Origin of the sequence: Aquitalea aquatica (assembly GCF_013911085.1) — a bacterium.
GTDB lineage: Bacteria > Pseudomonadota > Gammaproteobacteria > Burkholderiales > Chromobacteriaceae > Aquitalea > Aquitalea aquatica.
In genome coordinates this window covers 53,061-94,374 of record NZ_JACERN010000014.1, presented here as the reverse complement: position 1 = coordinate 94,374, position 41,314 = coordinate 53,061, and the positions used below count along the sequence as shown (strand labels likewise).

The 41,314-nt window shown below is 59.6% G+C and carries 43 protein-coding genes and 3 tRNA genes (1 of these 46 running past the window's edge); 35 read left to right on the top strand and 11 right to left on the bottom strand.

The window, feature by feature from the left end; genetic code table 11:
* The first annotated feature begins 182 nt into the window (after nt 1–182).
* The 6 genes from H2Z84_RS04260 to H2Z84_RS04235 all read left to right on the top strand — a co-directional run bounded on the left by H2Z84_RS04260 (nt 183) and on the right by H2Z84_RS04235 (nt 5,281).
* Nucleotides 183–1,307: a hydrogenase small subunit gene (locus tag H2Z84_RS04260; protein WP_103525286.1), complete on the top strand. Its 1,125-nt coding sequence runs from the start codon at nt 183–185 to the stop codon at nt 1,305–1,307.
* The gene (locus H2Z84_RS04255) at nt 1,307–3,097 is read left to right on the top strand and encodes a nickel-dependent hydrogenase large subunit (RefSeq protein WP_181834872.1); all 1,791 of its coding nucleotides are present in this window, start codon (nt 1,307–1,309) and stop codon (nt 3,095–3,097) included. The genes H2Z84_RS04260 and H2Z84_RS04255 overlap by 1 nt, the downstream gene beginning before the upstream one ends.
* A 194-nt stretch (nt 3,098–3,291) precedes the next feature.
* Nucleotides 3,292–3,999, top strand: coding sequence for a Ni/Fe-hydrogenase, b-type cytochrome subunit (gene cybH / locus H2Z84_RS04250; protein WP_181834871.1), 708 nt, complete (start codon nt 3,292–3,294; stop codon nt 3,997–3,999).
* Nucleotides 4,000–4,198: 199 nt separating this feature from the next.
* Entirely contained in the window at nt 4,199–4,486 is a 288-nt protein-coding gene (locus H2Z84_RS04245) for a HigA family addiction module antitoxin (RefSeq protein ID WP_103525283.1), read from the top strand.
* Nucleotides 4,487–4,675: 189 nt separating this feature from the next.
* A complete protein-coding gene (locus H2Z84_RS04240) occupies nt 4,676–4,954 on the top strand; it encodes a hypothetical protein (RefSeq protein WP_181834870.1) in 279 nt (92 codons plus the stop codon).
* A 90-nt stretch (nt 4,955–5,044) separates the two neighbouring features.
* A complete protein-coding gene (locus H2Z84_RS04235) occupies nt 5,045–5,281 on the top strand; it encodes a hypothetical protein (protein WP_181834869.1) in 237 nt (78 codons plus the stop codon).
* Between the two features lie 145 nt (nt 5,282–5,426).
* Here the strand turns inward: H2Z84_RS04235 and H2Z84_RS04230 are convergent, their stop codons facing one another.
* Nucleotides 5,427–6,752 carry a DUF4062 domain-containing protein gene (locus H2Z84_RS04230; RefSeq protein WP_181834868.1) on the bottom strand — a complete coding sequence of 442 codons (1,326 nt, stop codon included), beginning with the start codon at nt 6,750–6,752 and terminating at the stop codon, nt 5,427–5,429.
* A 280-nt stretch (nt 6,753–7,032) separates the two neighbouring features.
* On the opposite strand from H2Z84_RS04230, the gene H2Z84_RS04225 reads away from it, so the two are divergent.
* The 18 genes from H2Z84_RS04225 to H2Z84_RS04140 all read left to right on the top strand — a co-directional run bounded on the left by H2Z84_RS04225 (nt 7,033) and on the right by H2Z84_RS04140 (nt 22,731).
* Complete coding sequence (locus tag H2Z84_RS04225) at nt 7,033–7,371, top strand: hypothetical protein (RefSeq protein WP_181834867.1); 339 nt, start codon at nt 7,033–7,035, stop codon at nt 7,369–7,371.
* 26 nt (nt 7,372–7,397) lie between these two features.
* Complete coding sequence (hybD, locus tag H2Z84_RS04220) at nt 7,398–8,003, top strand: HyaD/HybD family hydrogenase maturation endopeptidase (RefSeq protein ID WP_181834866.1); 606 nt, start codon at nt 7,398–7,400, stop codon at nt 8,001–8,003.
* Nucleotides 8,000–8,326, top strand: coding sequence for a HypC/HybG/HupF family hydrogenase formation chaperone (locus H2Z84_RS04215; RefSeq protein WP_220272690.1), 327 nt, complete (start codon nt 8,000–8,002; stop codon nt 8,324–8,326). The genes hybD and H2Z84_RS04215 overlap by 4 nt, the downstream gene beginning before the upstream one ends.
* Nucleotides 8,326–8,766 carry a thioredoxin domain-containing protein gene (locus H2Z84_RS04210; RefSeq protein WP_181834865.1) on the top strand — a complete coding sequence of 147 codons (441 nt, stop codon included), beginning with the start codon at nt 8,326–8,328 and terminating at the stop codon, nt 8,764–8,766. Before H2Z84_RS04215 ends, H2Z84_RS04210 begins: the two co-directional genes overlap by 1 nt.
* Complete coding sequence (locus H2Z84_RS04205) at nt 8,763–9,626, top strand: hydrogenase expression/formation protein (protein ID WP_181834864.1); 864 nt, start codon at nt 8,763–8,765, stop codon at nt 9,624–9,626. Before H2Z84_RS04210 ends, H2Z84_RS04205 begins: the two co-directional genes overlap by 4 nt.
* Nucleotides 9,626–9,850, top strand: a complete 225-nt coding sequence (locus H2Z84_RS04200) for a rubredoxin (protein ID WP_181834863.1) — start codon at nt 9,626–9,628, stop codon at nt 9,848–9,850. The genes H2Z84_RS04205 and H2Z84_RS04200 overlap by 1 nt, the downstream gene beginning before the upstream one ends.
* A complete protein-coding gene (gene hybE, locus H2Z84_RS04195) occupies nt 9,847–10,326 on the top strand; it encodes a [NiFe]-hydrogenase assembly chaperone HybE (protein WP_181834862.1) in 480 nt (159 codons plus the stop codon). The genes H2Z84_RS04200 and hybE overlap by 4 nt, the downstream gene beginning before the upstream one ends.
* Nucleotides 10,323–11,333, top strand: coding sequence for a hypothetical protein (locus H2Z84_RS04190; RefSeq protein WP_181834861.1), 1,011 nt, complete (start codon nt 10,323–10,325; stop codon nt 11,331–11,333). Before hybE ends, H2Z84_RS04190 begins: the two co-directional genes overlap by 4 nt.
* Nucleotides 11,326–11,667: a hydrogenase maturation nickel metallochaperone HypA gene (hypA, locus tag H2Z84_RS04185; RefSeq protein ID WP_181834860.1), complete on the top strand. Its 342-nt coding sequence runs from the start codon at nt 11,326–11,328 to the stop codon at nt 11,665–11,667. Before H2Z84_RS04190 ends, hypA begins: the two co-directional genes overlap by 8 nt.
* Nucleotides 11,668–11,740: 73 nt before the next feature.
* A complete protein-coding gene (gene hypB, locus H2Z84_RS04180; protein ID WP_181834859.1) occupies nt 11,741–12,748 on the top strand; it encodes a hydrogenase nickel incorporation protein HypB in 1,008 nt (335 codons plus the stop codon).
* Nucleotides 12,749–12,751: 3 nt separating this feature from the next.
* Nucleotides 12,752–15,046 (top strand): carbamoyltransferase HypF, encoded by a 2,295-nt coding sequence (gene hypF, locus H2Z84_RS04175; protein WP_181834858.1) that lies wholly within the window; start codon nt 12,752–12,754, stop codon nt 15,044–15,046.
* Between the two features lie 10 nt (nt 15,047–15,056).
* Entirely contained in the window at nt 15,057–15,284 is a 228-nt protein-coding gene (locus H2Z84_RS04170) for a HypC/HybG/HupF family hydrogenase formation chaperone (RefSeq protein ID WP_103525266.1), read from the top strand.
* Complete coding sequence (hypD, locus tag H2Z84_RS04165; protein ID WP_181834857.1) at nt 15,281–16,399, top strand: hydrogenase formation protein HypD; 1,119 nt, start codon at nt 15,281–15,283, stop codon at nt 16,397–16,399. Before H2Z84_RS04170 ends, hypD begins: the two co-directional genes overlap by 4 nt.
* Nucleotides 16,396–17,436, top strand: coding sequence for a hydrogenase expression/formation protein HypE (hypE, locus tag H2Z84_RS04160; protein WP_181834856.1), 1,041 nt, complete (start codon nt 16,396–16,398; stop codon nt 17,434–17,436). The genes hypD and hypE overlap by 4 nt, the downstream gene beginning before the upstream one ends.
* A gap of 97 nt (nt 17,437–17,533) precedes the next feature.
* Nucleotides 17,534–18,973 (top strand): sigma-54-dependent transcriptional regulator, encoded by a 1,440-nt coding sequence (locus H2Z84_RS04155; RefSeq protein ID WP_103525263.1) that lies wholly within the window; start codon nt 17,534–17,536, stop codon nt 18,971–18,973.
* On the top strand, nt 18,957–19,958 hold the full coding sequence (locus H2Z84_RS04150) for an NADH-quinone oxidoreductase subunit B family protein (protein WP_181834855.1): 1,002 nt from the start codon (nt 18,957–18,959) through the stop codon (nt 19,956–19,958). Before H2Z84_RS04155 ends, H2Z84_RS04150 begins: the two co-directional genes overlap by 17 nt.
* Nucleotides 19,955–21,394, top strand: coding sequence for a nickel-dependent hydrogenase large subunit (locus H2Z84_RS04145; protein WP_181834854.1), 1,440 nt, complete (start codon nt 19,955–19,957; stop codon nt 21,392–21,394). Before H2Z84_RS04150 ends, H2Z84_RS04145 begins: the two co-directional genes overlap by 4 nt.
* Nucleotides 21,370–22,731, top strand: a complete 1,362-nt coding sequence (locus tag H2Z84_RS04140) for a sensor histidine kinase (RefSeq protein WP_220272689.1) — start codon at nt 21,370–21,372, stop codon at nt 22,729–22,731. Before H2Z84_RS04145 ends, H2Z84_RS04140 begins: the two co-directional genes overlap by 25 nt.
* Before the next feature lie 68 nt (nt 22,732–22,799).
* Here H2Z84_RS04140 and rimO read toward each other — a convergent pair whose 3' ends face one another.
* A complete protein-coding gene (gene rimO, locus H2Z84_RS04135) occupies nt 22,800–24,122 on the bottom strand; it encodes a 30S ribosomal protein S12 methylthiotransferase RimO (protein WP_181834853.1) in 1,323 nt (440 codons plus the stop codon).
* 346 nt (nt 24,123–24,468) lie between these two features.
* On the opposite strand from rimO, the gene H2Z84_RS04130 reads away from it, so the two are divergent.
* The 4 genes from H2Z84_RS04130 (at nt 24,469) to H2Z84_RS04115 (ending at nt 29,361) form a co-directional block, all read left to right on the top strand.
* Nucleotides 24,469–25,395 (top strand): LysR family transcriptional regulator, encoded by a 927-nt coding sequence (locus H2Z84_RS04130; RefSeq protein ID WP_181834852.1) that lies wholly within the window; start codon nt 24,469–24,471, stop codon nt 25,393–25,395.
* 79 nt (nt 25,396–25,474) lie between these two features.
* Entirely contained in the window at nt 25,475–26,875 is a 1,401-nt protein-coding gene (tcuA, locus tag H2Z84_RS04125) for an FAD-dependent tricarballylate dehydrogenase TcuA (RefSeq protein ID WP_181834851.1), read from the top strand.
* 1 nt (nt 26,876) lies between these two features.
* A complete protein-coding gene (gene tcuB / locus H2Z84_RS04120) occupies nt 26,877–28,010 on the top strand; it encodes a tricarballylate utilization 4Fe-4S protein TcuB (protein WP_181834850.1) in 1,134 nt (377 codons plus the stop codon).
* Between the two features lie 55 nt (nt 28,011–28,065).
* A complete protein-coding gene (locus H2Z84_RS04115; RefSeq protein ID WP_181834849.1) occupies nt 28,066–29,361 on the top strand; it encodes an MFS transporter in 1,296 nt (431 codons plus the stop codon).
* A 221-nt stretch (nt 29,362–29,582) separates the two neighbouring features.
* Here H2Z84_RS04115 and phaR read toward each other — a convergent pair whose 3' ends face one another.
* Nucleotides 29,583–30,149 (bottom strand): polyhydroxyalkanoate synthesis repressor PhaR, encoded by a 567-nt coding sequence (phaR, locus tag H2Z84_RS04110; RefSeq protein WP_059286019.1) that lies wholly within the window; start codon nt 30,147–30,149, stop codon nt 29,583–29,585.
* A gap of 209 nt (nt 30,150–30,358) precedes the next feature.
* Between phaR and H2Z84_RS04105 the strand changes: the two genes are divergently transcribed.
* Together H2Z84_RS04105 and H2Z84_RS04100 are read left to right on the top strand one after the other, a co-directional pair.
* Entirely contained in the window at nt 30,359–30,904 is a 546-nt protein-coding gene (locus tag H2Z84_RS04105) for a phasin family protein (protein WP_103525256.1), read from the top strand.
* Between the two features lie 125 nt (nt 30,905–31,029).
* Nucleotides 31,030–32,157 (top strand): M14 family metallopeptidase, encoded by a 1,128-nt coding sequence (locus tag H2Z84_RS04100; RefSeq protein ID WP_181834848.1) that lies wholly within the window; start codon nt 31,030–31,032, stop codon nt 32,155–32,157.
* 74 nt (nt 32,158–32,231) lie between these two features.
* Here the strand turns inward: H2Z84_RS04100 and H2Z84_RS04095 are convergent, their stop codons facing one another.
* The 3 genes from H2Z84_RS04095 to ygfZ all read right to left on the bottom strand — a co-directional run bounded on the left by H2Z84_RS04095 (nt 32,232) and on the right by ygfZ (nt 35,574).
* The gene (locus tag H2Z84_RS04095) at nt 32,232–33,956 is read right to left on the bottom strand and encodes a cyclic-di-GMP receptor FimW-related protein (RefSeq protein ID WP_181834847.1); all 1,725 of its coding nucleotides are present in this window, start codon (nt 33,954–33,956) and stop codon (nt 32,232–32,234) included.
* A 173-nt stretch (nt 33,957–34,129) separates the two neighbouring features.
* Nucleotides 34,130–34,438, bottom strand: coding sequence for an H-NS histone family protein (locus H2Z84_RS04090; protein ID WP_181834846.1), 309 nt, complete (start codon nt 34,436–34,438; stop codon nt 34,130–34,132).
* Nucleotides 34,439–34,545: 107 nt separating this feature from the next.
* Nucleotides 34,546–35,574, bottom strand: coding sequence for a CAF17-like 4Fe-4S cluster assembly/insertion protein YgfZ (gene ygfZ, locus H2Z84_RS04085; protein WP_181834845.1), 1,029 nt, complete (start codon nt 35,572–35,574; stop codon nt 34,546–34,548).
* A gap of 230 nt (nt 35,575–35,804) precedes the next feature.
* Here ygfZ and H2Z84_RS04080 point away from each other — a divergent pair.
* The 4 genes from H2Z84_RS04080 (at nt 35,805) to mscL (ending at nt 36,722) form a co-directional block, all read left to right on the top strand.
* Nucleotides 35,805–35,880: transfer RNA gene (locus tag H2Z84_RS04080), tRNA-Asn, on the top strand.
* Between the two features lie 33 nt (nt 35,881–35,913).
* Nucleotides 35,914–35,989, top strand: a tRNA-Asn gene (locus tag H2Z84_RS04075).
* Nucleotides 35,990–36,014: 25 nt separating this feature from the next.
* Nucleotides 36,015–36,090: transfer RNA gene (locus H2Z84_RS04070), tRNA-Asn, on the top strand.
* 170 nt (nt 36,091–36,260) lie between these two features.
* The gene (mscL, locus tag H2Z84_RS04065) at nt 36,261–36,722 is read left to right on the top strand and encodes a large conductance mechanosensitive channel protein MscL (protein WP_124643795.1); all 462 of its coding nucleotides are present in this window, start codon (nt 36,261–36,263) and stop codon (nt 36,720–36,722) included.
* Nucleotides 36,723–36,768: 46 nt separating this feature from the next.
* Here mscL and H2Z84_RS04060 read toward each other — a convergent pair whose 3' ends face one another.
* From H2Z84_RS04060 to H2Z84_RS04050, 3 genes are all read right to left on the bottom strand, one after another.
* On the bottom strand, nt 36,769–38,601 hold the full coding sequence (locus H2Z84_RS04060) for a methyl-accepting chemotaxis protein (protein WP_181834844.1): 1,833 nt from the start codon (nt 38,599–38,601) through the stop codon (nt 36,769–36,771).
* A gap of 174 nt (nt 38,602–38,775) precedes the next feature.
* Entirely contained in the window at nt 38,776–39,387 is a 612-nt protein-coding gene (locus H2Z84_RS04055) for a methyltransferase domain-containing protein (RefSeq protein WP_181834843.1), read from the bottom strand.
* Nucleotides 39,388–39,408: 21 nt separating this feature from the next.
* Nucleotides 39,409–39,801: a DUF1289 domain-containing protein gene (locus H2Z84_RS04050; RefSeq protein WP_181834842.1), complete on the bottom strand. Its 393-nt coding sequence runs from the start codon at nt 39,799–39,801 to the stop codon at nt 39,409–39,411.
* 117 nt (nt 39,802–39,918) lie between these two features.
* Here H2Z84_RS04050 and H2Z84_RS04045 point away from each other — a divergent pair, with 117 nt between their 5' ends.
* Entirely contained in the window at nt 39,919–40,146 is a 228-nt protein-coding gene (locus H2Z84_RS04045; RefSeq protein WP_181834841.1) for a hypothetical protein, read from the top strand.
* A 158-nt stretch (nt 40,147–40,304) separates the two neighbouring features.
* Here the strand turns inward: H2Z84_RS04045 and H2Z84_RS04040 are convergent, their stop codons facing one another.
* Together H2Z84_RS04040 and adh are read right to left on the bottom strand one after the other, a co-directional pair.
* Complete coding sequence (locus tag H2Z84_RS04040) at nt 40,305–40,682, bottom strand: DUF779 domain-containing protein (protein WP_181834840.1); 378 nt, start codon at nt 40,680–40,682, stop codon at nt 40,305–40,307.
* Nucleotides 40,683–40,864: 182 nt separating this feature from the next.
* Nucleotides 40,865–41,314 carry the final stretch of an aldehyde dehydrogenase gene (adh, locus tag H2Z84_RS04035; RefSeq protein ID WP_181834839.1) on the bottom strand. 1,071 nt of this gene lie beyond the right edge of the window, so the window shows 450 of its 1,521 coding nt (coding positions 1,072–1,521); its start codon lies off the right edge, out of view — the gene reads right to left on this strand; it ends in the stop codon at nt 40,865–40,867.

The window sequence follows — 41,314 nt, the reverse complement described above, 5'->3', positions numbered from 1 at the left end:
CCTCCTGCCAAACCCCTGTTTTGCCGACATTTTTTCATGCCGCCGTTCTGGCACGGATATTGAAAGCGTTGGTCAGGTTGCAACACCGCCAGCCTGTCCGGACAGACCACTAAAAACGCAGATCCGGCACAACAAGAAAACACATCGAATGCCATATGCATGGCATGGAGGAGCGTAAACACATGGAGACTTTCTATCAAGCCATGCGTCGCCAAGGCGTGACTCGGCGCAGCTTTCTGAAGTTCTGCAGCCTGACCGCCACCTCGCTGGGCCTGGGCTCGGCTTTTGTCCCCCGCATTGCCTATGCACTGGAAACCAAGCCGCGTGTGCCGGTGATCTGGCTGCACGGTCTGGAATGCACCTGCTGTACCGAGTCCTTCATCCGCTCGGCCCACCCGCTGGCCAAGGACGCCATCCTGTCGCTGATCTCGCTGGATTACGACGACACCATCATGGCGGCAGCCGGTCACCAGGCCGAAGCCATCCTTGACGACCTGATCAAGAATCACAAAGGCAATTACATTGTCGCCGTGGAAGGCAACCCGCCGCTCAATGAAGACGGCATGTTCTGCTTCCCCGGTGGCGAACCCTTCGTGGAAAAACTCAAGCGCGTATCGGCCGACGCCAAGGCGCTGATCGCCTGGGGTTCCTGTGCCAGCTGGGGCTGCGTGCAGGCTGCCAAACCCAACCCCACCCGCGCCACCCCGGTACACCAGGTGATTCTGGACAAGCCGGTGATCAAGGTACCGGGCTGCCCGCCGATTCCGGAAGTCATGGCTGCCGTCATCACCTATATGGTGACCTTCGACAAGATTCCCGAGCTGGACCGCCAGGGCCGGCCCAAGATGTTCTACGGCCAGCGCATCCATGATAAATGCTATCGCCGCCCACACTTTGACGCTGGTCAGTTTGTCGAGAGTTGGGACGACGATGGCGCGCGCAAGGGCTACTGCCTGTACAAGATGGGCTGCAAAGGCCCCACCACCTATAACGCCTGCTCCACCGTGCGCTGGAACGACGGCGTGTCCTTCCCCATCCAGTCCGGCCATGGCTGTATCGGCTGTTCGGAAGAAGGCTTCTGGGACAAGGGCTCCTTCTACGACCGTGTCACCTCCATTCCGCAATTCGGCGTGGAAGCCAATGCCGACAAGATCGGCTTTACCGTGGCCGGCACCGCCGGCGCAGCCATTGCCGCCCATGCTGCGGTCAGCGCCATCAAGAGCACCATGCTGAAGAAGCAGGACCTGCAACCGCTGGACGCCGCCGCCCCCGCGCAGAATAAAGACAAGAACGAGGAGAACGTCTGATGTCCTACCAGACCCAAGGTTTTACCCTGGACAATAGCGGCCGCCGCGTGGTGGTGGACCCGGTCACCCGTATCGAAGGCCACCTGCGCTGCGAAGTGAACATCGACAGCAACAACATCATCACCAATGCCGTGTCCACCGGCACCATGTGGCGTGGCCTGGAAGTCATCCTCAAGGGCCGCGATCCGCGCGATGCCTGGGCCTTTGTCGAGCGCATCTGCGGTGTGTGCACCGGTACCCACGCACTGACCTCGGTGCGTGCGGTGGAAGACGCGCTCAAGATCAAGATTCCCGAAAACGCCAACCTGATCCGCAACCTGATGCAGGCGGCGCTGTATGTGCACGATCACCTGGTGCACTTCTATCACCTGCACGCGCTGGACTGGGTGGACGTGGTGTCCGCCCTCAAGGCCGACCCGAAAAAAACCAGCGAACTGGCACAGAGCATTTCCGACTGGCCGCTGTCCAGCCCCGGTTATTTCCGTGACCTGCAATCGCGGCTGAAGCGCTTTGTCGAATCCGGCCAATTGGGCCCCTTCCGCAATGGCTACTGGGGTCACCCTGCGATGAAGCTGCCACCGGAAGCCAACCTGATGGCGGTGGCCCACTATCTGGAAGCGCTGGATTTCCAGAAGGAAATCGTCAAGATCCACACCATCTTCGGCGGCAAGAACCCCCACCCCAACTGGCTGGTGGGTGGCATGCCCTGCGCCATCAATATCGATGACGTGGGCGCAGTCGGTGCCATCAATATGGAACGGCTGAACCTGGTATCGCAGATCATCGACCGCACCATCACCTTCTGCGAGCAGGTGTATATCCCGGACGTGATCGCCATTGCTGGCTTCTACAAGGACTGGGCAGCCATCGGCGGCGGTCTGGCCAGCCAGAGCGTGATGTCCTACGGTGACTTCCCCGACCATGCCAACGACTACAGCGAAAGCAGCCTGCTGCTGCCGCGTGGCGCCATCATCAATGGCAAGTTCAACGAAATCCACCCGATCGACCTGTACGCTCCGGATGAAATCCAGGAATTCGTCACCCACAGCTGGTACAGCTATGGCGACGACAGCAAGGGCCTGCACCCCTTCGACGGCATCACCGCGCCCAAATTCGAGCTGGGTGCCAATCACAAGGGGACCAAGACTCGCATCGAGCAGCTGGACGAATCGGCCAAGTACTCATGGATCAAGTCGCCACGCTGGAAGGGCCACGCCATGGAAGTAGGCCCGCTGGCGCGCTACCTGATTGGCTACCACCAGAACAAGCCGGAGTTCAAGGAACCGATCGACAAGCTGCTGCACACGCTGGGCGCGCCCAAGGAAGCGCTGTTCTCCACCCTGGGCCGCACCGCCGCCCGTGCGCTGGAGTCGTCCTGGGCCGCCAACAAGATGCGCTACTTCTTCGACCGCCTGATTACCAACATCAAGAACGGCGACACGGCCACCGCCAATGTGGAGAAATGGGACCCGGCCAGCTGGCCGGCCGCAGCCAAGGGCGTGGGCTTTACCGAAGCCCCGCGTGGTGCGCTGGGCCACTGGCTGAAAATTGCCGATACCCGCATCGACAGCTACCAGTGCGTGGTGCCCACCACCTGGAATGCCGGTCCGCGTGACGCCAAGGGCCAGATCGGCGCTTACGAAGCCTCGCTGATGGGCACCAAGATGGCGGTGCCGGATCAGCCACTGGAAATCCTGCGCACCCTGCACAGCTTCGACCCTTGCCTGGCCTGCTCCACCCATGTGATTGGCAAAGACGGCGGCGAGCTGGTAAGCGTGAAAGTACGTTGAGTTCGTCGCCACACCAGCCCACCCACTCCCCCGGAACGGCTGGCAAGGCGACGATTGACCAGTCCGCATGGCCTCGCTCCCCCCGCAGGCCATACGGGCGAACTTCCTGATCGACCGCCACGCAGGCCGGGGTGAGCATCACTCCCGGGATGTCCGGCAGCGTGGTGGTTCGGCGGGAAAACAGGAGATTCGGCATGAAAAGCTATGGCTTCGACGGCAACGCCCCGCAGGGCCTGGGCCGCAAGGTCACATCCGTCTATGTGTATGAAGCGCCGGTGCGCCTGTGGCACTGGGTGACGGTGCTGTGCATCATCACCCTGTCGATCACCGGCTATCTGATCGGCAAACCCTTACCTTCGGTACCGGGTGAGGCGACCTTCAACTTCGTCATGGGCTATATCCGGTTTGCCCATTTCACCGCTGGCTATATTCTGGCCATCGGCCTGATCAGCCGGCTGTACTGGGCGCTGGTGGGCAATCACCATGCGCGCGAGATCATTCTGGTGCCAGTGTGGGACAAGGGCTGGTGGAAGGAGTTTTTCTTCGAAGTGCGCTGGTATCTGTTTATCGAGCGCTACCCGAAGAAATACATCGGCCACAACCCGGTAGGGCAGATCGCCATGGCCACCTTCCTGTGGGTGGCGGTATTCATGTGCTTCTCCGGTTTTGCCCTGTACGGTGAAGGCCTGGGCACCAAGAGCTGGGCGTATCAGGCTTTTGGCTGGGTGATTTCCGCTTTTGGCGGCAATAGCCTCACCGTGCACAACTGGCACCGGCTGGGCATGTGGTCCATCATCCTGTTCGTGATGATCCATGTGTATGCGGCGATCCGCGAGGACATCATGTCCAAGCAGAGCATGGTATCCACCATGATCAGCGGTTTCCGCATGTTCAAGGACTGACACACGATCTGCTGCACTCGGGTGATACTGCATTGAACTGTCGCTCAAAATGCTCATGTACTTGATATACATTCCGCTTTTCGCGCCATTTCGCCTTGTCTGACCCTTCGTTCGCGAGATCGTTAAGGTTTGCTGCCAGTTTTGCACTGGTGGCAAACCACCCCACCCGCAGCCATCCCAACCACTTCACCCCGCCACCATGACCATCCCGCTCGTCAGTGCCCGCACCCCGCTGCACCCCGGCCGTTTTCTGGATAGCCGCTTTCTGGCTCCCGCCGGATTGAGTCAGACCGAGGCAGCCCGGCGGCTGGGCATTTCGCGGCGGCGGCTGAACGAGCTGATTGCCGGCAAGCGCGGCATCAGCCCGGACACCGCCATCCGGCTGGCCTGCTTGTTTGGCCAGGATGCCCAGTTCTGGATGGCGCTGCAAAGCGCCTGGGACCTGGCGCAGGCCCGCCGCCAACTACGGCAAGCACGTCGCGTTTAAGCCTTGCGTAACACCGGACGCAACCTTGCACTGCGTGGCCATCAACGACCCGCGCTCCGTACACCATGCCGCGCCATGCCCCCGCTCGCCTTACCTCCATGTTCCTTGCCTTCCCAGACGCTGCACTATTTTCCCTGTTTACTTGCTTGCCGCCTCTGCCCTATGCCAAGCAACGGGAGGGTGCAGCGCATGACACACCAAATCACCACACCCGTCCTCTCCCTGATGCGCCAACACATCGTCCTGCTGCAAGCCATGCTCCAGCAGGACCGCTTTGCCGCACTGCGCAACCCGGTGCAGGAGTTGGCACGCAGCTTTGCCCAGTCGGATTCGGCATTACGGGAACAGGCCCAGACGCTGGAGGCAGTGATGGCCTTGCTGGCCCTGCACCCGTCTGATGCCTATCGCAATCACTTGATGCAGGGCTTGCTGGGTTTGCAGCAGCAACAACAGCAATTGCTGGCTTAAACCCGCGCAGTCACCCGTGCAGAACAGCCCGGCTATTTAATGGATGGGCGGGCTGTTGGCTTAAGGCTCTTTGTTCAATAGCAGCGTGCCTTGCATCTGGTTCCGGAAAACGTCCGTATCATCATCGACCTGATCAGCCGGAGTACCACCATCAAACTGGTGGAAGCCTACGGCGGCAGCAACTGCCTGGAGCTGGGCAACAACGCCACCGTCAACAACGTGCTGGTGACGAAATACCGGCCGTGTGACCGCCAGATTGAAGAGACTCTGAATAAGGAGGATGACCTTGCCCCGCTGAGTGATACCGGGCAAGGGTTGTTATTCTGAATGAAAAATGGCCCGAACAGGGCCATTCTCACTTCGATTTAACTATTCCAACGGCTCACACAATCAACAGAAAAACTAAAATACTCCATTGCTTTCAACAACCTAAAGCAAGATTTATTATTAAACAAACCCTAAAACAATTGAATCACACTTCAAATTCCACAAATTTACTTTCAACTTCACCATACTCTTCGCATATGATTTTAATGATAACACTATGCTTACCACTAAATAAGAAACACATCTTGTATCTATCAGAAAAAATCTTACTTCGCGTATGAAGCAACTCATCCATCTTAATAGTAACTTTTCCACCATCTAACCACGTATCCCAATCCCTATTAATTTTTGGTATTCTGGGGATAATACTTGCACTCGGGGAGATCGCCGACCTTGCATTAAATAGATTATCTAAAATATCTTGACGTTTCTTGTCATACAAATCCAAGCCTCTCACTCTAGCACCATAATATTTAGCCCTAGCACGCTCCAGAGGATTTTTCGGAATAGGACTTACTGGCATCGAAAATTCTTCATTACCATCAAAAACAAAAATGCCAGGCGAAAACACAACATCCACATAAAGATTATTAGCCTTCGACGTACCCATATTAGAGACTTCAATAACAAGTGGCATCGAGTTATTTTTTATTTTGAAAATTCTCTCACATTCACTATTATATCTATCCAACTCATCTTGCTTCGGAATTGAATTATTATACAATTCCAAGTCATCGCCTGAAACGTAATCTCTTAGAAATAGATCCACATCTTCAGGCCCAATAGGCACCACCATTTCAACTGGCACATAAGAAGATAAGGCACCATCAAAAGCAGAGGGCTTCACCATCACATCTATGATCGGTAACTTTAATGATAGCTTTGACTCCAACTCCATCAACCTATCTCTCAAATCTCTATTTTCCTTACTCAAAGCTGTTAATTCATTCGACAAAGCCTCTTCATTTCCTGCATTACTGCCTCTAACCCATCCAATGCCAGGCTTTTGCATGATTTGCTTCATCAATGAGATAGAAACACTCTTAACAAGCTGATCTTTTGCCTCCCAAAACTGAGCCATTTTTGAGTTAGTCAACACCATTTCTCTAAATTTACAAATCTCCGAAAGATCATCATCTCTCTTTTCTTTTGACAATGGCACTGTATCGTTCATAACAAAAGCAAGGATTGGTATTTTTTTCTCCAAAGCATATTGATATTCCTTCTGAGTAAAGCTAATGCCATCAGATGTTTTTGTTCCATACCTCAATCCGAGGACAAGAATATAATAATCACTAACCTCAATTGTTCTTCTTATAATTTCCCACTGATCCTCGTCCTCTGCACTGAACATTTCCATACCAATTGGAATATTATACATCTCCAACACAGCCTTAATAATGCCTTCACGCTCATCCACCAAGTCAGAATACGTCGAGCTAAGAAACACCTGGTATTTAGTAGCTTTCAAAACATTTTCCTTTCAATGTACATAAATACAATTTCACAAGCTCACACCCTATCAAAACAACCCTAATTTCCAAAAAAAATCCACACCCAATTACTCACAAAAGCCTTAAGCAACAACCAGCAATTATTGTAGCCATATAACCTTATCATTAAAAGCAGCCACATTAAAATCACTCCCTACCGTGATCCTGCGGTGCCCGACGCTTGTACCGAACCCTTTCCCAAACCACCCTCCTCCTGACTTTCCCTACGATTTGCCTCATGTCCTGCATGAGGAAATCGTGTCCCGCACCATCAATCTGATCGTCATCCACTGCGCAGCCAGTCCCAATGGCAAGGTGCTTGGCTCTGCGTCTAAATCGGCTGCTGCCATCATTGACCAGTGGCATGCCCAGCGCGGTTCACCGCCAGCCGACCGCCATTCCCGCATCGGCCTTGCCCATTTCCGGGAATACCTCCATTCACGTCAGCTACCTGATCGACACTGGTTAGATGGTTTGCACTTTTACTTTCCATTTGCCAGGAAAATGTCCTTGCATTGCGTATGGAATAAGCGGCAAACCCCTGATCCGGCACATATTCCCGGCAAGTCCGGCACTGGCACGAAACTTGATCTGTAACCCACTCCGTTACAGGCCATCACAGCATGCATACCGACAACATCATCATCATGGGGCTGGGCAATCTGCTCTGGGCCGACGAAGGCTTTGGCGTCCGTGCCGCCGAGCAGCTGTATGCCCGCTATCAATTGCCCGCCAATGTCGAGGTCGTGGACGGCGGCACCCAGGGGCTGCTGCTCTTGCCCTATGTGGAAGAAGCCGACCGGCTGATCCTGTTCGATGCCATCGATTTCGGGCTGGAACCGGGCACGCTCAAGGTCTACCGCGACGACGCCGTGCCGGCCTATCTCACGGCCAAGAAAATGAGCCTGCACCAGACCGGCTTTTCCGAGGTGCTGGCACTGGCCGACCTCAAGGGCAATCTGCCGGCCAGCATCGTGCTGATCGGCGTGCAGCCGGTGCAGCTGGAAGACTATGGCGGTAGCCTGACCGACGCAGTGCGTGCGCAGCTGGAACCGGCCATTGCGCTGGCCGTACAGCAGTTGCAGGACTGGGGTATCAGCCTTTCAGCCCGCCAGGACGATGACAGGCTCAACCATGCCAGCCTCGACATGCAGCGCTATGAAGACGAACGACCATCCGCCGCAACCGCCTGCCGCATCGGCGATGGCCGTGTACTGGGAGAACAATGATGTGCCTGGGCCTTCCCATGCAGGTAGCGCGCTGTCACGGCCTGGTGGCGGATTGCCGCCAGGGTGAGCGCTGGCAAAGCGTCGATCTGTCGCTGGTAGGCGAGGTGCAGCCTGGCGACTGGCTGCTGGTATTCACCGGCGCCGCACGCGAAGTGCTCAGCCCGCAACAGGCCGCCGACATTCTGGACGCACTGGCAGCGCTGGATGCCGCCATGAACGGCCGCTTCGATCCGGCCATCCATCTGGCCGATCTCAATCAGCGCGAGCCGCAACTGCCGCCGCATCTGCAAGCGCAATTCGACGCACAAAGGAAACCCTCCTGATGTCCACCCCGCAAGACAATCTGCTAGAGCGGCTGGCTGCCACCGGTTATACGCAAACCGACGCCGCTGGCCTGGACAGCCTGGCCACTACCACGCCCCAGCTGATCATGATGCTGAATGCCGACCCGGTGAAATATCCCGAGGTACTGGACAATGTGGTGATCGTGCCGGAAGTGCTGCGCGAATTTCCCGCCGACACCTTCCGTGTGGCCTATGCCGACCTGCCGGCCAGCCAGGCCATCGCCAAGCGCTACGGCATCCTGAAATTCCCCGCCCTGCTGTTTCTGCGCCAGGGTGAGTACGTGGGCATCATCGCCGGCCTGCAAGACTGGCCGGACATTGTGCACAGCTTTGCCGACAAGCTCACCGCCCCCACCCGTCGCCCGCCTTCGGTCGGCATTCCGGTCACCAGTGCCAGCAGCGAGAAAGGTTGCGCATGAACATCAAACCCTTCCCCGTCGCCGTGGTGGGCCTTGGCCCCGGTTCGCAACCGGAAGACCCGGACCTGGCCTACATGCCGCTGCCGCGTGAAATCGACAGCTTCGACCAGCCCACCCTGCCCACATCGGAAGAGGTGGAACACCTGCATGCCGCCAAACAGGTGATTGCCGAGCTGATTGCCCAATTGCAGGGCTATCAGGGTGATGCCGAGGTTTACCCGGTGCAGGACATCAGCCAGCTTGACGCCGCCAACCGTCAGTTGATCAACCAGCTGCTGGGCGAAGGCGAGGTGTCCTGTCGGGTGAAGCTGCTGGACGGCCGCGAACTGGACATGCAGGAGTCGGTGTTCGCCGGTATCTGGCGCGTGCTGGAAAGCAGCGCCGATGGCCAGCTGCTGGCCGACCGCATTGAAGCCTGCCCTATTCCCGCCGCCGTATGGCAGGCTGCCCGGGCGTTTGGCAAGGCCGCGCTGGACATCCCCACTCTGCCCGACCAGCTGATGAACGCCGGGCCGGTACTGACCGAAATTGCCGCCGCCATGCAAAACCCCGGCAGCGAAGCCCACATCATCAACTTTTCCTTGCTGCCGATGAGCCCGGCCGATATGGACTGCCTGGATGCCATCCTGGGGCCGGGCAATAGCGGGGTGTTTTCCCGTGGCTATGGCAAATGCCGCATCATGGCCACCTCGCTACGCAATGTCTGGCGCGTGCAGTACTTCAACGGCATGAACAGCATCTTGCTGGATACGCTGGAAATCACCCGCATTCCGGAAGTGGCGCTGGCCTCGGAGGACGATCTGGCCGACTCGCTGGACCGCCTGCAAGAAGCCTGGCAGTGGTTGCAAGGGGAATACTGATGGACGGGCGCTTTGAAGGCTCCTACCTGGGACGCGACGCCAGCCTGGCGGACGATGCGCGCATGGAATGCAAGATCTGCTGGTGGGTGTACGACCCGGCCCAGGGCGACGATGTATGGCAGATTCCGCCCGGCACGCCGTTTTCCGCCCTGCCGGAACACTGGCGCTGCCCGGAATGCGACGGCGCCCGCGATCAGTTCATGGTACTGGCCGAACCAACATGAGCCAGTCCCCGCAGCCCTTCGTCGCCACGCCTGCCGCGCAGCTGGAGGCTTTGTTCCGCGATATCGCTGCCACCCGCATGCAGGGCATTCCCATCCTCAACCCCGCACTGCAAGTGGAGGCCATCGGCTTCCAGCAATGGGATGGCCCGCAGGGACGGCTGTGGGCCGGGGTGCTACTCACGCCCTGGTTCATGAACCTGCTGCTGCTGCCGGCAGAAACCGACAGCCTGCCTGCCGTTCCGCCGACCGGTGAAACCGTGATCGCCCTGCCCGGCGATGCCCTGCCCTTCATGGCCGGCCACGAAGCTGCGCTGGGTGATTACCGGCTGTGCTCGCTGTTTTCACCGGTCATGCAGTTTGCCGATCAGGACAGCGCCCGCGCCACCGCGCTGGAAGTGCTGAAGCTGCTGTTCCCCGCCCCGCAAGCCGCCGCACCGGATCTGTCGCGACGGCGGCTGTTTGGATTGGGCCGATGAAAGCCGACCAGATTCACATTGTCCTGAGCCAGAACAAGGACAAGGGTCAGGCGGTATCGCTAAGCTGGCCACGGCTGGAGGCTGAGCGGGTACTCATCGGCCAGCACCCGGCGCAGGCAGTGCGCATCACGCCCTTGCTGTTTGCCCTGTGCGCCCGCGCCCAGACGCTGGCCGCCCAACTGGTGCTGCAACAGGCCGCCGGCCTGCCAGTGAGCATCAGCCCGGAACAGCGCAGCACTATCACGCTGGAAGCCGTGCGCGAAACACTGCGCAAGCTGCTGCTGGACTGGTCGCAATGCTTTGATGGCAGCCCGGCAGCCAGCACCTGGATGGCACGCTGGCGTACCGCCCGCGATCTGCCCAGCCTGCGCGCACTGGCCGAAGACTTTGTCTATGGCGAAGACTGCGGCCAGTGGCTGCAACGCGGCGAGGCCGGCTGGCTGGCATGGCTGGAACTGGGTGCCACGGCACCGGCACGCTGGCTGCAGCAGCTGGACCAGCCACTGCCCGGCTGTGCGCTGCTGCCGGCCCTGGATGCCGCCACCCTGGCCAGCCAGTTGGCCGACTGGCTGCGCCCTGGCGGGCCGGTATGGCAGGGTCAGCCGCAGGAAGTAGGAGCGCTGGCACGCGAAGCACCGCAGCTAGCCGGCCTGCTGGCTGCCGGTCTGCTGCCACGGGCAAGGCTGCTGGCGCGGCTGCTGCAACTGGCTCGCTGGCTGGATGGCGCGCTATTGCACAGCAGCGTTGCCAGCCTGGCCGATGGTGCGCTGGCGCTGGTGGAAACCGCGCGCGGCCCGCTGCTGCATCTGGCGGCACTGGATGCCAGCGGCCGCATCAGCCGTTACCGGGTGGTGCCACCCACCTTGTGGCACGCCCACCCGGAAGGGGTACTCAGGGTAAGTCTGGGTTTTCTGGCTGACGCCACTGCCGCAGAATGGCAGCAGCAGATCAGCCTGATCGACCCCTGTGTGCCGTATAGCGTTAGCAAGGATGTGGAATATGCATGAAATGTCACTGGCTGAAGGTATCGTCCAGTTACTGGAAGACCAGGCCAAGGCACAGGATTTCAGCCGGGTAAAGCAGGTATGGCTGAGCATAGGCGAGCTGGCCGGGGTGGAAGCCGAGGCGCTGGAGTTCTGCCTGGACGTGGTCAGCCGCGACACCCTGGCCGACGGCGCGCGCTTTCACTTTGTGCGCCAGCCCGGCACGGGCTGGTGTCTGGCCTGTAGCCAGAGCGTGGCCATCCACGCCCGCTTCGATGCCTGCCCCTTGTGTGGCAAGCATCAGGTGCAAGTGACTGGTGGCGATGAAATGCGCGTCAGCGAACTGGAAGTGGAATAAGCCCCGCACCATGAATACCGGCAAGCGGCCACTGGCCGCTGCCATCAGAACGAAAAATCAAGGAGAGGCAGCAATGTGTACCGTTTGCGGCTGCAGCAAAGGCAATGTGAAGATTGAAGGCCGGGCTCCCGGCGGCGTGAAGTTTCCCTATCGCTCGCACCATGCGCACAGCCATGAACATGGCCACTCTCACGACCACGACCACGACCAGCATCATGCTCACCCGGCACCGGCAATCCCGGCAGGCGAGGCGGCAGAACACCAGCCTGCCCTCAGCCAGCAGGCGGGCGGCGCGGCACTGCATTATGGCCAGGGCGCGGCGCACGCCCATGCGCCGGGCCTGAGCCAGGCGCGCATGGTGAAGATCGAACAGGACATCCTGTCCAAGAACGATGGCTATGCCGCGCAAAACCGCCAGTGGCTGCGCGACCGCGGCATCTTTGCGCTCAATCTGGTGTCCAGCCCCGGTTCGGGCAAAACCACGCTACTGGCGGAAACCATCCGCCAGCTTGGCAGCGACACCCTGGTGTACGTGGTGGAAGGCGACCAGCAAACCAGCAACGATGCCGAGCGCATCCGCGCTGCCGGTGCGCCGGCCATCCAGATCAATACCGGCAAGGGCTGTCATCTGGACGCCCACATGGTGGGCCAGGCGCTGGAACAACTGAACCCGGCCGACGACAGCCTGCTGCTGATCGAAAACGTCGGCAATCTGGTGTGCCCGGCGGCTTTCGACCTGGGCGAGGCGCACAAGGTGGCCATCCTGTCCGTCACCGAGGGTGAAGACAAGCCGCTGAAATACCCGGACATGTTTGCCGCCGCCGACATCATGCTGCTGACCAAGATCGACCTGCTGCGCCATCTGGATTTCGACGTGGACGTGTGCATCGCCAATGCCCGCCGCGTCAACCCGAAAATCAAGGTGCTGCAGCTGTCCAGCAAGAGCGGCGACGGCATGGACTTGTGGATAGACTGGCTGCTGCTGGAAATGAACGATGCCCAACTGGTGAAACAACGCGAAGTGGCGCGCCTGCGCCAGCAGATTGCCGCGCTGGAACAGCAGTTGCAGGAGCGTAACTGAATCATGGCCACACAAAGACTGCGCCTTACCGTACGGGGCCGGGTACAGGGGGTGGGTTTTCGCCCCTTCATCTGGCGTACCGCCCAGGCCCAGGGCCTGTCCGGTTTTGTACACAATACCGGCGAAGGCGTCACCATCGAACTGCAGGGTAGCAGCAGCCAGCTGGCTGCCTTTCGCCATCACCTGCAACACGATCTGCCGCCACTGGCGCAGATCGACAGCCTGCAGCAAAGCCTGCTGGACCCGCTGCCCGAAGCCGGGCCGTTTGAAATCCGCGACAGCAGCGGCAGCACCACCCACGCGCAGCTGCCGGCCGACAGCGCAACCTGTCCGGCCTGTCTGAACGAGTTGTTCAACCCCGGCGACCGCCGCTATCGCTACCCCTTCATCAACTGTACCGATTGTGGCCCGCGCTACACCGTTACCCATCGCCTGCCCTACGATCGTGCCAACACCAGCATGCTGCCCTTCTTGCTGTGCCCGGAGTGCCGCAGCGAATACCAGAGCCCGCACAGCCGCCGCTTTCATGCCGAACCCACCGCCTGTCCCAGCTGTGGCCCGCAGCTGCAGCTGACCGACCGCTTTGGCATTGCCCTGAATGGCGACCCGCTGCACGGTGCCTGGCAGATCCTGCAAATGGGCCGCAGCATTGCCATGAAGGGGCTGGGCGGCTTTCACCTGGTGTGTGATGCCACCAGTACCGAGGCCGTAAGCCGGCTGCGCCAGCTCAAACACCGCCCCGGTAAACCGCTGGCGGTAATGGCGCTGAATATCGATTCGGTGCGCGCTTTCTGCGAAGTCAGCCCGGCCGAAGCCACCTGGCTGCTGCGCCCGGAGCGCCCCATTGTATTGCTGCAGAAAAAACCGGAGGCCGACCAACTGCTGCCGGACATCGCTCCCGGCATTGGCTGCATCGGCGTGATGCTGCCCTACACCCCGCTGCAATGGCTGCTGTTTCACGAAGCGCTGGGCCGCCCGCAGGACAAGCAATGGCGTCAGCAAGCGTGTGAACGCATCTGGGTGATGACCAGCGCCAACCTGTCCGGCGAACCCATCGTCACCAGCAATCAGGAAGCACGCGAACGGCTGAACAAGGTGGCCGATGTCTTCCTGCTGCACAACCGCAACATCGTCACCCGCTGCGACGATAGCGTGCTGGCGGTACAGGCCGGTCAGCCCTTGTTCTATCGCCGCGCCCGCGGCTTTGTACCCGATCCGCTTCCACTCGCCGCTGGCGGGCCGGATGTCCTGGCACTGGGTGCTTATCTCAAGACCACGGTCAGCGTATTGCGCGGTACACAGGCTTTTGTATCGCAGCATGTGGGCGACCTGGACCACCCGCTCAGTTGCGAATCGCTGGAACAGACCGCCCAGCACTTGCTCGACCTCACCGGCGTCACACCGCAAGCCATCGCCTGCGACTTGCAGCCGGACAGTTTTTCCAGCCAGCTGGCGCAGCAATGGTCGCAGCGGCTGGGCATTCCCTTGCTGCCGGTACAACACCACCATGCCCATCTGGCCGCGGTGATGGCCGAACACGGCCTGCATGGCCCTCTGCTGGGGCTGGCACTGGACGGTTACGGCCTGGGCAAGAACGGTGGCGCCTGGGGTGGCGAACTGATGATGCTGGAAGGTGCCAGCTGCGAACGCATGGGGCATATCAGCCCGCTGCCGCTGCCCGGTGGCGACAAGGCGGCGCGCGAGCCATGGCGCATGGCGGTGGGTCTGTGGCAGCGCTATTGCCCGGACTTGCCACTACCGCCGCATCTGTCGGCACAGCCCGGCCTGCCACTGCTGCTGCGCCAGCTGGAAACCGGACTCAACTGCCCGGACACCACCAGCATGGGCCGCTGGTTCGATGCCATTGCCGGCCTCACTGGACTGTGCCCGCAGCAAAGTTTCGAAAGCGAGGCTGCACAAAAGCTGGAAGCACTGGCAGCCGACTGCGCCCCGCTGGCCGGAGGCTGGCAGGTATCGCCGGCCAATCTGCTCGACCTCACCCCGCTGGCGCGCCAGCTGCTGCAATTGAGCGACCCGGTCGCCATCGCCAGCCTGTGGCACGCCACGCTAGCGGCAGCACTGGCCGACTGGGCCGAGCGCGCCGCCAGCACCACCGGCATCCGCCAGCTGGTACTGGCCGGTGGCTGCTGCGCCAATCGCCGCTTGCTGAACAGCCTGCTGCCGCAGCTGCGTGATGCCGGGCTGCAAGTCCATACCGCACAACAGCTGCCACCCAATGATGGCGGTCTCAGCCTGGGACAAGCCTGGGTAGCCAGACAACGCCTGCTGCAACAATAAGGAAAACACCATGTGCCTGGCCATGCCGGTAAGAATCAGCCAACTGCTGCCCGATGACATGGCAGTGGTTGATATGGATGGCGTCAGCCGCGAAGTATCAGTCGCCCTGATCGATGCCCCGCAGGAGGGCGATTACGTCATCCTGCATGTCGGTTACGCCATCGGCAAACTCGATGCCGAGGAAGCCGCCCGCACCCTGGCCCTGATGGACCAGCTGGCGGCAGGAGAGCAGGCATGAAATATGTAGACGAATTCCGCCGTGGCGACATCGCCCGTGGCATGGCGGCCCACATCCGCACGCTGGTGCAGCCGGGCCGGCAATACCGGCTGATGGAGTTCTGCGGCGGCCACACCCACGCCATTGCCCGCTACGGACTCACCGGCCTGCTGCCGGACAATATCCGGCTGATTCACGGCCCCGGCTGCCCGGTGTGCGTGCTGCCGATTGGCCGGGTGGATTCGGCCATCGAGCTGGCACTGCGCCCGGATGTCATCCTGTGCAGCTATGGCGACACCCTGCGCGTGCCTGCATCAAACAAGATGAGCCTGTACCAGGCACGCGCCAAAGGGGCCGATGTGCGCATGGTGTACTCCACCAAGGACGCGCTGCAGATCGCCCGTGACAATCCGCACAAGCAGGTGGTGTTTTTCGCCATCGGCTTTGAAACCACAACCCCGCCCACCGCGCTGGCGCTGTTACAGGCCCGCCAGGAAAAGCTGGCCAATTTCAGCGTGTTCTGCAACCACGTACTCACCCCGCCCGCCATGCGCCATCTGCTGGCGGCAGGCGATGCGGTGGAGCTGGACGGCTTTATTGGCCCCTCGCATGTCAGCACCGTCATCGGCAGCGCACCCTATGCCGCCGTGGCAACAGAATTTGCCAAGCCGGTGGTGATTGCCGGCTTCGAGCCGCTGGACGTGCTGCAATCAGTAGCCATGCTGGTGGAGCAGATCAATGCAGGGCGTACCGAGGTGGAAACCCAGTTCAGCCGTGCCGTGACCCACGAAGGCAACCAGAAGGCGCGCGAGCGGGTGGCGCAAACCATGACACTGCGCGACAGCTTCGAATGGCGCGGGCTGGGCCAGGTGCCGCACTCCGCGCTGGCCATTCACCCCGATTTTGCCGAGTTCGACGCCGAGCTGCGCTTTGCCCTGCCTTATCGTCACGTGCCGGATCACAAGGCCTGTGAGTGCGGCGCCATCCTGCGCGGCCAGAAACAACCGCAGGACTGCAAGGTGTTCGGCATCGTCTGCACGCCGGACAACCCGCTGGGTTCCTGCATGGTGTCCAGCGAAGGAGCCTGTGCCGCCCACTACCACTATGGCCGTTTCGTTCAGGGAGCCACGGCATGAGCAAGTCCTACACCCGTCCGCTCGACCTCAAGCACGGTCTGGTCAACCTGACCCACGGCAGCGGCGGCCGCGCCATGGCCCAGCTGGTGAGCGAGCTGTTTGCCGCCGAGTTCGCCAACGACTGGCTGGCCCAGGGCAATGATCAGGCCATCCTGCCGCCACCCGGCGCACGTATTGCCATCGCCACCGACAGCCATGTCATCTCGCCCTTGTTCTTTCCCGGCGGCGACATCGGCAGCCTCGCGGTGCATGGCACGGTGAATGATCTGGCCATGGGCGGTGCCACCCCGCTATATCTGAGTGCTGGTTTCATTCTGGAAGAAGGCCTGCCGCTGGCTGATCTGGCGCGCATCGTGCGCTCCATGGCTGCCGCAGCACGCGCAGCCGGTGTAGCCATCGTCACCGGCGACACCAAGGTGGTGGAGCGCGGCAAGGGTGACGGCGTGTTCATCTCCACCACCGGCGTCGGCGTGGTGGCCGACGGGGTGAAGCTGTCCGGTGATCAGGCCCGGCCCGGCGATGTGATCTTGCTGTCCGGCACACTGGGCGACCACGGCATGGCGGTGATGTCACAGCGCGAAGGGCTGGGTTTTGCCAGCCCCATCCTCTCCGACAGCGCGGCCCTGCACACCCTGGCCGCCGACCTGCTGGCCGCCAGCCCCGGCCTGCGCCTGATGCGCGACCCCACCCGTGGCGGCCTGGCCACCACGCTGAATGAAATCGCCCAGCAATCCGGCGTGGGCATGCGCCTGCAGGAAAGCGCCATTCCGGTACAGGCCAGCGTGCGCGCAGCCTGCGAATTTCTCGGACTGGACCCGCTTTACATCGCCAACGAGGGTAAACTGGTGGCCATCTGTCCGGCAGAACAGGCGGCAGCGGCACTAGCCGCCCTGCAAGCCCACCCGCTGGGACAGCAGGCGGCCATCATCGGCGAAGTGGTAGCCGATGCCCACCAGTTTGTCCGGGTGGCCACCGACTTTGGCGGCGAACGGCTGCTGGACTGGCTCAGCGGCGAAATGCTGCCACGCATTTGCTAGGCTGAACCATCGGCAGCGGCCATGGCCGCCAGCCACCGACCCGGGCGACACAGCCCGGGCGAACAGACAATAACAATGCTTGACTGGGATAAGAACAATGCGCGCAAAACCCGCCATTTTGCTGGTGGATGACGAAATCCGCTCGCTGGAAGCACTGGAACGGACGCTGGAAGACGACTTCACCCTGTTTACCGCGCAGGGAGGCGCGGAAGCACTGGCCATTCTGGAATCGGAATTCATCCAGGTGGTGGTCAGCGACCAGCGCATGCCGGACATGAGCGGCGTGGAATTCCTCAAACAGGTACGCGAGCGCTGCCCGCAGGTCATCCGCATCATCCTGTCCGGCTACACCGACAACGCCGACATTATCGCCGCCGTCAACGATGCCGGCATCTACCAGTACCTGCTCAAGCCCTGGAGGCCGGAATCGCTGCTGCTGACCGTGCAGGGCGCGGTGGAGCTATTCCGCCTGCAGCAGGAAAACGAGCTGCTCAATATCGAGCTGAAAGCCTCCGAACCCTGGCTCAAGGTCAAGGTGGACAGCAAGCGCGAGCAGATGCGCGAACGCTCGGCCATGGACAATATCGTGCGGGCGCCGGACAGCAGCATGAGCAAGATCTGCGCGCTGCTGGCGCGGGTGTCGCCGTTTGACATCTCGGTGCTGATCGAGGGCGAATCCGGCGTGGGCAAGGAATTGCTGGCGCGCGCCCTGCACTACGCCAGCCACCGCCGCGACCGCCCCTTCGTGGTGGAAAACTGCGCCGCCATGCCGGAACAGCTGCTGGAAAGCGAGCTGTTCGGCCACAAGCGCGGGGCCTTTACCGGCGCCTATCAGGACCGCATCGGCCTGTTCCAGCAAGCCGATGGCGGCACCATTTTCCTGGATGAAATCGGCGAAACCTCGCCCGCCTTCCAGGCCAAGCTGTTGCGCGTGCTGCAGGAAGGCGAAATCCGCCCGGTGGGCAGCCCGCGCCCGCTGAAAGTGAATGTGCGCGTGGTATCGGCCACCAACAAGCTGCTGCCCGAGCTGGTGCGCGCCGGGCAGTTCCGCGAAGACCTCTACTACCGGTTGTCGGCCTTTACCGTCAGCGTGCCGCCGCTGCGCGAGCGGCCACAGGACATTCCGCTGATCGCCCAGGCCCTGCTGGACGAAGCCCGCCACCACTACCAGCGTCCGGCCGCGCGCTTTGGCGAGGACACCCTGCAAGCCCTGCAGGACTACCGCTGGCCGGGCAATGTGCGCCAGCTGCGCAACGAGATCAACCGCATGCTGGTGCTGAGCGACGACGACTTGCTGGGCGCCGAGCTGCTGTCCGCCGAAGTGCTGCAAGCCGCTGCCGAAGAACAGGTGGCCGAGCTGGCTTTTCTCACCGGCCTGCCCGGCGACCTGAAAACCCGCATGGACGAGCTGGAAAAGCAGATCCTGCGCGAAACCCTCACCCGCCAACGCTGGAACAAGACCCGTGCCGCCGCCGAGCTGGGCCTGTCCCGCGTCGGCCTGCGCAACAAGCTGACCCGCTATGGCCTCGAAAAATAAACGCCTGCTGTGGCTGCAATCCGGTGGCTGCGGCGGCTGCACCCTGTCGCTGCTGAATACCGATGCCCCCAGCCTGTTCACCACACTGGCCGACATCGGCATCGAGCTGATCTGGCACCCGAGCTTTGCCGAACAAAGCCTGGATGAAGCCATGCAACTGCTGCAGCGGCTGGCTGATGGCAGCGAGCCGCTGGACATGCTCTGCCTGGAAGGCTCGGTGATGACCGGCGCCGCCGGCCGTTTCCACTTGCTGCCGGACGGTCAAAGCATGAGCACGCTGATCGAACAACTGGCCCGCCGCGCCGGCCAGGTGATAGCCGTGGGCACTTGCGCTGCCTATGGCGGCATCAGCGCTGCCGGCGACAATCTCACCGGTGCGGTGGGGCTGGACTATGCCGGCAGTCATCCCGGTGGCCTGCTGGGTGGTCATTTCCACGCCGCCGGAGGCCTGCCGGTGGTGAATATTTCCGGCTGTCCCACCCATCCGGGCTGGGTGCTGGAAACCCTGGCCTTGCTGGCGGCCGACAGCCTGCAAGCCAGCGACCTCGACCCCTTGGGCCGGCCACGCTTTTACGCCGACAAGCTGGTGCACCACGGCTGCGACAAGAACGAGTTTTACGAATTCAAGGCCAGCGCCACCGCACCGGGCCAGATGGGCTGCCTGATGGAGCATGTCGGCTGCAAGGGCACCCAGGCCCATGCCGATTGCAACAGCCGTGGCTGGAATGGCGAAGGCTCCTGCCTGACCGGCGGCTACCCCTGCATCAACTGCACCGCACCGGATTTTGCCGACCCCGGCCATGGTTTCTTCAGCACGCCGCAGGTAGCCGGCTTCCCGGTGGGCCTGCCCACCGACATGCCCAAGGCCTGGTTTGTCGCGCTGTCCACCCTGTCCAAATCGGCCACCCCAACCCGGGTCAGACAGAATGCCGTGCTGGACCGCCTGACTGTTCCCCCCTCGCTACCGAAAAAGGGCAAAGCATGAGCCGTCGCATTCTTGGCCCCTTCAACCGTGTCGAGGGCGACCTCAACATCACCCTGGACTTTGCCGATGGCAAGGTCAGCGCCGCCCGCGTCACCGCGCCGCTGTTTCGTGGCTTCGAACGCATACTGCTGGGGCGCGAGCCGCTGGACGCCCTGGCCATCGTGCCGCGCATCTGTGGCATCTGCTCGGTATCGCAATCGGTAGCGGCGGCGCATGCGCTGTCGCAGCTGTACGGCATCACGCCACCGGCCAATGGCCAGCGGGTGCTGAACCTGATCCACGCGGTGGAAAACATCGCCGATCACCTCAGCCATTTCTACCTGTTTTTCATGCCGGACTTTGCCCGTGCCGACTACCAGCAGCATGGCTGGCACAGTGAAACCCTGGCCCGCTTCAAGGCCCAGTCCGGCAGCGCCGTCGCTCCCATGCTGGAAGCACGCGCCATCCTGATGCGCTTCATGGGCAGCCTGGCCGGCCACTGGCCGCATACCCTGTGTCTGCAACCGGGCGGGGTGACCAAGGTGGTCAGCGCCGCCGAGCGGGTACGCTTGCAACAATGGCTGCGCAGCTTCCGCCGCTTTCTGGAGCAGCGCACTTTTGGCCAATCACTGGAAGCCATCGCCGCACTGGATAGCCAGGCCGCGCTGGAACACTACCGCTTAGAGACACCAGCCGCAGATTTCGGCCATTTCCTGCACCTTGCCGAGCAGCTGCAATTACACCAGCTGGGCCGCAGCTACGACCATTTCATCGCGGCGGCAGCCTATGCCGGCCCGGACGGCCCCTGGAGCCCGGCCGGGCTGTGGCAACAGGGCGTCAGCCAGCCGCTGCCGCTGGAGCAGATCAGCGAAGACAACCACAGCAGCTGGCTGGCCGGCGATGGCCCGAGCGCCCCGCTGCACACCGACACCGTGCCACTGCCGGACAAGGCCGAAGGCTATAGCTGGAGCAAGGCACCCCGCGTGGCTGGCCTTGCCGCAGAAACCGGCGCACTGGCGCGTGGCCTGCTGCGCGGCGAGCCGCTGCTGAACGAGATGGTGGCCAGTTCCGGCGGCAATGTACTGAGCCGGGTGGTGGCCAGGCTGACCGAGGTGGCGCGCATCGTGCCGCTGATGGAACACTGGCTGGCAGCACTGGAGCTGGAACAGCCCTTCCAGCAGCCCTGCCCGGCCAGCGCAGTGCACAACAGCGCCATCGGCCTGACCGAAGCCGCACGCGGCATGCTGGGCCACTGGGTGACACTGGATGCCGGCCGTATCAGCCGCTACCAGATCATCGCCCCCACCACCTGGAATTTTTCACCGCGCGACAGCAAGGAGCTGCCCGGCCCACTGGAAAAAGCGCTGGAAGGCGTGGATGCCAGCGACCCGCAAGCCCTGCAGGTTCAGCACATTGTCAGGAGTTTCGACCCATGCCAGGTCTGCACCACGCACTGAACGCGCCGGTCTGCTTGCCGGATGACAGCATGGCCGCTGCCGGACAAGAGCTGGCCGAAGCCGCCTGGATCGATGTCATCCAGCGCATGGACGAGGTATACAGCGAGCTGGTGGCCTCGCAGGAAACGCTGGAAACCAAGCACCGCGAGCTGGCAGAAGCCCATCACTTTACCGAAGGCGTGCTGGCTGCCATGACCGATGTACTGGTGGTGTGCGATACCGTGGGCAAGGTGCGCCAGGTCAACCGGGCCATGCTGCAGCTGACCGGCCACGCGGAAAGCGAGCTGGTCGGGCGCGAACTGGCCGAACTGGTGGAAGACAGCCAGGCACGCAGCCAGATCGCCACCTTGCTGGCGGCAGGTCGCAGCGATGTGCAGGATGTGGAAATCGCCCTGCCCCGGCAGCAGGGCGAGCCGGTACCGGTCACCTGGAATGTCAGCCCGCTGTACGACGGTGAAGGCCGCTACAGCGGCTTTGTCGCTGTGGGCCGCCCCATTGGCGAACTCAAGCGCGCCTATGCCCAGCTGCAAGCGGCGCATCAGGCGCTGAAATCAGCGCAGGCACAGCTGGTGCAGGCGGAAAAGATGGCTTCGCTCGGCCGGCTGGTCGCTGGCGTGGCGCATGAGCTGAACAACCCCATCAGCTTTATCCTGGGCAATGCCCACGCCATGCAGCGCTATGCCGGCAAGCTCACCCGCTATCTCAATGCCATCCACGCCCATGACCTGAGCAGCGACAACCAGGCGCTGCGCATCGAGCTGAAAATCGACCGCCTGCTGGCCGACCTGCCCTCGCTCAGCGCCGGCCTGATGGAAGGTGCCGAGCGCAGCGGCCATATCGTCGATGCGCTGAAACGCTTTTCCGCCGTGGAAGAAAACACCCGGCAGCGGGTGGATCTGGCCGATCTCACCCAGCGCGCCGTGCACTGGGTCAGCCGGGCCGCGCCGTTTCGGGTCGAGGTCAGCAGCAGCGGGCTGGATGAGCCGGCCTGGGTGTGCGGTTCGGCCAACCAGTTGCAGCAGGTATTGGTCAACCTGATCCAGAATGCTTTCGATGCCATCGAGAAAACCCCGCAGCCCACGCTGCAGCTACGACTGGAACGCGCCGGCGACATGGTGGAACTGGTCTTGCTAGACAATGGCCCCGGCATCAGCGAAGAGGCATTGCCGCTGATTTTCGACCCCTTCTTCACCACCAAGCCCATCGGCAAGGGCACCGGGCTGGGCCTGTCCATCAGCTATGGCATCGTCGAGCGTCATGGCGGCCAACTGAGCGCCGACAGCCCGCTGAGCGGCGGAGCCTGCTTTACCTTGCGCCTGCCGGCCTACCACCACTGAATCACTCTGCACCATGAAAAACGGCCTGTCCACAGGGCAGACCGTTTTGCTGAGCAGCGCGCTGCACATCAGGCAGACACGCGTTCGCCCCACAAGTCGTGTTCGCTGCAATCAACGATATCCACTTCGACAAACTGGCCGGCTTCCAGGCCGACCGCATCATCGACAAACACCAGGCCGTCGATTTCCGGCGCATCGGCATAGCTGCGGCAAATCGCCGTGCCTTCGTCGTCGATTTCGTCCACCAGTACGGTCAGGCGCTGGCCAATACGGGCTTCCAGCTTGCGGGCGCTGATTTCGGCCTGCACTTCCATGAAGCGCTCCTTGCGCGCCTCTTTGACCTCTTCCGGCACCTGATCCGGCAGTTCGTTGGCAGTTGCGCCTTCGACTGCGGAATAGGTGAAACAGCCGACGCGGTCCAGCTGGGCTTCGCGCAGGAATTGCAGCAGTTCTTCGAAGTCTTCTTCGGTTTCACCGGGGAAGCCGACGATGAAGGTGGAGCGGATCACCAACTGCGGGCAGATCTCACGCCATTTCTTGATACGGGCCAGCACATTGTCGCTGTTGGCCGGACGCTTCATCAGCTTCAGCACTTTCTGGCTGGCATGCTGGAAGGGGATATCCAGGTAAGGCAGGATCTTGCCGTCACGCATCAGCGGAATCACTTCGTCCACGTGCGGGTAGGGATAGACATAATGCAGGCGCACCCAGATGCCGTGCTTGCCCAGCTCTTCGCACAGCTCGGTCATGCGGGTCTTGACCGGACGGCCATCATGGAAGCCCAGCTTGTATTTGACATCCACGCCATAAGCCGAGGTGTCCTGCGAAATCACCAGCAGTTCCTTGACGCCGGCACGCGCCAGGCTGGCGGCTTCGCGCAGTACATCGTGTACCGGGCGGCTTTCCAGATCACCCCGCATGGACGGGATGATGCAGAAGGTGCAGCGGTGATTACAGCCTTCGGAAATCTTCAGGTAAGCGTAGTGCTTGGGGGTGAGGCGCACGCCGACATCCGGCACCAGATCGACAAAGGGGTCGTGCGGCTTGGGCAGGTAGTTGTGCACCGCCGTCATCACCTCGTCGGTGGCATGCGGGCCGGTTACCGCCAGCACCGAGGGGTGTGCGCTCTGCACCACGCCATCCTTGGCGCCCAGACAGCCGGTGACAATCACCTTGCCGTTTTCGCTCAGGGCTTCGCCAATGGCGTCCAGCGATTCGGTGACGGCCGAATCGATGAAACCACAGGTATTCACCACCACCAGGTCGGCGCCATCGTAGGAGGAGGAAATTTCATAACCTTCCGCGCGCAGGCGGGTGAGAATCTGTTCGGAATCGCTCTGAGCCTTGGGGCAGCCAAGCGAAACCATGCCGATACGAGGAGCTTTGGACATGGGGGTGTAGTGCAAAAATGAAAAACGCCAGATTATACAGCCATTTGCCACTTGATACCCAAGCATGCTTGAGCGGGAAATGGCAACAGGGTGCGGCCTGCCATCGCAGCCTGTGCCGACTGCTTTTTAACTACAAATTCTGCAAGCCAGCCCCCTGCCCCGTCTCCACGATCCAGGCGATCACAAACAGCAACCGGCAAGGCCAGGTGGCATGCTTGCGCAGCAGTTGTGGCTGCGGCTTCAAGCATCAAACCCGGCAATCTGCCGATGCCGCAAGCAGCCCGTGCCGTATCAAGTAAACTGGCGCGATACAGATAGCCGTGTCAGCACGGCAAGAGGACGCAGCATGGAACTGAGACAATTGCGCTATTTCGTCAGTGTGGTGGCGCAGGGCAGCATGGGGCGCGCCGCGCTGGAACTGGGCGTGGGGACATCGGCGCTAAGCCAGCAGATCAGCCGGCTGGAGGGCGAATTGTCCACCCGGCTATTGCAACGCACCTCCAGCGGCGTGCTGCCCACCGATGCCGGGCTGGCCTTCTGGCGGCAGGCGCAGCTGGCCATCCGCCATGCCGACGACGCCATGCGCGCCGCCCAGCTGGCGCGGCTGTCCGGCCATGTCAGCGTGGGCATGGCACCCAGCACCACCGGCGTGCTGGGCCTGCCCTTCATGGCCGCCATGCGCGCACGCTACCCGGACATCCGCCTGCATCTGGTAGAAAACCTGTCCGGCAATCTGGCCACCATGCTGGGCGCGCGCCAGCTGGACTTGGCGGTGTTGTTTCAGGAAGAGCGCACCCGGCGCTGGAGCGTGTTGCCGCTGCTGGATGAGCGGCTGTTCCTGATCTGCCGCCGCGACCTGCCGGCAGCACCCACACAGGACCACATCAGCCTGGCCGAGCTGGGCGACATTCCGCTGATCATGCCCAGTGGCCCGCATGGTTTGCGCGCCTTGCTCAACAATGCCAGCCACCAGGGCGCACACGCGCTGAACATCAGCGCGGAAATCGACGGCCTGCCGCTGCTGATGGATGCGGTGCGTGCCGGCTACGGTGCCACCATCCAGCCCGGTGCCGCCATTGCCCGCCTGCCGCCGAAGGAGTTCCGCCTGATCGACATCACCGACGCCAGCGTCAGCCGCCCCAACCTGCTGGTGAGCCTGTCCGATGACGAGCTGTCCCCGGCCGGGCTGGCCACCCGTGTTGTGCTGCAACAGGTGGCCAGCGAACTGGCCCACAGCGGCCAGTGGCCGGGAGCCACTGTTTACAATCGCTAAACACCTGTTGCCCGATCCGGTCTGGCGGCCGGGCTGAGGGCTTTTTACAGTCTCCGCTTGTCTCAGGGAGGCTGTACCCATGTTTGATGTTCTGATCATCGGCGGCGGCAACGCCGCACTCTGCGCCGCACTGATGGCCCGCGAAGCCGGGGCCTCGGTGCTGCTGCTGGAGTCCGCCCCGCGCGCCTGGCGCGGCGGCAATTCGCAGCACACCCGCAATCTGCGCTGCATGCACGACGCTCCGCAAGACGTGCAGGTGGAGGCGTATCCGGAAGAAGAATACTGGCAGGACCTGCTGCGTGTGACCGGCGGCCAGACCGACGAAGCACTGGCCCGGCTGGTGATTCGCGCCAGCGGCACTTGCCGTGACTGGATGCGCCGTCACGGCGTGCACTTTCAGCCCTCGTTGTCCGGCGCGCTGCATACCGCGCGCACCAATGCTTTCTTTATGGGCGGCGGCAAGGCGCTGGTGAATGCCTACTACCGCAGCGCGGAAAAACTGGGCGTGGTGATTCGCTACGACAGCGCGGTTGAGCGACTGGAATTACAAGATGGCCGCTTTGTTGCCGCCCACCTGCAAGGCGGCGAACGCATCAGCGCGCGCAGCTGTGTGCTGGCGGCTGGCGGTTTCGAGTCCAACCGTGAATGGCTGCGCAGCGCCTGGGGCCAGAACGATCAGGGCGACTGGCCGGCAGATAACTTTCTGATCCGCGGTACCCGTTTCAATCAGGGTGTGCTGCTCAAGTTCATGGAGCAGGCCGGGGCCGATATGGTGGGCGACCCCTCGCAATCGCACTGTGTGGCGATTGACGCCCGCGCGCCGCTGTACGATGGCGGCATCTGTACCCGGGTGGACTGTGTGTCGCTGGGCATCATGCTCAACCGCAACGCCGAGCGCTTTTACGACGAGGGCGAGGACTTCTGGCCCAAGCGCTATGCCATCTGGGGGCGGCTGGTAGCGCAACAGCCGCAGCAGATCGGCTATTCCATCATCGACTCCAAGGCCATCGGCCGCTTCATGCCGCCGGTGTTTCCCGGCAACAAGGCCGATACCCTGCCGGAGCTGGCGCGCCAGCTGGGGCTGGACGAGGCGCGCTTTGTCGACACCATCCAGCGCTACAACGCGGCCTGTCAGGCCGGGCAGTTCGACCACACCGTGCTGGACAACTGCCACACCAAAGATCTCACCCCACCGAAAAGCCACTGGGCCTTGCCGCTCAACACCCCGCCTTACTACGGCTACGCGCTGCGCCCCGGCATCACCTTTACCTATCTGGGTCTGAAAACCAATACCGACGCCGCCGTGCACTTTGCCGGCCAGCCCAGCCCCAACTTGTTTGTGGCCGGTGAAATGATGGCCGGCAATGTGCTGGGCAAAGGCTATGTCGCCGGTATCGGCATGGCCATCGGCACTGCTTTTGGTCGTATTGCCGGCAGCCGTGCCGCCCAGGCTGCTGCAGCTGCTGCAAAAGGAATCTGACATGCAACAACTCACCCGCCTGATCGACGAGGCGCAACAACTGGCCGCCGGCCAGCCAGCTTCACTGCTGAACAGCGCGGAAGCCGAAGTGGCACGCGACCTGCAAATCTGCAATGCCTGCCGTTATTGCGAGGGCTTTTGCGCGGTGTTTCCCGCCATGACCCAGCGGCTGGAATTCGGCCAGGCTGACATCCATTACCTGGCCAATCTCTGCCACAACTGCGGTGCCTGTCTGCATGCCTGTCAGTACGCTCCGCCGCATGAATTTGCCGTCAACATTCCCAAAGCCATGGCCCAGGTGCGCCAGCACAGCTATACCCGCTTTGCCTGGCCGGGCGCGCTGGGGCGGCTGTATCACCACGCCGGGCTGACCGTTGCGCTGGCGCTGGCTGGCGGCCTCGCGCTCTTCCTGCTGCTGTTGCAGGCACTGGCCCCGGCAGTGAACAGCGGCAATTTCTACGACTACTTCCCGCACCATCTGCTGGCCGGGCTGTTCGGCCCGGTATTCGGCTTTGCCGTGCTGGCGCTGGGCCTGGGTGTGCGCCGCTTCTGGCGTGACATCAGCCCGGTCGCCGCGGATATGCCGGCGGTGCTGGATGCCGGACATGCAGTGGCCACGCTGAAGTATCTGGATGGCGGCCACGGCCAGGGCTGCAATAACGCCGATGATGCCACCACCCTGTGGCGGCGGCGTTTTCACCACTTCACCTTCTACGGTTTCCTGTCCTGCTTTGCCGCCACCATCACGGCCACCGGCTACCACTATCTGCTGGGTCTGCCAGCCCCGTATGCACTGAACAGCCTGCCGGTGCTGCTGGGCATTGCGGGTGGTATCGGCCTGCTGATTGGCCCTGCCGGCCTGCTGTGGCTGAACCTGCAGCGCGACCCGCAGCATGGCGACGTACAGCAACGTCCGATGGACCGCGGCTTCATTGCCCTGCTGCTGCTCACCAGCGCCAGCGGGCTGCTATTGCCGTTTGCTCGCCACAGCCATGTGCTGGGCAGCCTGCTGGCCGTGCATCTGGGCGTGGTGATGGCACTGTTCCTCACCCTGCCCTATGGCAAGTTCGCCCACGGCATCTTCCGTAGTGCCGCCTTGCTCAAATGGGCGATCGAAAAACGTCAGCGCAAATAAATCATTCAAAAAAGCAATAAACACAACGCAACAGATGCAACAAAGGAGAGTACGCATGCAACAAGCGCTAGCCAGCCAGCACCCCGCCCAGTCCCGACTGGGTGCGGTACTGCGCGTGACCAGTGGCAATTTTCTCGAACAGTTCGATTTCTTTCTGTTCGGTTTTTATGCCAGTTATATCGGCAAGGCATTTTTCCCCACCAGCAGCGAGTTCGCCTCGCTGATGCTGACCTTTGCCGTCTTCGGTGCCGGTTTTCTGATGCGCCCGCTGGGTGCCATCGTGCTGGGTAGTTATGTGGACCGGATTGGCCGCCGGCAGGGGCTGATTGTCACGCTGGGCATCATGGCCTGTGGCACGGTGCTGATTGCCTTTGTGCCAGACTACAGCCAGATCGGGTTGGCCGCGCCCTTGCTGGTGCTGCTGGGGCGCTTGCTGCAAGGCTTTTCCGCCGGGGTGGAGCTGGGTGGGGTGTCGGTGTACCTGTCCGAGATTGCCACGCCGGGCCACAAGGGCTTTTACACCAGCTGGCAGTCTGCCAGCCAGCAGGTGGCCATCGTGGTGGCGGCGGCCATCGGCTATGGCATCCAGCTGTGGCTCAGCCCGACGCAGATTGCCGCCTGGGGCTGGCGCGTGCCGTTTTTCATCGGCTGCCTGATCATCCCGCTGATCTTCCTGCTGCGCGGTTCCTTGCAGGAAACCGATGCTTTTCTGGCGCGCAAGCACCGCCCCAGCCTGCGTGAAATCTTTGGCACCATCGGCCTGCACTGGCGCACCATCGTAGCGGGCATGTTTCTGGTATCGCTCACCACCACGCTGTTTTACTTCATCACCGTCTACACCCCCACTTTTGGCAAGAGTGTGCTGCACCTGACGGCGCAAGACAGTCTGATCGTCACCCTGTGCGTGGGCCTGTCCAATTTCTGCTGGCTGCCCATCGGCGGGGCGCTGTCCGACCGCATTGGCCGCAAGCCCTTGCTATTGGGTATTTCGCTGCTGGCTTTGCTGACCGCCTACCCGGTAATGGTGTGGCTGGCGGATGCCCCCAGCTTTGCCAGACTGCTGAGCGCGCTGTTGTGGTTCTCGTTTTTCTTCGGCATGTATAACGGCGCCATGGTGGCAGCACTGACCGAGGTAATGCCGGTGTATGTGCGCACAGTGGGCTTCTCGCTCGCCTTCAGTCTGGCCACCGCCATTTTCGGCGGGCTGACCCCGGCCGTTTCCACTGCACTGGTGGAAATGACCCACAGCAAGAGTTCACCGGCCTATTGGCTGCTGTTTGCAGCTGGCTCGGCCTGTGTGGCCACGCTGCTATTATTTGCACCACGCAAGCAGCAGCCTGCAGACTGCTGACAGCGCCGGGGGAGTCAAAGTGCGGGGCTTGGCCAGACATCCAGAAGATGTTGCCAGGACCCGCTCCCGTCCATTTATGAAAGGGCCAGATGCAATCGCTACAACTGCGCTTCGCACATGAGTGGATTGGACAAGGATGCAGCCGGCTGGCTCAGAGAGGGAAATCAAAAACTACAAAAGAAAAAACCCGTCTGGAAACGGGCTTTTTTCAGTGTGATGGATCAGGACTTGCCTGCATCATCCTTGCCGGGCGGCACATAGCCCGGGAAAGTGAAGCCACTGAATAACTGCTTGGTTTGTTCCTGCATGCGATTCTGCATTTCCAGGAACATGCCAGTACTCTGTTCCATATAGCTGGACATGACATTCTGGATCGCCGGACCCTGCAACTTCATGAATTCGCCCCACATGGTCGTGTTGAACACTGCCTTGTCGCCGTACATGGCGCGGGTTTGTTCCTGCAGTTTCTGCTGCATCTGGCCAAACAGCTGCAGGTTCTTTTCCAGGAAAGGTCCCATCATGCCCTGCATCGCCTGACCATAAAAGCGGATGAACTGTGTCAGCACTTCATAACTGAACATCGGCATTCCGCCATTTTCCTCCTCCAGGATGATCTGCAACAGCACGCTGCGCGTGATGTCATCCTGTGATTTGGCATCGACAACCTGGATATCCACGTTTTCGAGCACCAGTTGCTTCACGTCTCCCAATGTGATGTAGGAACTTGTCGCCGTGTCATACAGGCGGCGGTTCGGGTACTTCTTGATGACCCTTTTTTCAACACTCATGTAACACTCCCGGATTATTGTCGTTGGTGTTGTGCACCCGCAATTTATCATAAATACAACAAGCTAGAGCAAAACTTCTATGCCACTCGCACCGTGCGTGCTACATTTCGCACTTATTGTGCAGTGCAATATAAAACAAGAAAAAAAATCTCAGTCAACACAGAGCTTGTCGGTCTTTTCTACGAAATCCAATGATGAGGGTTAAAAACATGTTCAATACTAACGATCAACTCAGCAAAATCTCCCTGTCCGGCTTTGAAGCCGCCCTGCGCGTAGCCCAGATCTCCCTGGACAGCGCCGAGCGCCTGGTCAAGCTGAACCTGGAAGCTTCCAAGCAAACCCTGGAAGAAAACGTCAAGGTTGCCAAGGCTCTGGCCGGCGCCGGTGATGCTCAGGAAGCCCTGAACCAATTCAACCAACTGGCCAGCCAATCCGTGGACAAGGCCGTTGCCAACTCCCGCAACGTATACGAAATCGTATCCGCAGCACAAAGCGAACTGTCCAAGCTGGCTGAAGAAAACCTTGGCAGCTTCAACAAGAACCTGATCACCGCACTGGAAGGTGCTGCCAAGAACGCCCCGGCAGGTTCCGACAATGCACTGAACGCCGTCAAGACCTCGCTGGCTGCCGCCGCTGCTGCCGTAAACAGCTTCAGCAAAGCTGCCCAGCAAGTTGCAGAATTCACTGACAGCAGCATCAAGGCTGCCAGCAGCGCCACTGCCGATGCAGTAAAGACTGCCACCAAGCGCGCCTGATTCACGGCCACGCTGACTGAAAAACCCCGCTTTGGCGGGGTTTTTTGCTTTGCATGATGCAAGCAGGCCGGCGCAGGTTTACAATTATTCCTTTAGAGTTCCAGCAAAGACCACAGGTTCAACGCATGAAAATCAGCAGCAACTTTGACGCAGGCAGCATCGAAATCGTTTCCATGGAAAGTTTCGACGACATCCAGCTGCGGATTCCACATGACAATGCCTCGGACTTTGCTCAATGGTTTTATTTCCGGCTGCAAGGTGCCGCCTATCAGGCATGTACGCTGCACTTTCTCAATGCTGGCGAATGCGCCTATCCGGAAGGATGGACTGATTACGAGCTGATGGCATCCTACGACCGTATCAACTGGTTCCGTGTGCCGGCTCATTTTGATGGCCAGACCATGACGGTTGAACACGTGCCACTGGCCAATAGCGTGTATTACGCCTACTTCGAGCCCTACTCCCATGAGCAGCACCTGAATCTGCTGGGGCAGGCGCAAGGATCGGGCCTGTGCCAGATTCATGATCTGGGCTTTACCGTACAGGGCCGCGACATCAATTTGCTGACCATTGGTCATGAAGTCGAGTCTGATCTGAAAATCTGGGTCACCGCCCGCCAACACCCCGGCGAAACCATGGCCGAGTGGTTTGTCGAAGGTTTCCTGAACCGTCTGCTCGATCCGCTGGACGCCACTTCGCGCGCCCTGCTGGATAAAGCCACCTTCTACGTGGTGCCAAACATGAACCCGGATGGCTCCATCCTGGGTAATCTGCGCACCAATGCCGCCGGTGCCAATCTCAATCGCGAATGGCTGTCACCGTCGCAAGAAACCAGTCCGGAAGTACTGGTCGTACGTAATAAGATGCTGGAGACTGGTGTTGACCTGTTCCTCGACATCCACGGCGACGAAAAGCTGCCCTATGTCTTTGTAGCGGGAACAGAAGGTGTTCCGTCCTACGACGAACGCATCCGCCAGCTGGAAGACAAGTTCAAACACTACCTGATGGTGGCCAATCCGGACTTCCAGGATGAATTCGGCTATGACAAGGATGCCCCGGGCTCGGCCAATCTGAGCCTGGCCACCAACTGGGTTGGTGAAAACTTCAAGTGCCTGGCCTTTACTCTGGAAATGCCATTCAAGGACAATGCCAACCTGCCCGACGACGACTATGGCTGGAATGGCCAGCGCAGCCTGCGCATGGGCGAAGCGGCCCTGACACCAATCTACGCGGTGATCAACGAACTGCGCTGATCTCCTCGCAGCAAACAAAAAGCCGGAATCGCGATTCCGGCTTTTTCATTTCCCGCAGCATCTGCTCACTCTGCTCACATGGCCAGCGGCAACTTGTCCAGCGCCTTCACCAGCTCTATTTCCGCCAGACACCAGTCACTTCCCTTTTCCAGAACTTTACCCAAAGCTATCTGAAAATGCTTGCCGCGTGCCGTCATATAGTACTGCCGGCCTAGGGTATACACCGAGATTGGCATGATCAGCGCATTAATACGCCGCCCGCCACGGTCAAACGGTACAAACAAGGCGATATGCCCAGCCAGCCACACCATGTCTGGTGGCAAGGTGGGGTCGATCAGCTTACTGTCGGTGGGACGGATGGAGGCCGCGACCGGGCGGGTGCACAGGGTTTCCACTCCCAGGTAGATGCGCTCCCGCTGATTAGCCCGCTTGACCCGCCGCACCAAGCCCAGGCTCCAGCTGGCGCTATCGACATCACGATAGCCCACCAGACTACCCAGCGTGACCCATTCATTACCCAGAGAGTCCAGCGTCACCCCAAGCCCGCTCTGGCTGACATTCTCGACCGACCAGCGCAGGAACTCTTCACGCAAAGACGGCGAGGCTGACGCGGTATCGCCCGACATGGCAAGCGGAGCCAGCGCCAGAGTACTGCGGTCGCGCTTGCGGCTAGTCACAAAACCATAGATACGGATATTGGCAGCGTCATCAAAGCTGTCTGTATCCGCATGCCGTGCCTGTGTCTGGCTGGCCTCGTCCGGCAGGCGAATCAGTCGGTGCAGGGTTGACAGGCGATGTGCCACTTCCAGATTGCGGTTTGTCACGGCAACGCGCTCAGCGCGCTCGAAACGCATCTGCTTGGCAGACCATTCACGACACAGCATGTGCAGCAAACCAGCATCAATACCTGGCTCGATCCATGGCTTGAGCTCTGGTGGCACGCGCCCCCCCTCCATCACCGTGGCCCAGCTATGGATGATTTCCACCATATTGGCTGTACTCCAGAACCGGGCAGACTCACTGACAAAGCCAGGATTCGCACGCGCAGCAGGCTTGGCTTCCGCCAGAGTCACGGCAAAGCTGGCATCGTCACTATATTCTGGATGTAGGGACATGCGGTTGGAAACGACGCACAGCAGCTGATAAGAAAAATTGAATTGCCTCAGGCTGAGATTGCCACTACTTAACAATGACAACATCAGCATGATGAGATATTGATCCTGCACCGTCGTACCCGGACTGTCTTCCCCGAATAAAAAGACTGGAGTGGAGTCAATACGCCGCTGCTCTGCCAAACGATAAAGCTGGTTTACATTCAACCAGAAAACATCATCTGGGCTGAAGTGCCGCAGATATTGCCAGCGGGCAAACTCGCCAAAAAAATGCATCATGCGCACCAATACCAATGGCAGCATGGCACGCACCCGCTCTTCTTGCTGCATGTCGGTATCAATAGACAAGGCACGCTGATAAAACTCGAGAAACTGCTTTCCATACGCCAGTATCTGCGAGCGCAACTGCCCTTCCAGTACCTTGGGCATACGGGCATTCATGAAATATTGCGTACACAGGTTTTCATGCAGTGGCTGGATTTCCAGATTAAGCGTCAACACTGCATCCAGCAAATCTGCCGTCACATGGGGAGATAGCAGATTTACCTCGGCCAGCATCTCGGTAATTCTCTCGTGCGCAGCCGCGCCATACTCTTGTTTCAGAGTATTGGCGTAGGTTTTGGCTGCCGCAGCATTGGCCAAAGGGTCTGACTTGTTCTTTGAGCCTCGGGAGAAAAAGTCCAACATGGCGTAACTTTCAGTCTGTCATCGTGACGGGATCAGGGCGAACCCGGAGCTTGCACTAGTCGGCCATATCAGTATTTATACAAGCCGGCAAATCAGCAAGAAGAACTTACGCTACAAAACAAAAAGCGCCCGTGCAGGCGCTTTTTGTCAGGCACTGGGAAGACAGTGTCACATCAGATAGCAAGATCTTCAAGCGTTTTGCCAGCGGCTAGCAGTTCCTGAACCCAAACCGGCTTGCGACCACGACCAGTCCAGGTCAGTTCTGCACTTTCCGGATGACGATACTTGGCTTCAACCGGCTTGCGCACAACAGCACCCACCTTGCCCAGAACCTCTTCCACGCTCAGACCATAAGCCTTTGCCAGTTCGATGATCTGCTTTTTAGCCTTGGATTTTTCTTCGGATTCGCGACGCTTGATTTCGTTTTCAACGTCGCTTTTCAATGCTACCAGTTCAGTAAAGCTGAGATTGCTAATATCCATTTTGCCGCCCTTGATTATTCAGTTGGAGAACCACTGATTCAATTTAGCCAAAAGCCTATCAATTCGTCAAGGCAATGAGGTTAAATTTCGGTAAACAAAGCAATAGTTTACTCATCCTGAGTAAGATATGGCAAAGCCAGCGGCTCCAGCGCATTGATATATTCGGTTTCCAGATAAATACCCTTATCCCAGCATGCCGCCTGTACCACGACCAAAGCCTCATACTCGCAGCCTCCCACCTGACAAATTGCTGCCACCATACCAATAGACTGGTCAGGGAGTTCCGGACTGAATAACTTGTGGCCTACCACGGCAAATTGGGCCAGACGCACCTTGAATAAGCGTCGTTTCAGCTTCCCTAGGTACTGGGTACGCGCCACAATTTCCTGGCCAGGATAACAGCCCTTTTTAAAGCTGACGGCACCGATTATTTCCATATTTGCCATTTGCGGCACAAACTGCTCCTGGGTGGCCTGCGTTATCCAGGCAATCCCGGCATCGATATCACGAATAGCCCAGGCGGCGGCAGATACGGCGACTGCATCCACCTCCTGCAGCAATGCGGGCAATGGCGAATCAACCGCCGGATACACAATATACCCCCCCTCCGGCAAGGCAATCGCGACATCCCCCCCATGCTGAATGACCGCAAGTGGTAGCGCTTGCTCTGTCGCAAAATGCGTTTCCAGTTTTTGCTGAAGTGCTGCACCGCGCAAACCAGCCACTTGCACCTCTGGTGTATCCAGCAAGGTTACTTTCACTTTGGAACGCATGACAAACATGGTCAGGCGCTTGGCAATTGCAGCGGCAATATCTGCCGACAGCAACAGATAATAGCTATCTTCACACTGCCAGATAAGAAAGCTGGCCAGCATGCGGCCCTTGGCGGTGGAGTAGGTACTGAATTGCGCACGTCCCGCAGAAACCTCCCGGATATCGGCGGAAAACTGCCCCTGCAAAAAGGTTTGCGCATCGTCGCCTGCTACCCGGATGATTCCCAGGTTATCCAGCAGCGCAAGCGCGTTGCCGCTACGCACGGCAGTGACTTGTGCCAGAAAATCGGAAAATGACAGCCGCCCTTGCGGATCGATCTGTCCCTGATTTTTGTCTACCCACGACTGCCACGGCTGCTTCATGTTGCGATACCTGTGATTAAGCACACTAAATTAGTCAAGAATTTTACTTTTTTCAGCTCCTTCCTGCCAGCACCACTACGCACCTGGCCTGCATGCTGCAGTGATATTCTTTTCGGCTCATGTACTTAGTCAACACACCGTCTTCAGGTGTTTAAAAAGCTGCCATTTTCCATGGGCAAAGCGTTGACAGGCCTGATTACCATCGGTATAGTTCGCACTCTCTTGGATGTTCCCTGATAGCTCAGTTGGTAGAGCGACGGACTGTTAATCCGCAGGTCGCAGGTTCGAGCCCTGCTCGGGGAGCCAAGACCCTACAATTTGTTGTGCATTGCCGGTTATTCCCTGATAGCTCAGTTGGTAGAGCGACGGACTGTTAATCCGCAGGTCGCAGGTTCGAGCCCTGCTCGGGGAGCCACCCCCACAATGCCAAGCCAGTTTATTCCCTGATAGCTCAGTTGGTAGAGCGACGGACTGTTAATCCGCAGGTCGCAGGTTCGAGCCCTGCTCGGGGAGCCAGATAAAAGCCCGCTTTGATAGCGGGCTTTTTGCATTTGATTCATTCCCACCTTTCCCTTTTGACAAAAGCTCTGCTTCACGCAAAGAATTGTCTGGCTATCGCAGCGGTTTATTCGTGTTAAAATAAGCGTCAATTAACTCTGTATTAAACAATAACCATAGGATCAGCCATGTCCATTCTGAAGGAATTCAAGGAATTTGCTGTTAAAGGCAATGTCATCGATCTGGCCGTCGGTGTGGTCATTGGCGGTGCGTTCGGTTCCATCGTCAAATCACTGGTCGACGATGTCATCATGCCCCCCATCGGTCTACTGATCGGCAACGTCGATTTTGCCAACCTGTTCTTCGTACTGAAGGAAGGCGCCAAACAGGCTGGGCCTTACGCTTCGGTGGCAGCCGCCAAGCAGGCGGGTGCCGTGACGATGAATATCGGCCTGTTTATCAATTCGCTGGTGAGCTTCACCATTGTTGCCTTCGCCATCTTCATGCTGGTGAAAGCCATCAACAAGCTGAAGCGCGAGACGCCGGTTGAAGCAGCCCCTGCGGCAGCCACCAAGGAATGCCGTTACTGCCTGTCCAGCGTACCGGAGAAAGCCAGCCGCTGCCCTTGCTGCACATCGCAACTGGATTAACGTTTCAAACACATCCCAATAAAAAAGAGGCCATCTGGCCTCTTTTTTATTTTCTTCCGCCGCGGCCTTTATTATCCAGGCCTGCCGCCTCCAGCAGACTTCCAGGATCAAAGCCCAGGCGTAACGCCCCCCAGTGTCGGCCATCCAGAAACACCGGCAGCGTCAGCTCGGACAGGATTTCTCCGGTATCACGCATATAGGTATGCAGCAGGAAGGGTTCGGTATTGCGGGCCGACTTGAGGCCTGCAGGATCGGCAAAAATACGCTTGTCGCGACTATTCACCAAATCTTTTTGCTCGTCGCCCGTCAGTGGCTGGCTATACCAGCTGTTATGGGTAGGCGCATAACCATTACTGTCTACCAGCAAGCAGAATCGCCCGCCCACCACATCACGCACCAGACCGTCGTAATGTACTTGCACCAAGCCGGCCAGCTTCTCGTCATAGGCCGTATGGTATTTGCTTGGCTGGCTGCCGGGGATCAGTTGATAACGCTGATCGAATACATTGATGCCGGACTTTTGCTGTTGCTGCAACACTCCCTGCAACTGGTCGCGCATGCCACGTACCAAGCCGATCATGCGGTCAAATTCGCCCTCACCAATCACGAAGCGCGATACCATTTCCTGAACCTGCTCGGCCACACCGGATAATTCATCGGCCACCTGTTCGGTGTGATTGAGGCGTTCAGTTACCTGCTGCCCCAAGTCATGAATTTCCGACACATGCCGGTTTACCTGCCGATTGGTTTCAGCAAAATCTTCCATGGTGCCGGCGATTTGCGTCAGGCTGCTGGCGGTGGATTCAAAATCACCCATCATGCGACCAAAGTGTTGCGAGGCACGCGATACGACTTCGCGGGCCTGATGGGTGCCGGCCGTGATTTCATTGGTTTCCACCTGGGTGTCCGACACCAGTCCCAGCATGCCATCGATATTGCTGGAGATTTCGTCGGTGGCCTTTTTCACCTTTTCCGCCAGCTTGCGCACTTCATCAGCCACAACTGCAAAACCGCGACCGCTTTCGCCCGCACGGGCCGCCTCGATCGCCGCATTTAGCGCCAGCAGATTGGTCTGATCGGAAATATCCTTGATCAGATCGACAATAGTCTTGATGCTGGCCGAACGCTGACTCAGGTCTTCCACCGTTTCGTTGAAGTGGCTCACTTTCTGGCTGATGTCGTATATGCGGTCGGCAACCGTTTTCAGCTCATCATATGATTCGCGGGCGACATCCAGATTAGAAAGCGTGGACACGGAAATGCTTTGCGTCTGGCCGGTTACCTGATTGATACCCGTGGTGGTCTGATCGCTGGCATCACGTACGCGAGTGGCAAATTCATCCTGTCGCACGGCACTACCCAAGGATTCACTCACATTCTTGCGGGTACGGGCCGAGTCCATGGCAATACGCACGGTCATCAGCCGCACATTGCTGATGATTTCACGCATTTTCAGCTGGAAGCGGTTATAGGAAACCGAGACATCGCGAATTTCGTCATAAGTGATGGCTGGAATATCACGCGATAGATCACCCTCGCCAGCACCAATCTCATTAAAAATGCCGATAATCATTTTTAGCGGGCGCACGATGAGATAGCGCAGATACCAGACCATAAAGCAGGTGAAAGCCAAACCCAGCAGCCACAAGCAGCCACCCCAGAAAATGGCACTGTCGATACTGGATAGGATGTGCGCGGAAACCGTGCCGGGAACCGCCGGGTTATTCAGTTGGCCACGAATATCGGTCAACACCAGGTAGGAATAAGCCAGCATGATCAACTGGAACAGGCTCAAACAAAAGAAACTGCACAATTTCCTGGTCAGTGTATTGAAGAAGGTTTTTTCGACCAGGGTATATACGCGCCAGAACCAATCCATGCTCTCTCCTTACGACCTGCTGATATTGCTTGTTATATGTTTAAAGCGGGCGCTACATTTTTACCTTAAATCTGTGAAATAACCAATCCCAATTGCAATAAAAATGACGGTTATCAAGAACCATTCGCAGGTAGTTCACAGCGAGCACAAACTGTAACTACAAGATATGAAAGATTATTCTGCCAGCACGCCGCCTGCTGCAGCCTTGCGCTGCCACACCATCCAGAACTCCTGACCGGCAAACACCGGCAAGGGCGCGCCAACCGGCTGGCAGTCTTTCAGTACGAAGCCCTCAGCAAACAGTTGCTGCAGTGCATCGCGGCTCGTACCAAAGGGAGGCCCCTTGGCTTTGTCTGCCAGAAAAAACACCCCGGCCAGATAAGCGCCACTAGGAATCAATTGCATCATCTTCTGGGTATAGTCTGTCCAGCGCCGTGGCGGCAAGGCGCACAAGAAGGCCCGTTCGAATATCAGGTCGTATGTTTGCGTGGCATCAAGGGCAAAAAAGTCGGCCTGCCACAGGCGCGCCGGGCTGTCTTGCAGCGTGGTAGCCGCCCGCCGAATGGCCTCATGGCTAAAATCGATGGCATCCACCTGCATGCCGGCCTGCAACAGCCAGCGCACATCCGCCGCCGAGCCGCAGCCTGGCAGCAACACCCTGCAGCCCGACGGCAGGCTGGTGATGAAGCGCTGCATATGCGCATCCGGCTGCGCCCCCTCCCATGGTGTGACACCCTGCTGGTAGCGCACATCCCAGAAATCCGGCAAGGAACTGTCCTGCGCCATATTTCAGCTCTCCATTAACTACTAATTGACTAGCGCTGCATACTGACGCAATTGCGCCGTGATGCCATCTAGGCCTTGCTGTACATCCAGTGGCAAGGCCCGGCCATCTGGTAAGCGCAGTTGCACACCAGCAGACTGCATGCGAATGAACAAGGGCCGCCCGGCTAGCGGCAGCACCCCCCACTCTTCACCATCCAGTTGCTGCAGATCGAGTAGCACGCCCAGCCCTTCCGCGATATCCAGCAACGGTTGGCGTTGCGGCAACTGCAGCCAGACCTGCTCACGTGCGTTCTCATCCATGAAGCACCAGTTGGAAATCTCGGCAAAGCTGCGGCCACAGCCCCGGCAGACATTGTCACCCACGGCGGTGGTGCAACGGGCGATACAGGGGGAGTCTGGACGCTCAAGCGCCATGCGCCACTCCTGGCTGAAACACTTCTGTCATATTTCTTGACTTTCCCAATATAAATGTCAGATAAATGAAAAATCGCTGCAACAATATAGACACAAATGCCACGCAACGAATTATTGGTGTTTCGAATACTACGCATTTTGCGCCTGAAGCAGGTGCAATATCTGGACGAGCGCCAGCTCATCGCAGCTATCCGCCGCGAAACCGGTGATGAATTCAGTGACCTGACCATTCATGAACATCTGCGCCATATGCAGCAGCATGGTCTGCTCAAGCCCATCAATCTGCGTCAGCTAAATGGCTATGCCCTTGACTGGGCCGGTTACGACTATCTGGATGCCTCCTGAACAAGCTTTATTACCGACATCCGCAGCTCACCGCTGCACGGCACCAACAGCGTGATACAAATGAAAAACCCCGACGAGCGGGGTTTTTCAGTTAATGGCCAAGTGGCCGGTACAGGCATACCCGGTCATCGCAACGATGACCGTATTGTAACCGCCAGTCATGGCGGCGACCTGCTTTCTTGCGAACTCGCGACAGCCAATTCCTCCTCGCTCAGCAAGCGGGACAGCGTGACAAAGCGCATCCCTTCCGCCGACTCCAGCGAAAAGCCGCCGCCACGCCCCGGCAGGGCATCTATGGTCAGTACACAGTTCTGCCAATAGCCATACAGAAATTCACTGATGTAAAAAGGGCAGCCGCCGATTTCTCCCAACAGGATGTCATGATCGCCAACACGGAATTCCTGCTGGGTAAAACACAGTGGTGCACTGCCGTCACAGCATCCGCCGGACTGGTGAAACAGCAAGGCACCATGGCGCTGGCACAACACCGACAATAGTTCCGCAGCACGCTCTGTCATGTTGACGCGGGAAATCATGTCACCCCTTTTTGCGAGAAACCGGCGGCGCCAAAGCGAGAGCGGCTCGCGCCACCCCCGAGGAGGACCGCTGCTTGCAAGCGGCCACCCGCCTAGCGGCGATGACCGTGAAAAGAAAGGCTGCCGGCAAGCCGCTGATGCGCACCTTGCCACACCAGCGGCCAGCGGCAGGCAAAGACTGCTTAGAAGAAGCCCAGCGCCTTCGGGCTGTAACTCACCAGCAGATTCTTGGTTTGCTGGTAGTGATCGAGCATCATTTTGTGGGTTTCGCGACCAATACCGGACTTCTTGTAGCCACCAAAGGCAGCATGCGCCGGATACAGGTGGTAGCAGTTGGTCCACACCCGGCCAGCCTTGATTTCGCGGCCCATACGGTAGGCAGTATTACCATCGCGGGTCCACACGCCTGCTCCCAGGCCAAAGGCGCTGTCATTGGCAATGTGCAGTGCTTCTTCCTTATCCTTGAAGGAAGTCACGGCAACAACCGGGCCAAAGATTTCCTCCTGGAACACGCGCATCTTGTTATGGCCGGCCAGGATGGTGGGCTGCACATAGAAGCCCTCTGCCAGTTGGCCACCCAATTGGGCCTGGCCGCCGCCAGTCAATACCTGCGCACCTTCGGCACGACCGAT

What these genes read in the sequence shown, in the direction of transcription:
- H2Z84_RS04260 (WP_103525286.1), top strand. Translation starts at nt 183, where the DNA reads ATGGAGACTTTCTATCAAGCCATGCGTCGCCAAGGCGTGACTCGGCGC.
- H2Z84_RS04255 (WP_181834872.1), top strand. Translation starts at nt 1,307, where the DNA reads ATGTCCTACCAGACCCAAGGTTTTACCCTGGACAATAGCGGCCGCCGC.
- cybH (WP_181834871.1), top strand. Translation starts at nt 3,292, where the DNA reads ATGAAAAGCTATGGCTTCGACGGCAACGCCCCGCAGGGCCTGGGCCGC.
- H2Z84_RS04245 (WP_103525283.1), top strand. Translation starts at nt 4,199, where the DNA reads ATGACCATCCCGCTCGTCAGTGCCCGCACCCCGCTGCACCCCGGCCGT.
- H2Z84_RS04240 (WP_181834870.1), top strand. Translation starts at nt 4,676, where the DNA reads ATGACACACCAAATCACCACACCCGTCCTCTCCCTGATGCGCCAACAC.
- hybD (WP_181834866.1), top strand. Translation starts at nt 7,398, where the DNA reads ATGCATACCGACAACATCATCATCATGGGGCTGGGCAATCTGCTCTGG.
- H2Z84_RS04215 (WP_220272690.1), top strand. Translation starts at nt 8,000, where the DNA reads ATGATGTGCCTGGGCCTTCCCATGCAGGTAGCGCGCTGTCACGGCCTG.
- H2Z84_RS04210 (WP_181834865.1), top strand. Translation starts at nt 8,326, where the DNA reads ATGTCCACCCCGCAAGACAATCTGCTAGAGCGGCTGGCTGCCACCGGT.
- H2Z84_RS04205 (WP_181834864.1), top strand. Translation starts at nt 8,763, where the DNA reads ATGAACATCAAACCCTTCCCCGTCGCCGTGGTGGGCCTTGGCCCCGGT.
- H2Z84_RS04200 (WP_181834863.1), top strand. Translation starts at nt 9,626, where the DNA reads ATGGACGGGCGCTTTGAAGGCTCCTACCTGGGACGCGACGCCAGCCTG.
- hybE (WP_181834862.1), top strand. Translation starts at nt 9,847, where the DNA reads ATGAGCCAGTCCCCGCAGCCCTTCGTCGCCACGCCTGCCGCGCAGCTG.
- H2Z84_RS04190 (WP_181834861.1), top strand. Translation starts at nt 10,323, where the DNA reads ATGAAAGCCGACCAGATTCACATTGTCCTGAGCCAGAACAAGGACAAG.
- hypA (WP_181834860.1), top strand. Translation starts at nt 11,326, where the DNA reads ATGCATGAAATGTCACTGGCTGAAGGTATCGTCCAGTTACTGGAAGAC.
- hypB (WP_181834859.1), top strand. Translation starts at nt 11,741, where the DNA reads ATGTGTACCGTTTGCGGCTGCAGCAAAGGCAATGTGAAGATTGAAGGC.
- hypF (WP_181834858.1), top strand. Translation starts at nt 12,752, where the DNA reads ATGGCCACACAAAGACTGCGCCTTACCGTACGGGGCCGGGTACAGGGG.
- H2Z84_RS04170 (WP_103525266.1), top strand. Translation starts at nt 15,057, where the DNA reads ATGTGCCTGGCCATGCCGGTAAGAATCAGCCAACTGCTGCCCGATGAC.
- hypD (WP_181834857.1), top strand. Translation starts at nt 15,281, where the DNA reads ATGAAATATGTAGACGAATTCCGCCGTGGCGACATCGCCCGTGGCATG.
- hypE (WP_181834856.1), top strand. Translation starts at nt 16,396, where the DNA reads ATGAGCAAGTCCTACACCCGTCCGCTCGACCTCAAGCACGGTCTGGTC.
- H2Z84_RS04155 (WP_103525263.1), top strand. Translation starts at nt 17,534, where the DNA reads ATGCGCGCAAAACCCGCCATTTTGCTGGTGGATGACGAAATCCGCTCG.
- H2Z84_RS04150 (WP_181834855.1), top strand. Translation starts at nt 18,957, where the DNA reads ATGGCCTCGAAAAATAAACGCCTGCTGTGGCTGCAATCCGGTGGCTGC.
- H2Z84_RS04145 (WP_181834854.1), top strand. Translation starts at nt 19,955, where the DNA reads ATGAGCCGTCGCATTCTTGGCCCCTTCAACCGTGTCGAGGGCGACCTC.
- H2Z84_RS04140 (WP_220272689.1), top strand. Translation starts at nt 21,370, where the DNA reads ATGCCAGGTCTGCACCACGCACTGAACGCGCCGGTCTGCTTGCCGGAT.
- rimO (WP_181834853.1), bottom strand. Translation starts at nt 24,122, where the DNA reads ATGTCCAAAGCTCCTCGTATCGGCATGGTTTCGCTTGGCTGCCCCAAG.
- H2Z84_RS04130 (WP_181834852.1), top strand. Translation starts at nt 24,469, where the DNA reads ATGGAACTGAGACAATTGCGCTATTTCGTCAGTGTGGTGGCGCAGGGC.
- tcuA (WP_181834851.1), top strand. Translation starts at nt 25,475, where the DNA reads ATGTTTGATGTTCTGATCATCGGCGGCGGCAACGCCGCACTCTGCGCC.
- tcuB (WP_181834850.1), top strand. Translation starts at nt 26,877, where the DNA reads ATGCAACAACTCACCCGCCTGATCGACGAGGCGCAACAACTGGCCGCC.
- H2Z84_RS04115 (WP_181834849.1), top strand. Translation starts at nt 28,066, where the DNA reads ATGCAACAAGCGCTAGCCAGCCAGCACCCCGCCCAGTCCCGACTGGGT.
- phaR (WP_059286019.1), bottom strand. Translation starts at nt 30,149, where the DNA reads ATGAGTGTTGAAAAAAGGGTCATCAAGAAGTACCCGAACCGCCGCCTG.
- H2Z84_RS04105 (WP_103525256.1), top strand. Translation starts at nt 30,359, where the DNA reads ATGTTCAATACTAACGATCAACTCAGCAAAATCTCCCTGTCCGGCTTT.
- H2Z84_RS04100 (WP_181834848.1), top strand. Translation starts at nt 31,030, where the DNA reads ATGAAAATCAGCAGCAACTTTGACGCAGGCAGCATCGAAATCGTTTCC.
- H2Z84_RS04095 (WP_181834847.1), bottom strand. Translation starts at nt 33,956, where the DNA reads ATGTTGGACTTTTTCTCCCGAGGCTCAAAGAACAAGTCAGACCCTTTG.
- H2Z84_RS04090 (WP_181834846.1), bottom strand. Translation starts at nt 34,438, where the DNA reads ATGGATATTAGCAATCTCAGCTTTACTGAACTGGTAGCATTGAAAAGC.
- ygfZ (WP_181834845.1), bottom strand. Translation starts at nt 35,574, where the DNA reads ATGAAGCAGCCGTGGCAGTCGTGGGTAGACAAAAATCAGGGACAGATC.
- mscL (WP_124643795.1), top strand. Translation starts at nt 36,261, where the DNA reads ATGTCCATTCTGAAGGAATTCAAGGAATTTGCTGTTAAAGGCAATGTC.
- H2Z84_RS04060 (WP_181834844.1), bottom strand. Translation starts at nt 38,601, where the DNA reads ATGGATTGGTTCTGGCGCGTATATACCCTGGTCGAAAAAACCTTCTTC.
- H2Z84_RS04055 (WP_181834843.1), bottom strand. Translation starts at nt 39,387, where the DNA reads ATGGCGCAGGACAGTTCCTTGCCGGATTTCTGGGATGTGCGCTACCAG.
- H2Z84_RS04050 (WP_181834842.1), bottom strand. Translation starts at nt 39,801, where the DNA reads ATGGCGCTTGAGCGTCCAGACTCCCCCTGTATCGCCCGTTGCACCACC.
- H2Z84_RS04040 (WP_181834840.1), bottom strand. Translation starts at nt 40,682, where the DNA reads ATGATTTCCCGCGTCAACATGACAGAGCGTGCTGCGGAACTATTGTCG.